The 56,102-nt window shown below is 73.9% G+C and carries 52 protein-coding genes and 1 tRNA gene (2 of these 53 only partly in view); 26 read left to right on the top strand and 27 right to left on the bottom strand.

The genetic code is table 11. From position 1 onward, the window contains the following. Positions 1-1,416, bottom strand: partial view of a GH1 family beta-glucosidase gene (locus EDD28_RS06660; RefSeq protein WP_123738891.1) — the 5' portion only. Its footprint begins 54 nt before the window's first position; only the first 1,416 of its 1,470 coding nucleotides appear in the window; the start codon lies at positions 1,414-1,416; the stop codon falls past the left edge of the window. Positions 1,417-1,494: 78 nt separating this feature from the next. Here EDD28_RS06660 and EDD28_RS06655 point away from each other — a divergent pair, with 78 nt between their 5' ends. Together EDD28_RS06655 and EDD28_RS06650 are read left to right on the top strand one after the other, a co-directional pair. Beyond that, entirely contained in the window at positions 1,495-2,250 is a 756-nt protein-coding gene (locus EDD28_RS06655) for an ABC transporter ATP-binding protein (RefSeq protein WP_425469966.1), read from the top strand. Further along, positions 2,247-2,975, top strand: coding sequence for an ABC transporter permease (locus EDD28_RS06650; protein ID WP_123738890.1), 729 nt, complete (start codon positions 2,247-2,249; stop codon positions 2,973-2,975). Before EDD28_RS06655 ends, EDD28_RS06650 begins: the two co-directional genes overlap by 4 nt. Positions 2,976-2,999: 24 nt before the next feature. Here the strand turns inward: EDD28_RS06650 and EDD28_RS06645 are convergent, their stop codons facing one another. Next, positions 3,000-3,401: a VOC family protein gene (locus EDD28_RS06645; protein WP_123738889.1), complete on the bottom strand. Its 402-nt coding sequence runs from the start codon at positions 3,399-3,401 to the stop codon at positions 3,000-3,002. Between the two features lie 70 nt (positions 3,402-3,471). Here EDD28_RS06645 and EDD28_RS06640 point away from each other — a divergent pair, with 70 nt between their 5' ends. Beyond that, entirely contained in the window at positions 3,472-4,122 is a 651-nt protein-coding gene (locus EDD28_RS06640) for a YgjV family protein (RefSeq protein ID WP_123738888.1), read from the top strand. A 102-nt stretch (positions 4,123-4,224) separates the two neighbouring features. Then, a complete protein-coding gene (locus EDD28_RS06635) occupies positions 4,225-4,644 on the top strand; it encodes an SRPBCC family protein (protein ID WP_123738887.1) in 420 nt (139 codons plus the stop codon). A gap of 182 nt (positions 4,645-4,826) precedes the next feature. Here the strand turns inward: EDD28_RS06635 and EDD28_RS06630 are convergent, their stop codons facing one another. Next, positions 4,827-5,864 carry an LLM class flavin-dependent oxidoreductase gene (locus EDD28_RS06630; RefSeq protein ID WP_123738886.1) on the bottom strand — a complete coding sequence of 346 codons (1,038 nt, stop codon included), beginning with the start codon at positions 5,862-5,864 and terminating at the stop codon, positions 4,827-4,829. Positions 5,865-5,989: 125 nt separating this feature from the next. Here EDD28_RS06630 and thpR point away from each other — a divergent pair, with 125 nt between their 5' ends. After that, positions 5,990-6,646 carry an RNA 2',3'-cyclic phosphodiesterase gene (thpR, locus tag EDD28_RS06625; protein WP_123738885.1) on the top strand — a complete coding sequence of 219 codons (657 nt, stop codon included), beginning with the start codon at positions 5,990-5,992 and terminating at the stop codon, positions 6,644-6,646. A gap of 15 nt (positions 6,647-6,661) precedes the next feature. Here thpR and EDD28_RS06620 read toward each other — a convergent pair whose 3' ends face one another. Both EDD28_RS06620 and EDD28_RS06615 read right to left on the bottom strand, forming a co-directional pair. Continuing rightward, on the bottom strand, positions 6,662-8,638 hold the full coding sequence (locus tag EDD28_RS06620) for an ABC1 kinase family protein (RefSeq protein WP_123738884.1): 1,977 nt from the start codon (positions 8,636-8,638) through the stop codon (positions 6,662-6,664). Positions 8,639-8,648: 10 nt separating this feature from the next. Then, the gene (locus EDD28_RS06615) at positions 8,649-9,110 is read right to left on the bottom strand and encodes a PPOX class F420-dependent oxidoreductase (RefSeq protein WP_123738883.1); all 462 of its coding nucleotides are present in this window, start codon (positions 9,108-9,110) and stop codon (positions 8,649-8,651) included. A 753-nt stretch (positions 9,111-9,863) separates the two neighbouring features. Here EDD28_RS06615 and EDD28_RS06610 point away from each other — a divergent pair. The 5 genes from EDD28_RS06610 to EDD28_RS06590 all read left to right on the top strand — a co-directional run bounded on the left by EDD28_RS06610 (position 9,864) and on the right by EDD28_RS06590 (position 16,186). Then, the gene (locus EDD28_RS06610; protein ID WP_123738882.1) at positions 9,864-11,207 is read left to right on the top strand and encodes an ABC transporter substrate-binding protein; all 1,344 of its coding nucleotides are present in this window, start codon (positions 9,864-9,866) and stop codon (positions 11,205-11,207) included. Between the two features lie 72 nt (positions 11,208-11,279). Continuing rightward, positions 11,280-12,260: a carbohydrate ABC transporter permease gene (locus EDD28_RS06605; RefSeq protein WP_123738881.1), complete on the top strand. Its 981-nt coding sequence runs from the start codon at positions 11,280-11,282 to the stop codon at positions 12,258-12,260. Further along, positions 12,260-13,165, top strand: a complete 906-nt coding sequence (locus EDD28_RS06600; RefSeq protein ID WP_123738880.1) for a carbohydrate ABC transporter permease — start codon at positions 12,260-12,262, stop codon at positions 13,163-13,165. The genes EDD28_RS06605 and EDD28_RS06600 overlap by 1 nt, the downstream gene beginning before the upstream one ends. A gap of 99 nt (positions 13,166-13,264) precedes the next feature. Then, positions 13,265-15,604, top strand: a complete 2,340-nt coding sequence (yicI, locus tag EDD28_RS06595; protein WP_123738879.1) for an alpha-xylosidase — start codon at positions 13,265-13,267, stop codon at positions 15,602-15,604. Positions 15,605-15,775: 171 nt separating this feature from the next. Next, a complete protein-coding gene (locus EDD28_RS06590; protein ID WP_123738878.1) occupies positions 15,776-16,186 on the top strand; it encodes an LbetaH domain-containing protein in 411 nt (136 codons plus the stop codon). Between the two features lie 23 nt (positions 16,187-16,209). Here the strand turns inward: EDD28_RS06590 and EDD28_RS06585 are convergent, their stop codons facing one another. From EDD28_RS06585 to EDD28_RS06575, 3 genes are all read right to left on the bottom strand, one after another. Continuing rightward, entirely contained in the window at positions 16,210-16,839 is a 630-nt protein-coding gene (locus EDD28_RS06585) for a histidine phosphatase family protein (RefSeq protein WP_123738877.1), read from the bottom strand. Between the two features lie 83 nt (positions 16,840-16,922). After that, positions 16,923-17,822, bottom strand: a complete 900-nt coding sequence (locus tag EDD28_RS06580) for an aminoglycoside phosphotransferase family protein (protein WP_123738876.1) — start codon at positions 17,820-17,822, stop codon at positions 16,923-16,925. 31 nt (positions 17,823-17,853) lie between these two features. Continuing rightward, positions 17,854-19,596, bottom strand: a complete 1,743-nt coding sequence (locus EDD28_RS06575; protein WP_123738875.1) for a carboxylesterase/lipase family protein — start codon at positions 19,594-19,596, stop codon at positions 17,854-17,856. A 39-nt stretch (positions 19,597-19,635) separates the two neighbouring features. Here EDD28_RS06575 and EDD28_RS06570 point away from each other — a divergent pair, with 39 nt between their 5' ends. Then, complete coding sequence (locus EDD28_RS06570) at positions 19,636-20,151, top strand: phosphoribosyltransferase (RefSeq protein WP_123738874.1); 516 nt, start codon at positions 19,636-19,638, stop codon at positions 20,149-20,151. Between the two features lie 5 nt (positions 20,152-20,156). Here the strand turns inward: EDD28_RS06570 and EDD28_RS06565 are convergent, their stop codons facing one another. Then, a complete protein-coding gene (locus EDD28_RS06565; protein ID WP_123738873.1) occupies positions 20,157-20,780 on the bottom strand; it encodes a DUF4125 family protein in 624 nt (207 codons plus the stop codon). Beyond that, positions 20,780-22,702 carry a DUF4037 domain-containing protein gene (locus EDD28_RS06560; protein ID WP_123738872.1) on the bottom strand — a complete coding sequence of 641 codons (1,923 nt, stop codon included), beginning with the start codon at positions 22,700-22,702 and terminating at the stop codon, positions 20,780-20,782. The genes EDD28_RS06565 and EDD28_RS06560 overlap by 1 nt, the downstream gene beginning before the upstream one ends. Positions 22,703-22,792: 90 nt before the next feature. On the opposite strand from EDD28_RS06560, the gene EDD28_RS06555 reads away from it, so the two are divergent. Further along, on the top strand, positions 22,793-23,392 hold the full coding sequence (locus EDD28_RS06555; RefSeq protein ID WP_123738871.1) for a mismatch-specific DNA-glycosylase: 600 nt from the start codon (positions 22,793-22,795) through the stop codon (positions 23,390-23,392). On the opposite strand, the gene EDD28_RS06550 is transcribed toward EDD28_RS06555, so the two are convergent. The 6 genes from EDD28_RS06550 to EDD28_RS17890 form a co-directional block, all read right to left on the bottom strand. Beyond that, positions 23,373-23,909: a hypothetical protein gene (locus EDD28_RS06550; RefSeq protein ID WP_123738870.1), complete on the bottom strand. Its 537-nt coding sequence runs from the start codon at positions 23,907-23,909 to the stop codon at positions 23,373-23,375. The two genes, EDD28_RS06555 and EDD28_RS06550, sit on opposite strands and share 20 nt — an antisense overlap. Then, complete coding sequence (locus EDD28_RS06545) at positions 23,909-24,532, bottom strand: TetR/AcrR family transcriptional regulator (protein WP_123738869.1); 624 nt, start codon at positions 24,530-24,532, stop codon at positions 23,909-23,911. The genes EDD28_RS06550 and EDD28_RS06545 overlap by 1 nt, the downstream gene beginning before the upstream one ends. A 55-nt stretch (positions 24,533-24,587) precedes the next feature. After that, positions 24,588-25,562: a sensor histidine kinase gene (locus EDD28_RS06540; protein ID WP_123738868.1), complete on the bottom strand. Its 975-nt coding sequence runs from the start codon at positions 25,560-25,562 to the stop codon at positions 24,588-24,590. Continuing rightward, positions 25,559-26,269, bottom strand: a complete 711-nt coding sequence (locus EDD28_RS06535; RefSeq protein WP_123738867.1) for a response regulator transcription factor — start codon at positions 26,267-26,269, stop codon at positions 25,559-25,561. Before EDD28_RS06535 ends, EDD28_RS06540 begins: the two co-directional genes overlap by 4 nt. Positions 26,270-26,347: 78 nt before the next feature. After that, positions 26,348-27,001, bottom strand: a complete 654-nt coding sequence (locus tag EDD28_RS06530) for a hypothetical protein (protein ID WP_123738866.1) — start codon at positions 26,999-27,001, stop codon at positions 26,348-26,350. Positions 27,002-27,039: 38 nt separating this feature from the next. Further along, positions 27,040-28,290, bottom strand: coding sequence for an OmpA family protein (locus EDD28_RS17890; RefSeq protein ID WP_123738865.1), 1,251 nt, complete (start codon positions 28,288-28,290; stop codon positions 27,040-27,042). A gap of 90 nt (positions 28,291-28,380) precedes the next feature. On the opposite strand from EDD28_RS17890, the gene EDD28_RS06520 reads away from it, so the two are divergent. After that, positions 28,381-28,938, top strand: coding sequence for a DUF1697 domain-containing protein (locus EDD28_RS06520; RefSeq protein ID WP_123738864.1), 558 nt, complete (start codon positions 28,381-28,383; stop codon positions 28,936-28,938). 3 nt (positions 28,939-28,941) lie between these two features. Here the strand turns inward: EDD28_RS06520 and EDD28_RS06515 are convergent, their stop codons facing one another. The 5 genes from EDD28_RS06515 to iolB all read right to left on the bottom strand — a co-directional run bounded on the left by EDD28_RS06515 (position 28,942) and on the right by iolB (position 34,123). Continuing rightward, positions 28,942-30,369: a PAS domain-containing protein gene (locus EDD28_RS06515; protein ID WP_123738863.1), complete on the bottom strand. Its 1,428-nt coding sequence runs from the start codon at positions 30,367-30,369 to the stop codon at positions 28,942-28,944. A gap of 71 nt (positions 30,370-30,440) precedes the next feature. Further along, positions 30,441-31,022, bottom strand: coding sequence for a hypothetical protein (locus EDD28_RS06510; protein ID WP_148059564.1), 582 nt, complete (start codon positions 31,020-31,022; stop codon positions 30,441-30,443). Positions 31,023-31,036: 14 nt separating this feature from the next. Further along, positions 31,037-31,756, bottom strand: a complete 720-nt coding sequence (locus tag EDD28_RS06505) for a histidine phosphatase family protein (protein ID WP_123738861.1) — start codon at positions 31,754-31,756, stop codon at positions 31,037-31,039. A gap of 254 nt (positions 31,757-32,010) precedes the next feature. Then, the gene (locus EDD28_RS06500) at positions 32,011-33,189 is read right to left on the bottom strand and encodes a class I SAM-dependent methyltransferase (RefSeq protein ID WP_245967945.1); all 1,179 of its coding nucleotides are present in this window, start codon (positions 33,187-33,189) and stop codon (positions 32,011-32,013) included. A 70-nt stretch (positions 33,190-33,259) separates the two neighbouring features. Next, positions 33,260-34,123, bottom strand: a complete 864-nt coding sequence (gene iolB, locus EDD28_RS06495) for a 5-deoxy-glucuronate isomerase (protein ID WP_123738859.1) — start codon at positions 34,121-34,123, stop codon at positions 33,260-33,262. A gap of 151 nt (positions 34,124-34,274) precedes the next feature. On the opposite strand from iolB, the gene bglB reads away from it, so the two are divergent. From bglB to EDD28_RS06470, 5 genes are all read left to right on the top strand, one after another. Further along, positions 34,275-35,426 (top strand): beta-galactosidase BglB, encoded by a 1,152-nt coding sequence (gene bglB, locus EDD28_RS06490; RefSeq protein ID WP_123738858.1) that lies wholly within the window; start codon positions 34,275-34,277, stop codon positions 35,424-35,426. A 311-nt stretch (positions 35,427-35,737) separates the two neighbouring features. After that, positions 35,738-37,054: an ABC transporter substrate-binding protein gene (locus EDD28_RS06485; RefSeq protein WP_123738857.1), complete on the top strand. Its 1,317-nt coding sequence runs from the start codon at positions 35,738-35,740 to the stop codon at positions 37,052-37,054. A gap of 223 nt (positions 37,055-37,277) precedes the next feature. Next, the gene (locus EDD28_RS06480) at positions 37,278-38,237 is read left to right on the top strand and encodes a carbohydrate ABC transporter permease (protein WP_123738856.1); all 960 of its coding nucleotides are present in this window, start codon (positions 37,278-37,280) and stop codon (positions 38,235-38,237) included. After that, complete coding sequence (locus EDD28_RS06475) at positions 38,234-39,052, top strand: carbohydrate ABC transporter permease (RefSeq protein WP_123738855.1); 819 nt, start codon at positions 38,234-38,236, stop codon at positions 39,050-39,052. Before EDD28_RS06480 ends, EDD28_RS06475 begins: the two co-directional genes overlap by 4 nt. A 7-nt stretch (positions 39,053-39,059) precedes the next feature. Continuing rightward, complete coding sequence (locus tag EDD28_RS06470; protein WP_123738854.1) at positions 39,060-40,847, top strand: hypothetical protein; 1,788 nt, start codon at positions 39,060-39,062, stop codon at positions 40,845-40,847. Positions 40,848-41,693: 846 nt separating this feature from the next. On the opposite strand, the gene EDD28_RS06460 is transcribed toward EDD28_RS06470, so the two are convergent. From EDD28_RS06460 to iolC, 6 genes are all read right to left on the bottom strand, one after another. Continuing rightward, a complete protein-coding gene (locus tag EDD28_RS06460; protein ID WP_123738853.1) occupies positions 41,694-42,554 on the bottom strand; it encodes a TIM barrel protein in 861 nt (286 codons plus the stop codon). After that, positions 42,551-43,588, bottom strand: a complete 1,038-nt coding sequence (gene iolG / locus EDD28_RS06455) for an inositol 2-dehydrogenase (protein WP_123738852.1) — start codon at positions 43,586-43,588, stop codon at positions 42,551-42,553. Before iolG ends, EDD28_RS06460 begins: the two co-directional genes overlap by 4 nt. Positions 43,589-43,665: 77 nt before the next feature. Then, positions 43,666-45,165 carry a CoA-acylating methylmalonate-semialdehyde dehydrogenase gene (locus EDD28_RS06450; protein WP_123738851.1) on the bottom strand — a complete coding sequence of 500 codons (1,500 nt, stop codon included), beginning with the start codon at positions 45,163-45,165 and terminating at the stop codon, positions 43,666-43,668. A gap of 39 nt (positions 45,166-45,204) precedes the next feature. Beyond that, positions 45,205-47,142: a 3D-(3,5/4)-trihydroxycyclohexane-1,2-dione acylhydrolase (decyclizing) gene (iolD, locus tag EDD28_RS06445; RefSeq protein WP_123738850.1), complete on the bottom strand. Its 1,938-nt coding sequence runs from the start codon at positions 47,140-47,142 to the stop codon at positions 45,205-45,207. Between the two features lie 79 nt (positions 47,143-47,221). Then, a complete protein-coding gene (locus EDD28_RS06440; RefSeq protein ID WP_123738849.1) occupies positions 47,222-48,109 on the bottom strand; it encodes a Cgl0159 family (beta/alpha)8-fold protein in 888 nt (295 codons plus the stop codon). A 7-nt stretch (positions 48,110-48,116) separates the two neighbouring features. Continuing rightward, positions 48,117-49,076 carry a 5-dehydro-2-deoxygluconokinase gene (gene iolC, locus EDD28_RS06435; RefSeq protein WP_123738848.1) on the bottom strand — a complete coding sequence of 320 codons (960 nt, stop codon included), beginning with the start codon at positions 49,074-49,076 and terminating at the stop codon, positions 48,117-48,119. A 150-nt stretch (positions 49,077-49,226) separates the two neighbouring features. On the opposite strand from iolC, the gene EDD28_RS06430 reads away from it, so the two are divergent. The 8 genes from EDD28_RS06430 to EDD28_RS06395 all read left to right on the top strand — a co-directional run. Continuing rightward, positions 49,227-49,964 (top strand): GntR family transcriptional regulator, encoded by a 738-nt coding sequence (locus EDD28_RS06430; RefSeq protein ID WP_123738847.1) that lies wholly within the window; start codon positions 49,227-49,229, stop codon positions 49,962-49,964. 161 nt (positions 49,965-50,125) lie between these two features. Continuing rightward, positions 50,126-51,262, top strand: a complete 1,137-nt coding sequence (locus EDD28_RS06425) for a transaldolase family protein (RefSeq protein ID WP_123738846.1) — start codon at positions 50,126-50,128, stop codon at positions 51,260-51,262. 268 nt (positions 51,263-51,530) lie between these two features. Beyond that, on the top strand, positions 51,531-51,782 hold the full coding sequence (locus EDD28_RS06420) for a hypothetical protein (protein WP_123738845.1): 252 nt from the start codon (positions 51,531-51,533) through the stop codon (positions 51,780-51,782). Positions 51,783-51,978: 196 nt separating this feature from the next. Next, positions 51,979-52,062, top strand: a tRNA-Leu gene (locus EDD28_RS06415). A 483-nt stretch (positions 52,063-52,545) separates the two neighbouring features. Further along, the gene (locus tag EDD28_RS06410; RefSeq protein WP_123738844.1) at positions 52,546-53,901 is read left to right on the top strand and encodes a glycoside hydrolase family 125 protein; all 1,356 of its coding nucleotides are present in this window, start codon (positions 52,546-52,548) and stop codon (positions 53,899-53,901) included. Beyond that, positions 53,898-54,785, top strand: a complete 888-nt coding sequence (locus tag EDD28_RS06405) for a carbohydrate ABC transporter permease (protein WP_211339127.1) — start codon at positions 53,898-53,900, stop codon at positions 54,783-54,785. The genes EDD28_RS06410 and EDD28_RS06405 overlap by 4 nt, the downstream gene beginning before the upstream one ends. After that, positions 54,782-55,663, top strand: coding sequence for a carbohydrate ABC transporter permease (locus EDD28_RS06400; protein WP_123738843.1), 882 nt, complete (start codon positions 54,782-54,784; stop codon positions 55,661-55,663). Before EDD28_RS06405 ends, EDD28_RS06400 begins: the two co-directional genes overlap by 4 nt. A gap of 38 nt (positions 55,664-55,701) precedes the next feature. After that, positions 55,702-56,102, top strand: partial view of an ABC transporter substrate-binding protein gene (locus EDD28_RS06395; protein ID WP_123738842.1) — the start only. Its footprint extends 889 nt past the window's final position; only the first 401 of its 1,290 coding nucleotides appear in the window; the start codon lies at positions 55,702-55,704; its stop codon lies beyond the right edge, outside the window.

Raw genomic sequence — 56,102 nt, 5'->3', positions numbered from 1 at the left:
CAGGTTCCGGTACCAGCGGGCCGAGTCCTTCCAGGTCCGCTCGAGCGTGTCGTAGTCGACGCGCACCAGCCCGAACCGGCGGGCGTATCCCCAGCCCCACTCGAAGTTGTCGAGGAGCGACCACGCGTAGTAGCCGCGCACGTCGGCGCCGGCGGCGATCGCGTCGGCGACCGCCGCGATGTGGTCGTGCAGGTAGGCGACCCGCAGCGGGTCGTGCACCGCGGCCACGACCTCCCCGTCGGCGCCCGTCTCCTGCGTGACGACGTCATCGAACGCCGCCCCGTTCTCCGTCACGTACAGCGGCAGGTCGGGGTAGCGCGCGGCGAGGTCGGTCAGCAGCCAGGTGAGCCCCGACGGCTTGATGTTCCAGCCCATCGCCGTGTACGGGCCGGGCTCCTGGACGAACGACACCCGGTCGGCCCCCACCCAGGGGCTCGTGCTGGACGCGCGGTGCCCGGCGTTCTCCGACGTGTCGTCCGCGGCGCTCGAGCGGCGCACCATCGTGGTCGAGTAGTAGTTGACGCCGAGGTTGTCGAGCGGCTGGTGGATGAGCTCGACGTCGCCGTCCAGGACGAACGACCAGTCCGACACCGCCGCCGTGTCCGCCAGCAGGTCGGCCGGGTAGGCGCCCTCGAGCATGGGCCCGGTGAACGCGCGGTTCGCGACCCCGTCGATCTGCCGCACCGCGTCGCGGTCCTCGGCGCTCGTCGGGTCCTCGGGCTGGATCACGTGCAGGTTGAGCGTGACGGAGCAGCGTGCCTGCGGCAGCACCTCGCGGATGGCGCGGACGGCGAGGCCGTGCGCGAGGTTGAGGTGGTGCACGGCCGCGAGCGCCGCCGCGGGGTCGGTGCGTCCCGGCGCGTGCACGCCGGACGCGTAGCCGAGGTAGGCGCTGCACCAGGGCTCGTTGAGCGTCGTCCACACCTCGACGCGCTCCCCCAGCTCCTGCGCCATCCGCCGCGCGTACTCGGCGAACGCGTAGGCGGTGTCGCGGTTGGTCCAGCCACCGGCGTCCTCGAGCTCCTGCGGCAGGTCCCAGTGGTAGAGCGTGACGACGGGCTCGATCCCCGCGGCCCGCAGCGCGTCGAGCAGGGTGCGGTAGAACGCGATCCCCTCCTCGTTGAACGCGCCGGCACCGCCCGGCTGCACGCGCGGCCAGGAGATGGACAGGCGGTAGCTGTCGACGCCGAGGTCGCGCAGGATCTGCACGTCCTCCGGCCAGCGGTGGTAGTGGTCGCACGCGACGTCGCCCGTGTCGCCGTACTCCGTCGCGCCGGGCGTGTGGGAGTAGGTGTCCCAGATCGACGGGCCGCGTCCGCCCTCCTGCGCCGCGCCCTCGATCTGGTACGCGGCGGTGGCGGTCCCGAACACGAACTCCGGGGCGAACACGGGGATGCTGGTCGTCGTCGACGTCATGTCCCCGAGCCTACGGCGACGCGGGTCGCCGACGCGGGGGAACGGCGCGAGCGGCCACTCCGGAGTAGCGTCGGGCGGGTGAGCGAGATCGAGGACGACGGCGGTCCGCCGGCGGTCCGCGCCCGGGGCGTCTCGGTGACGCGCGGCGAGGCCGAGGTGCTCCACGGGATCGACCTCGACGTGACGCGCGGAAGCGTCGTCGGGCTGCTCGGACCGTCGGGATCGGGCAAGACGACGCTGCTGCGCTCGATCGTCGGCGTCCAGGAGCACGTGACCGGGACGCTCGAGGTGCTCGGCCGACCGGCCGGGGCGCCGAGCCTGCGCCGCCGGGTCGGCTACGCGACCCAGGCTGCGTCGGTGTACGAGGACCTCACGGTCGAGGAGAACCTGCGCTACTTCGCGCGGCTGCTCGGAGCCGACGCAGCCGCCGTCGCCCGGACGCTCGACCGGGTCGGTCTCGCCGGCGAGCGCGGCCGCCTCGTCCGGACGCTCTCCGGCGGTCAGCGCGGCCGCGTCTCGCTCGGTGTGGCGCTCGTCGGCTCCCCGGACCTGCTCGTGCTGGACGAGCCGACGGTCGGCCTCGACCCCGTGCTGCGCGAGGAGCTGTGGGGGCTGTTCGGCTCGCTCGCGGACGGCGGCACGACCCTGCTGGTCTCGAGCCACGTCATGGACGAGGCGATGCGCTGCGACCGGCTGCTGCTCCTGCGCTCCGGGCGGCTCCTGCGCGAGTGCACGCCGGCGGAGCTGCTCGCCGAGACCGGCGCCGCCGACGCCGAGCAGGCGTTCCTCACGCTCATCGAGCGGACGACGGCCGAGGGGCGGGTGGCGTCGTGAACCCCCACCTCACGCTCGCGACCGCGGGACGCGTGCTCCGCCAGCTCCGGCGCGACCGCCGGACGATCGCGCTCGTCGTCGCGCTGCCCTGCGTCATCCTCGGGCTGCTCGCGTGGATGTTCGACGGCACCGACGTGCTCGACCGGTTCGGGCCGATCGCCGTCGGCCTGTTCCCGCTGCTCGTCATGTTCCTCGTGACGTCCGTCGCGATGCTGCGCGAGCGGACGAGCGGGACGCTGGAGCGGCTCATGACGACGCCGATCGGCCGCGGCGACGTCATCGCCGGCTACGCCCTGGCGTTCGGCGCGCTCGCGACGGTCCAGGCGGCCGTCGTGACGGGCTTCGCCGTCCTGGTCGGGATGGACGTCGAGGGTCCGATCGGGCTGGTCCTCGCGGTCGCGGTCGTGAGCGCGCTCCTCGGCTCGGCCGTCGGACTGGCCGGCTCGGCCATCGCGCGGACCGAGTTCCAGGCGGTGCAGCTCATGCCGGCGTTCGTGTTCCCGCAGCTCGTCGTGTGCGGGCTGCTCATGCCGCGCGAGGCGATGCCGGAGGTGCTGGAGTGGATCTCGCGCGTGCTGCCGCTCACCTACGCGGTCGAGGCCCTTGGCAGCCTGACCCGCGGCGGCGGGTGGGCCGACGTGCGCGGGGCGGTCGGCGTGATGGTCCTGTGGCTGGCCGGCGCGATGGTGCTCGGCGGGCTGACGCTGCGGCGACGGACGGAGTAGGCCGGGCAGCGTCCCGCGGCGCGATCACAGCTCCTGGGCGATCTCCCAGAGGTGGCCGGCCGGGTCGGCGAACGTCGCGGTGCGCGCACCCCATGGACGCTCGACCGGCCCGTTGAGCAGGACGATCCCGCGCGCCGTCAGCGCCTCGGCGACGGCGTCGACGTCGCCGACCTCGACCGTGACGAGCGCGCGGGCGCCGGGCGCGGCCGCCGGCGTGGTCGGCGCCACCATCCGGCCGCCCTCGCGCTCGGACACGAGCGTCACCAGGAGACCGGCGAGCCGGTACACGGCCCAGGCGTCGTCCGCGTACAGTTCCTCAGCACCCAGCAGCTCGCCGTAGAAGTGCAGGGCCTCCGGAAGGTCGTCGCAGACGAGCGTGACCTGGGTGATCACGCCGCGACTGAGCGGTCCGGGATCGATGGTCACGGGTCAAGGCTACGGGCCGTCGGGTTGAATGGCGCCCTGAGACGATGGTGCCGCGCGAGGAGGCGGGTAGATGAACTGGCTGGAGGTCTTCGGCTGGATTGGGTCGATCCTGGTGGTCTGGTCCCTGATGCAGGCCCGGTTGCTGCGGTTCCGCTGGATGAACTTCGCCGGTTCGGTCATCGCGACCGTCTACAACACGTGGGTGGGGATCTGGCCCTTCGCGGTGATGAACGGCGCGATCGCGATCATCGACGCGTACTGGATCAGCCGGCTCTACCGCGAGGCGCACGACGCGGCGACCTTCGAGGTGCTCGAGGTCGGACCGACCGACCCGTACCTCGCACGGCTGCTCACCCTGCACCGCGACGGCATCGCGGCGACGCACCCCGGCTTCGACTCCTCGCTCGTCGATGACCCGCGGGGACGCTCCGCGTGGCTCGTGCTGCGCGGCGACGAGACCGTCGGCGTCGTGGTGGTGTGGGACGACGGCACGGGGACCGCGGTCGTCGAGCTCGACTGGGTGAGCGAGCGCTACCGGGACTTCACGCCCGGGGAGTTCGTCCACCGCGACTCCGGGATCTTCGCCGCGAAGGGCTTCTCGCGGATCGTGGTCGAGGACGCGGAGCCGAACCTCTACGCGTATCTGCGGCGGGTCGGGTTCGAGCCCGTCGTCGGCAGCGACCAGCGGCGGTGGGAGCGCGAGGTCGCCGTCGCGGCCTGAGCCGGGAGGCCGGAGCGGCCGGCCCACACGGTGCGCACGGCCGAAACTTGCTCCAGGAAAGTTCGCCGCGACGGCGCGGCGTCCCCGTCCTACGGTCGAGCCATGGTTCGGATCGCTGCGGTCGAGACGTCGGTGACGGCACCGCTCGCCCGGGTGCGCGCCGAGTGGTGCACCGACCGGCTCGCCCGGTGGTGGTGGCCGATGTTCCAGGACACCACCTACGACTTCTCCCCCTGCGCCGGCCGTCCGTTCGCGATCCGGTCGCGTGCGGGCGGGTCGTCCGTCACCGGTCGGTTCCTCGACGTCGACGAGGACTTCCTCGTCCTGAGCTGGGTCTGGGCCGGCCCGTCCGGTCCGGAGCCGCCGGAGCGGGTCACCGTGTCGTTCGCCATGCCGATCATGCCGCCCTACGGCACGGCTCTCCGGGTGGCGCAGACCGTGCGGCCGGACACCCACGACCGGGTGACCGCGCGGTGGCGCGACCTGGTCGGGCGGCTCAGCGCGCTCCACGTCGCCGCCTGATCGGGCGCCCGGACCGCAGGGCGTGCTGGCCCGGTGTCCGCTCTCCGCGGATCCGCGCGGGGCTTCCGGCGTCCGGCGGTCGGTGTCGCCGCGCTGACCTGCGGCGACGCTCAGCGCGGCCGGATGCCGGCGGCAACCGTCCGCGGAGAGCGGACGGCCGTCCGGACCGGGTCGCCGGACCCCTAGGACTCCTGGTCGAGGAGCAGCGCGAAGGCGTCGAGCGCGGCCATCGGGTCGGGGCCGGTCGGCATGAGGACGGCCGTGGTCAGGCCGGCGGCCGCCAGCTCGGCCAGCCGCGCGCGCACCGCCTCCGGGGAGCCGGCGAGCGCGAGCTGACGGACCCACTCGGCGGGAAGGGCCGCCGCGAACCCCTCCTGTCCGACCTCGGCCCGCAGCTCGGCGATCCGGTCGGCGAACGGCAGCGGCGCGAGGTGGGGCGCCCAGTCCGGCTCGCCGACCCAGGCAAGGCCGGGGCGCACCGCGGCGACCGCGGCGGCCTCCGCGGCCGCCCCGCCGTCGAGACCGTCCGGGCCGTCCGGACCGTCCGGGCCCGCGGGGACGATCGCGGCGGGCAGGTACCCGGCGACGATCCAGTCATCACCAGCCGGGCGGCCGGCCTGCTCGCGCGCGGCGCGCACGTACTCCGGCGTCACGGGCTCGGCGAGGACGAGGCCGTCGGCGATCGACCCGGCCAGCGCGATCGAGCGCGGCCCGCGGACCCCGAGGACGACGGGCGGCACGACGTCGGGCAGCGCCGACGGCTCGAGCCGCCACTCGCGGTGCTCGCCGTCCCGGCCGACGTTGACGACGGGCAGCCCGCGGAGCAGGTCGCGCGTCGTCGTGGTCGTGGTGGCGAGGCGGTGGAGCGGTCGCGCGGGCCAGGCGCCGACGCGCCGCAGCCAGTCCGGCATGCCGTGCCCGAGCCCGACGACGAGGCGGCCCGGGTGGAGCTGCGCGAGCGTCGCCAGCTCCATCGCGCCGAACACCTCGTTGCGCGCGGCCGCCGGGAGGATCCCGATGCCGACGACGATGCGCTCGGTCGCGCCGAGGACCGCGGCCGCCTGCGCGATGCCGCCGCGGAACCCCAGATCCTCCACGACCCAGATCTCCGCGAGCCCGACCTCCTCCGCGCGACGCGCGTAGGGCAGGACGAGGTCGGTCGGCAGGTCGCGCGGGAGGAGGACACCGAGCGTCGGCAGGGCGGGGGGCGTGGCCGTCATCGCCCCAGTATCGCCAGGTTCTCGCCGCGGCGGGAACGCGGGTCGGGAAGCCCGGTGCCGGAACGACGGACGCGCGCGGACCTCGGGCCCTGGCCTCGCGGGGCGGCGGACGGTAGAACGGTGGGATGCGGATGTTCGTTGCCCTGCGGCCCCACCCCGAGGCGGTGGAGGACCTGTCCGAGTTCCTCGAGCCTCGCCGGGGAGCGTTCGACGTCGGCTGGACTCCGCCCGAGCGGTGGCACGTGACGCTCGCGTTCGTCGACCACGTGTCGGAGCGCGCGCTCGGCCGGTTCGAGGAGGCCCTCGCCGGCGTCGCGCGCAAGCGCTGCCCCCTCACCGTCCGGCTCGAGGGCGGCGGCGTCTTCCCCGACCCGTTCGCGGCCAAGGTGCTGTTCGCGGTCCCCGCGATGGGCGACCACTGCCGGCACGAGCTCGGGCGGCTGGCGTCGGGCGTGCGGACGGCGGCCACCACGTCCGGCCTCGAGATCGACGGCGCCCGGTTCGTCCCGCACGTCACGCTCGCCCGCTCCCGCCGGCCGATGCGCGCGCACCGGTTCCTCCAGGTGATGGAGACCTACTCCGGGCCGACGTGGCGCGCGAGCGAGATCGAGCTCGTCGCCTCGCACCTCGGCGAGGGCCGGGCCAGCGGGCGGCGCCACGAGGTCGTCGCCAGCTTCCAGCTCGCCGGCGTCGGGTGCGAGGACATCGAGGCGCGCGACCCCGGCGACCCGTTCGTCGAGCGCGCCGACGACGAGTACGGCGGGCAGCACCCGCACGAGTGAGCCTCGGACCAGCGGCTAGGTCGCGGCGGCCTGGCGGAAGAGCACCCGGAGCACGAGCGCGGTCCCCGCGGCGCCGACGAACGCCGCGAGATAGGTCGCCCAGGAGATCGTCTGCGTCAACATCGGCCCGCCCGGGACCGCGAACAGCATGACGGCGGCGAGCACGAGGATCCCGGCGACGATCGTCGGGACGAGCTCGGCCATCGCGGCCCGCGCGATCCCAGCGAGGCCGCCGACGACCGAGCGCGTCGGCCGGCCCAGCGCCAGCGACCGGACGCCGGCGTCGATCACCCCGGGTGCCGACGTCGCGAGCGACCCGAGCGCGATCCCGCGGGACACCGCCAGTCCCCTGACCTCGTCGAGGTCGACCAGGTCCTTCGCGACCTGCCGGGTGCCCGAGCGGACGAGGTCGGCCAGGTCGGCGCCGGGGTCGAGGATCGCGAGGCAGCCCTGGAGCGAGCCGACCGTGCGCAGCGCGCCGGCCACGTGCGGCGGGAGCGCGAGCCGGTGGGTGCGGAACACGTCGAAGAGCAGCGCGAGCCCGGCCGACCCGACGCCCGCGCCCCCGGCGATCACGGTCATCGCGGCGCCGAGGTCGCGGCGCAGCGCGTACGCGTCGTACTCCCCCGGCGGGAGCAGCCGCAGCAGCAGCGTCACCGCGGTCTCGTTGTCCTCGGCGTCGAACGCGGCGAGCAGGCCGAGGATCAGCTCGCGCAGCTCCCGGTCCAGGACGCCGACCGACCCGAGGTCGAGCAGCACGAGACGCGCGTCCGGCGTCACGACGACGTTGCCGGGGTGCAGGTCGGCGTGGAACACGCCCGTGACGAGGATCTGGTGGAGCACGCTCGCCATGAGCGTCCGGGCGAGCTCGGCCCGCCGCTGCGCCGGCAGGGTCGCGAGGAAGGCGGCGCCGCGATCGAGCGTCACGCCCTCGACCTCCTCCATGACGACGACGCGGGCCGTGCTCTCGGCGTCGTGCACGACCGGGACGCGGACGTCGCTCGACGCCGTCGCGGCCGCGACGAGGCGCATGTTCTCGGCCTCGCGGCGGTAGTCCAGCTCCTCGACGAGCGCCGTGGAGAACCCGGCGACGAGGCCCTCGACGTCCATGTCGCGGGCCCACGCGGCACGGGAGGTGAGCGTCCGCGCGAGGCGCTGCAGGATGTCGACGTCGACGCTCACCTGCTCCCGGGCGTCCGGCCGCTGCACCTTGACGACGACCCGGAGCTCGACCGGCCGCCCGTCGTCGTCGACCTCGTCCGTGACGAGCCGAGCGCGGTGCACCTGCGCGATCGACGCGGCCGCCAGCGGATCCTCCTCGACCCGGAGGCGGTCGCGCCAGCCGGGCAGCTCGGCATCGAGCACCGCGGCGATCCGGTCCCACGGCTCGGGGGCGACGGAGCTCTGCAGCGTCGCCAGCTCGGTCACGAGGGCGGGCGGAAGGAGGTCGCCGCGGGTCGAGGCGACCTGGCCGAACTTCACGAAGGTGACGCCGGAGTCCTGGAGCACCTCGACCAGAGCGCGGCCGATCCGCGTCCCGTCGGCACCGCGCGGGTCGCCGCGCAGGAGGCGACGCAGCCCGTGCCGGGTCACGATCGCGCCCACCTGGACGTAGCGGCGGGTGCGGCGCCGCGCCGCGATGGCATCGCGGACCCAGGTGATCGGGTCGCGCACCGAGCCCGTCGGCGCGAGCATCTCGGCCAGGAGCAGGAGCGCGACGCCGAGCAGGAAGGCCCAGACCAGGACGAGGAGGATGACGGCGACGGTGACCTCGGGCGACGCGGTCAGCTCGAGGGTCGCGGCGTCGACCAGCGCGGCAGCGCTGGCCGCCCGGGTGAGCATCGGCGAGAGCAGCAGGTAGAACACGAGCCCGACGACGAGCCCGCGCGCCCAGCCGACCGGGGCGCCGAGCAGCCGCCGGGCGACGAACCGCGCGAGCGACGCGACCGCGAGGGCCGTGACGAGTGCGAGCACCCAGGTCAGCGGGTTCACGTGGACGTCCTCAGGCGAGCCGGGCCGGGAAGCCGCCCGTGGCGATCGGGCCCCACCGCGTGATGGTGAGGCGGACGAGGCACTTGCCCTGGGCGAGCATCGCGGCGCGGTACTCGTCCCAGTCCGGGTGCTCGCCGGCGATGACCCGGTAGTACTCGACGAAGTCGTCGAGGGCGTCGGGCAGGTCGAGCACCTCGGCGGTGCCGTCGACCTGGACCCAGGGGTCGGCGAACGGGGACGACACGGCCATGAGCGAGGCGGCCGCGTTGCGGCGCAGGTTGTGCACCTTGGCGCGCTCGGGGTAGGTGGACACGACGACGCGACCCGCCCCGTCGACGCCGTACGTCACGGGGCTGAGCTGCGGCGAGCCGTCGCGGCGGGTGGTGACGAGGACGCCGTCGCGCCGCTCGCGGAGGAAGGCGAGCAGGTCGGGCAGGTCGACGCGGTCGGAGCGAGCGATCGTTCGGGCCATGGATCGAGCGTAGGGGGCCAGGCGCCGGGCAGGCACGGGGTGGCAGCCGCGAGCGTTGGCGCCGGGGGCGGACGGGGGCGCGCGTCGGAGACGTGGGCGGCGGGGGCGGCCCTGGGCGCCGAGAGCAGACGTGGACACCGGGAGGGACGGCGGCGCGCGGCGGCGGACGGGGACCCCGAGCGCATCAACCGGCCCGGGCGTGGCCACGGTGGCCGCGCTGGCCACTGCGTGACCGGCTTGGTCGAGCGAGCCGGCCCAGAGGTGGCCACGGCGATCGCGCTGACCACCGCGCGACCGGCTCCGCTCGCACTCGCCGCCCGCACCCGCGCCCGCTCCCGGCCCCTGCCCGAGGCCAGCAGCCCCCCGCCAGCGCCCCCCGCCCGCTACCAGCGGCCAGCGGCCGTCACGACTCGAGCCGGCCCGCCCGCGACCCGCCCCCGCGAAGGTCGCGTCCGCGACCCGCACCCGCACCCGCACCCGCGAAGGTCCCGCCCACACCCGCCCCCGCGAGGTCACGACTCGATCACGACTCCGTCCACCCGCCACGAACCTCTTGACGCCCCGGTCGCCGATCCGCCACAGTATCCATCGAAGCGCTTCGTCGAAGCGCTTCGATGCACTCGCGCAAGACGACGACGTCGGAGGTGATCGGTGTGGGCAACGCCGTCGCCGTGATGGCCGAGCTCCCGAGTCGCCCCGCGAGGCAGCACCGGACGTCACGCCAGGCGTGACTCACACATGAAAGGCACCACCATGAGGATCAGGTCAGCACTCAGCGCGGTGGCCGTCGGGGCGCTCGCGGTCACGATGGCCGCGTGCGGCTCCGGCAACGGCGGCAGCACCGGTGACGGCGGCGGCTCGGACGCGAGCGGCGGCGCCGACGGCGAGCTCTCCTGCGGGGAGATCACCTTCTGGCACTACGAGGGCGACGACTCCGCGATGAACCAGTCCTGGCTCGTCGCCATCGACGAGTGGGAGGCCGCGATCGGCGGCACCGTCAAGGTCGAGAAGCAGACGTTCGAGCAGCTCCAGAAGAACGCCAAGATCGTGCTCACCGGCGACGACGTCCCGGACGTCATGGAGTACAACAAGGGCAACGGAACGGCGGGCCAGCTCGCCTCCCAGGGCCTGCTCACCGAGCTGGACGACTACGCGGCCGACTACGGCTGGGACTCGGTCCTTCCCTCCTCCATCCAGACGACGGCCCGCTACGACGAGGACGGCCTCATGGGCTCCGGCCCGTGGTTCGGCGTCCCGACCTACGGCGAGTACGTCACCGTCTACTACAACGAGGAGATGTTCGCCGACAACGGCATCGAGGTCCCGACCACGTTCGCCGAGCTGGAGGCGGCCCTCGACGCGTTCGTCGCCGCCGGCATCACCCCGCTGGCCGAGGCGGGCGCCGAGTACCCGATGGGCCAGCTCTGGTACCAGCTCGTGCTCCACCACGCCGACCGCGACTTCGTCGACGCGTTCCAGCTCTTCGACGGTGACGTCGACTTCACCTCCGGCCCCCTCAAGGAGGGGACGGACACGCTCCAGGGGTGGATCGACAAGGGCTACATCAACCCCAACGCCAGCGGCCTCACCGCCGAGGACATGGGCGTCGCCTTCATCGCGGGCAAGTACCCGGTCATGGTCTCCGGGTCCTGGTGGTTCGGCCGGCTCAACGCCGAGATCTCCGACTTCACGCTGGGACAGATGATCTTCCCGGAGAACTCGCTCAACGCGGGGTCCTCGGGCAACCTCCTCGTCATCCCGACGAACGCCAAGGAGAAGGACTGCGCCGCGTCCTTCATCGACACGGCCCTCGCGCAGGGCGCGCAGAACAAGCTCGCCGAGCTCGGCGGACTGCCCGTCGCGGGTGACGCGAGCGTCATCACCGACGAGAACGTCAAGGTGCTCACCCAGAACTGGGACGCGATCGTCGCCGACGACGGTCTCGCGTTCTACCCGGACTGGCCCGTCGCCGGGTTCTACGACCAGGTCGTCAGCTTCGGCCAGTCCCTGCTCAACGGGTCCAAGACGCCCGACCAGGCGCTCGACACGCTCGGCACCTTCTACCAGGAGGGTCGCGCGGACATCACCGGCGAGTGAGCCGCGTGACGCGGCCCGCTCGCCCGACCGGCGACGCGGGCCGCGCCCGAGCCCGAGGAAGGACATGACCGGATGAGCAACGCCGCCCCGTCGATCATCGACCCCACCGCCGCCCCCGCGCCCTCGCGCGGCCGGGCACCGACGCCCGGCCGCCGACCCAGCACCCGGGTCTACTGGCTCTACCTCCTGCCCGGAGGGATCGCCCTCACCGTGGTGATCATCGTCCCGTTCGCGATGAACCTCTGGTACTCGCTCCACAAGTGGAAGGGCGGCCTCGCCCCCATGCGGTGGATCGGGTTCGACAACTACGTCGACCTCATGTCGGACGACGCCTTCTGGCGCTCGTTCCAGAACTCTCTGTGGATGATCGTCGCGATGGTCATCGTCCCGACCCTCATCGGGATCGTCCTCGCCGCCGTCCTCTTCGACGTCGTCGGGAAGAACATCGGGACGCGGACCGCGTCGTTCCTGCGCGCCGTGTACTACCTGCCCCAGATCCTCCCGATCGCGGTCGCCGGGATCGTGTGGAACTGGATCTTCAACGCCGAGACGGGAGCGCTCAACGAGATCCTGCGCTCCCTCGGCGTGACCGACCCGCCCAACTGGCTGGGGGTGCCGGGCCTCGCCCTGCCCGCCGTCATGATCGTGCTCGTCTGGATCCAGATCGGGTACCCGACCGTCATCTTCATGTCGGCGCTCCAGCGCGTCGACCCCGAGTTGTACGAGGCGGCCGAGATCGACGGCGCCGGCTGGTACCGCCGCTTCCGGGCCATCACCATCCCGCAGATCCGCCCGGAGACCTTCGTCATCACCCTGACGTGCACCATCGCGGCGCTCAAGGTGTTCGCCCCGATCTACGTCCTCACGCGGGGCGGACCCGAGGGCTCGACGCTGGTCCCGAGCTACTACACGTTCCTCAACTTCTTCGACAAGTCCAAGATCGGCTACGGCGCCGCCGTCGCCACGGTGCTGACCTTCGTCATCATCGTCGTCGCCGTCGTCATCCAGTCGCTCCAGGCCAGGGCCGAGCGCCGCGAGGAGGAGGGTCGCTGATGACCACCGCAACCACCGGCGCCACGGGCGCCGCCGCCCGTCCCGACACCCCCCGCGTCGTCGGCAGGACGCGGGACCGTCACCACCGCGGCGCATGGCGCTGGGTGATCCTCGCCCTGTGCATCGTGTTCGCGATCGGGATGATCGCGCCGTTCCTCCTCATGGTGATGAACGCGTTCAAGAGCCCGGCGAGCTACTCCTCGGGCGGGCCGCTCCAGCTCCCGACCGAGCTCTACACCGAGGGCCTGGTGAAGTTCTGGAACGCGACGAACTTCCCGGTCAAGCTGTGGAACTCGATCTGGACGTCGGCCCTCGCGGCCCTGTTCGGCGTCCTGCTCTCGCTGCTGACGGCGTTCGCCATCGGCGTCGGCCGGATCCGCGGCCGGATGTGGATCGTGCTCGTGTTCCTGCTGGCGAACATGCTCCCGCAGGAGGTGCTGCTCTACCCGCTCTACACGATGGCGCAGCAGGTCGGCCTCAACAACTCCGGCTGGGCGATCGTCATCATCTTCGCCGTCATCCAGTGCGCGTTCGGCACCTACCTGCTCGCCTCGGTGCTCGGCACGTTCCCGAAGGCCCTGCTCGAGGCGGCGGCGCTCGACGGCGCCACGACCTGGCGCATCCTGTGGCAGGTGGTCTACCCGATCGTCCGACCGACGCTCTCGGTGCTGCTCATCTTCTTCTTCATCTGGACGTGGAACGAGTTCTTCATCCCGCTCGTCATGCTCACGACGCCGGACAGCCAGACGGTGCCGATCGCACTCGCCTCGCTCCAGGGCGACCGGATGCTCGACGTCCCGACGCTCAACGCCGGCGCCCTGCTCTCGCTCCTGCCGACGCTCGTCTTCTTCCTCATCTTCCAGCGCACGCTCACCCGCGGCGTCACGGCCGGCGCCGTGAAGTAGCAGTCGTCCGGGGCCCCGCCCAGCTGACCGGGCGGGGCCCCGGCACCCCCACGATCGACCACCCCCCGATCGCCACCCCCGAGATCAAGGACGCACCCCATGAAGTTCTCCGACGGCTACTGGCTCACGCCCGAGGGCATGACGATCCTGCGCGCGGCCGAGGTCCGCGACGTCGTCGCCGACCCCGACGCCGGTACCCTCACCGTCTACGCGAGCACCCAGGTCATCCGGGCCCGTCGCGACACCCTCAACCGCCCGCTGCTCACCGTGACGTTCTCCTCGCCGGCGCCGGGGGTGGTGCGGACGCGGATCGTGCACTTCGACGGGGGGCCGGAGCAGCTCCCGCGGTTCGAGCTCGCCGGCGAGCCGGGGTTCGCGCCGACCGTCCGGGCGGACGAGGCGGGGGGCGAGCTCACGACGGGCGAGCTGCGCGTCGTCGTCCGGCGCGGGCCGGGCTGGCACGTCGAGTACCGCTCGCGGGCCGGCGCGGAGGACGCCGGTGTCGGGGGGACCGGCGCAGGCGACGGCTCCGTCGACCGGCTGCTCACGTCGTCGACGACGCGGTCGGCTGCCGCGATCGCGCGCGACGACGGCGCGCACTACATGCACGAGCAGCTCACGCTGGCGCCGGGTGAGCTGATCTACGGCCTCGGCGAGCGGTTCGGGCCCGTCGTGAAGAACGGCCAGAGCGTCGACATCTGGAACCTCGACGGCGGCACGATGTCCGAGCAGGCCTACAAGAACGTGCCGTTCCTCCTGTCCAGCCGCGGCTACGGCGTGCTGGTCGACCACCCGGGGAAGGTCTCGTACGAGATCGGGTCGGAGGCCGTCGAGCGCACGCAGTTCTCCGTCCCGGGCCAGGTGCTCGAGTACCTCGTGATCGACGGCCCGACGCCGAAGGACGTGCTCGCCCGGTACACCGCGCTGTCGGGGCGACCGGCTCGGGTGCCGGCGTGGTCCTACGGGCTGTGGCTGACGACGTCGTTCACCACGTCCTACGACGAGGAGACGGTGACGTCCTTCGTCGACGGCATGGCCGAGCGCGAGATCCCGCTGTCCGTCTTCCACTTCGACTGCTTCTGGATGCGGGAGTTTCACTGGACGGACTTCGTCTGGGATCCGGCGACCTTCCCCGACCCGGCCGGGATGCTGCGCCGGATGAAGGCGAAGGGGCTGCGCATCTGCGTGTGGATCAACCCCTACATCGCGCAGCGCTCCCGCCTGTTCGCCGAGGGCAGGGAGCGCGGGTACCTCGTCCGCAACGCCGACGGGTCGATCTGGCAGACGGACCTGTGGCAGGCCGGGATGGCGCTGGTCGACTTCACGAACCCGGAGGCCGGGGCCTGGTACGCCGGGTACCTGCGCGAGCTGCTGGACCAGGGCGTCGACTGCTTCAAGACGGACTTCGGCGAGCGGATCCCCAGCGAGGGCGTCGTCTACCACGACGGCGGCGACCCCGAGCGGATGCACAACTACTACACGCACCTGTACAACCGGACGGTGTGGGACGCCCTCGTCGAGGCGCGGGGCGAGGGCGAGGCGGTGCTGTTCGCGCGCTCGGCGACGGCCGGCGGGCAGCAGTTCCCGGTGCACTGGGGCGGCGACAACGACTCCTCACTCGCGTCGATGGCCGAGACGCTGCGCGGCGGGCTGTCGCTCGGGCTGTCGGGGTTCGGGTTCTGGAGCCACGACATCGGCGGGTTCGAGGGCACGCCGGACCCGCTGGTCTTCAAGCGGTGGCTGCCGTTCGGGCTGCTGTCGTCGCACTCGCGGCTGCACGGGTCGGACTCGGTCCGCGTGCCGTGGGCGTTCGACGAGGAGGCCGTCGAGCTGACCCGCCGCTACACCCACCTCAAGCACCGGCTCATGCCCTACCTCGCGCTGGCCGGCGACGAGGCCCACGCGGCCGGGGTTCCCGTGCTGCGCCACACGCTGCTGGAGTTCCCGGACGACCGGTCCTGCTACACCGCGGAGCTGCAGTTCCTCCTGGGGCCGTCCGTGCTGGTGGCGCCCGTGTTCGACCCCGACGGGTCCGTCGACGTCTACCTGCCCGAGGGACGCTGGACGTCGCTGCTCACGGGCGAGGTGGCCGACGGCGGGCGCTGGCGACGCGAGCGGCACGACGTCGGGACGCTGCCGGTGTACGTGCGCCCCGGCACGGTGCTGCCGCTCGGCGCGCGGGCCGACCGACCCGACTACGAGTGGGTCGACGGGGTGACGCTCACCGCCTACGAGCTCGCCGACGGGCAGTCCGTCGACGTCCACGTGCCGAGGCTCGGCGGGGCGCTCGGCGACGGACGTGACTTCACGGTGCGCCGCGAGGGCTCCCGGCTGGTCGCGACGGGGCCGGACGACGTCGCGTGGCGGCTCGCGCTGCCGGGCGGGGACGGGCGGGCGGTCGACGCGGCCGGCGGGTGCGCGGAGGTGTCGCTGGGCTGAGCCGCCGGGGGTCGCCGGGCGGTCGCAGGGGGCCGCGCGGGTGGCCGCGGGTGGCGTCGGGAGGGGTGAGGCGGGGCGAGGGAACACGACGAGGGCCTCGCGCGTTGTACCGGTTGGATCCCCAACGACGCCCACCCGTGGGCGCAGCCATGCGCGGAGAAAGGTGACGCCATGCCCCAGAAGCGCCGCTCCCGGCTCGAGTTCGAGAACGACAACGGCGAGACCCTGCGTTACGTCGAGCACCTCAACGGTGGCGGGTTCGTCTCGCCCAAGGCGACCGTCCCCGAGGACGCCGTCGTGCTCACGGGTGCCTTCGTCGAGGCCGGAGCCGTCATGGCGCCCGGATCGCGGCTCGGCCGCGGGTCGTGGCTCGAGGCCGGCTCGGTGCTCGAGCGCGGCGTCGTCGTCAACGGGTCGGTGCACGTCGGCCCCGGCGTCCGCGTCGGCGACGGCGCGCGGATCGGCTCGCGCGTCAAGATCGGCGCCGGCGCGGTGATCGAGCCCGGCGTCGTCGTCCCGGCCGACGCGCACGTCGACGAGGGCGCCCACGTCGAGCGCTCCTCCTACACCCGGGCGGCCTGAGCCCGCTCGTCGTGCGCGGGTGGCTAGAGCCCGGCCAGGTGCTCCCGGCCGGCGAGCTGGACGACCCGCCACCTGCCCGGCGCATCCTCGACGACGCGCGTGATCGAGCAGTGGCCCGGCTCGAAGTCGAGGCCGGGATCGAGCACGCGCGCGGTGGCGACGACCGTCGCCCAGTGGCCGTACAGCGCGAGCCGGCGCCAGTCGTCCCGCGCGAGCCACTCCGTCACCAGCGACGTCGCTCGCGCCGCGAGGGAGGCCTCGTCCTCCGGGAACCGGGGGAACCGCGCGGCGGTGGCGAGGTCCGACCCGACCAGCAGCCGGTCGCCGAACCGGGCGCGGTAGTCCTCGAGGTCGAGCCCGGCGAAGTCGGCCAGCGGTCGGAAGACGAAGTGCTCCGACATCCGCACGTCGACGGTGCCGACGCTCCCGCTCGGACCCAGGTGGGCGAACGCGGTCTGCGCCGCGCGCAGGAACGGGCTGACGACGACGGCGTCGGGCGCCAGCTCCGCGACCGGCCGCGCCGCCGCCGCGGCCTGCGCCTCGCCGAGCGGCGTGAGCGGTGGGTTGGCGTGGTCCCGCACCTCGCGCAGACCGTCGGGCTCCGCGGTGTTGTAGGCCTCGCCGTGCCGCACCATGACGATCTCGCGCTGCATCCGTCGCTCCCGTCCTCGTTCCTCGTCCCTCGGCTCGCGGGCGGATCGACCGGCACCGCGCCCGCCGATCCTCCCGCGAGCGCTCACTCCATCGCCAGCGCCGCACGGAGGCCGCTCACCGACTCGTCGAGCCGGTCGGGACGGCGCTCGAGCGCCCAGCGCACCAGGTCGTGCCGCTGGACGAGCCGGAACGCCGGCAGCACGGTCGCGATCACCGAGCGATCGGCCTCGGCGCCGGCGACGAACGCGTCCATCTCCTCTGCCGACGGGTGGCCGGTGGTGTCCCGCTCGCGCTCGAGCGCCAGCAGGTCCAGGTACAGCGCCGGCCCGAAGCTGGCGCACCCCCAGTCGAGAAGCACCGGCGGACCGTCCGTCCGCACGAGAAGGTTGCGCACCGACAGGTCTCCGTGACTCAGCCCGAACGAGAACGGCACGTCCCGCAGGGCGGCCGCGCGGTCGCGGATCTCGGCGCGCTCCGCCACCGAGTAGGCGCCCAGACGCAGCAGCACGTCGTCGTCGTCGGTCAGGCGGTCGAGGTTGTAGGCGAGGTGGGAGTGCCACGCGGCCGCCGGGTCCCGGCCGAACCGGGTGAACAGCGCGTCGGGCGCGTCGCCGTCCGGCACGATCCGGTGGATCGCGGCGGCGTACGCGCCGAGCGTCTCCCAGGCAGCCGGTCCGGTGGCGGCCGGCCGCCCGGGGACCAGCTCCTGCACGCCGTAGTCGATGCCGTCCAGCGTGCCCGTCGCGAGGATCTCGGCGGTCGGCACGCCGGCCGTCGCCGAGCGGCGGGCGCACCAGGCCTCGGACGCGAACACCGCGGGCTTCGAGCGGTCGCGCGCGAACCGGACGACCACGCGCTCGGCGTCCTCCCCCACGACGACGACGTGGTTCTCCGACCCCAGGCCGGTGATCTCCTCCGCGTGGGCGCCCCGCACCCCGTGCCGCAGCGCCACGCGTCGAGCGAACTGGACGGGTGGCGGCACGTCGACAGCCTAGGCGCGGCTCGGCCGCGGCTCAGTCGTAGTAGCGGAACCCCCGCCAGGCGCGGCGCCGGGACGCGTGCGGGTCGAGCTCGACCCGGGCGCGGTCGGAGAGGACCAGCGTCGCCCGGGCGGGCTCCCCCTCCCCGCCGTCGACGACGAACCGCGGCCACCGCTCGCGCCCGCGCACGGCCAGGTCGAGCCACGTCGACTGCATCGCCCCGCCGACGACGTCCAGCCGCCGGCCACCGCCGAGCAGGTTCGCCCGGCGCCCGAGCGTCGAGTTGCGTCGCCCGAACGTCGCCATGAGATCGGTCCCGTGCGTCGGACCGAGCCCGATCGCCGAGATGAACGGCGTCGCGAAGTCGTACCGGTACATCCAGGTCGGCGCGATGCGCGCGTGTCCCTCGGCCACCGCGAGCGTCGGCGCCCAGAACAGGAAGTCGCCGATCACCTGCGCCGCCGCGCGGCGGGACGGGAACCCCGGGTAGGCGTCGAGCAGGGGCTCCGGCGCGTTGTCCGTCGCCCGCAGGAGCGCCTCCACCATCTCCTCCGGCGGCCGCTTCTCCACCTTGGTGAAGACGAGCCCCTCGTTGTCGGTGGTCCCGACGAGGAGCGGTACCGCGTGCCCCCGCCCCGACGCGAGCACGTCGAGCGGGCGCTCCGGCAGCACCTCCCCCGGCCCGTCCGCGACCACCGAGCAGTACGAGAGCACGCCGGGCCACTCCTCCTGCTCGCGCGCGAGCGCCGCGTCCGCCACCTCGAGCAGCCGGCGCGCCGGGATGGTCAGGAGCAGCTCGACGACGTCGATCGCGTCGTCGCCGGGATCGCCGGCCGCCACCGTCTCGACGATCCGGGGGCCCGGCCCGTCCGGCAGCTCGCCGCCGTCCGCCGCATCGTCGCCGCCGTCGTCGGTCCCACCCGCACCGGCCAGCAGCGCCTCGACCACCCACCGTCCGCGGCGCCGCGCCGCCTCGGGCGACGACACGCACGCGGCCGGCGGCGACTGCGCCACCGCGGCCTGGAACAGACCGGCCGCCGCCGGCATCGCGAGCAGCGACACCACGCCCAGCGCCCCGGCGGACTGGCCGGCGAGCGTCACGCGCGACGGGTCCCCGCCGAACGCCGCGATGTTGCGCTGCACCCACCGCAGGATCGCGAGCTGGTCACGCAGCCCGAGGTTGCGCTCGATCGGCCGCTCGGGCGTCGAGAGCTCGGTGAGGTCGAGGAAGCCGAACGGGCCGAGCCGGTAGTTGCCGGTCACGTAGACGATGTCGTCCGAGGCGAGGAACGGCATCCCGCCGTACAGCGGGTAGGACGCCGAGCCGCCCGAGTTCGACCCGCCGTGGAGGAAGACGACGACCGGCTTGAGCCCCTCCGCCGTCTCGGCCCGCCGCGCGACGTTGAGCGTGAGGCAGTCCCACGACTGGTCCTCCTCGGCGATCCCCCGCCCGGGCGGCTGGACGCAGGCCGGGCCGAACCGGCTCGCGTCCCGCACCCCCTCCCACGGCACCGGGGGCCGCGGACCGAGCCAGCGGAGCGCGCCCTCGACGGGGGCCGCGTACGGGATGCCGCGCCAGGCGAGGACGCCGCCGGGCACCCGCTCCGGCGGGCTGAGCCGGACGCCGCGCAGGACGCCCGACTCCGTCGTGACGAGCAGGTCCGCGTCCTCCTCTGGAGGGGTCGGGTGCCCCGGCGCGTCGTGGCGTCCGGGGTCGGCGGCCCCGGCCCGTCCGGCGTCGTCCGGCTGCTCCGCCCGAGCACCGCGCCGTCTCATGAGCCTCACGCGAGCCATCATCCCCGATACCCTCCCGGCATGGAGCGATTCCCCACGTCAGAGGACTACCCCGACCGCGAGGTCCTCACCTGGGCCGGTTTCGGCCACGCGGTGCGCGACCTGGCGCGGATGGTCGCCGCCTCCCACTGGGAGCCGGAGATCACCGTCGCGATCGCGCGCGGCGGTCTCGTGCCCGCCGGTGCGCTGGCCTACGCCCTCGACGCCAAGGCGATGGGGACGATGAACGTCGAGTTCTACACGGGTGTCGGCGCGACGCTGGACGAGCCGCAGGTCCTCGCGCCCGCCCTCGACGTCGACGAGCTCGCCGGGAAGCGGGTGCTCGTCGTCGACGACGTCGCGGACTCCGGCCGCACCCTCCTGCTCGTCCTCCAGCTCATCGCCGAGCGGGGCGCCGACGTGCGCAGCGCGGTGATCTACACGAAGCCGACGTCGATCGTCGTCCCCGACTACACGTGGAAGAACACGGAGGCCTGGATCATGTTCCCGTGGTCCTCGCTGCCGCCGGTGACGGGCGCGGCCAGCACCGACGCCTGAGCCGCCTACTCCTGGGCCGCCTCGGCCTCGTCCAGGTCCTCGTAGCCGCTCAGCAGGACGGTCCAGTGCAGCGTCCGGGTCGTGAGGTTCTCCCCGCGCGCGGCGAGGTCGGCCACGAGGTCCGCGTACAGCGCGAGGGTCCGCGGCGAGTACGTGAGCAGCTCGCCGCGCAGGTAGGTCTCGAACGACGTGTCGTCGATCCGGTCCTCCGAGCTCGTCAGGAGGCGCATCGCGCGCCCCAGCCGGGGATACGCCGCGCGGAACTCCCGCGCCCACGCCACCTGGCGCGCGACGACCGACTCGATGGTCGGGAGCAGGCCGGGGTCCAGCTCCGGCAGGTGCGGGGCGAGCTCCACGCGGTAGCGCTCCGGCTCGGTGCTGGCCATCATCCGGGCGTACTTCTCGGTCACGAGGTTGCGTCCGACGGCGTCCGCGTGGTCGAGGTCCGCCTCGTACGAGCGCAGCATCCCGGGCGTCCAGGTGAGGAACTGCGCCAGCCGCATCTGGTGGAAGGTCGGCCAGTCGTCCTGGCACGCCGCCCGGCCGCCGTCGTTGCGCGTCAGCTGGAACTGCGCGAACTCGTGCGCGACGACCCGCTCGGCGAGGTCGACCGTCTCCCGCCCGACCATCACAGGCTCCGCAGCCACTCGGTGGTGATGGCCGCCTCGACGTGAGGTCGCTGCCACTCGAGGAACGTCTCGTCGGAGGTGGTCCAGCGTCGGGCGCGGAAGTCTGCGACGACCTGAGCCGCGAGATCCTCGATCAGCCCGGCGACCAGCTCCCCCGCCGCCGCGGGCTCGGCGAGCGCGCCCGGCGTCGGGAAGGCCGAGGAGGTCGGGAAGCACGCGGCCGACGCCAGTCGCAGGATGTCCTCGAGCGTGTCGACGACGCCGGGCAGCCGGGCGATCAGCCGTCCCGAGAGCCGGCGCAGCGCGGCCATCTGCCACTTGTAGTACGGCAGGTACCCGACCCGCGCCGGGTGGTTGACGAGGAACACCAGCGACGCGGCGGCGCTCGCCGTCTCGGCGATCGCGAGCCAGGCGGCCCCGCCGTCGCCGCGCTCGATCATCCGCGGGACGTTGTACTGACCCGCCTGCGCGATCATCCCGAGACGACGGGAGACGAGGGCGAGCCGGACGTCGTCTGGCATCTGCTTGAACCCCTGCCGCGTCGCGGAGAGGACGCCGAGCTGGTCGCGGAAGACGGCGCCGTTCGTCGCGGCGGCGAGCGTGGCCTCGGGCAGCATGAGCCACTCGTGCGGACGCTCGGCCGGCGGCGCCTCGCGGTAGCCCGTGATCGACTCGAAGAACGCGCCGATCTCGAAGACACCGCGACGCCGGTTCGCGCCGCGGGACCGCGGGGTGCGCTCGTCGTCGCTCGGCCGGGTGAAGCCGAGGAACTCCCGCGGCAGCGCGTCGTAGGCGGCCTGGAGGTCGGCGCCGATCGCGTCGTGGTCCTCGGCCGTGAGCCAGAGGCACAGCTCCGGGCCGAAGTCGTGATCGCGGGAGAGCCCGTCGTCGAAGCCGTAGCACTCCGACCCGTGCCCGACGAGTCCGACGGCGATCCGCGGCGCCTGGTCAGGGAAGCGCGCGAGGAGGTCGGGGCCGTAGGCCTCCCAGTACGCGCGGGAGAGGTCGAGCCCGCTCATCGACGACGGGGCACCGCTCGGTGTGGAGACCGGCGACGGCGTGGACACCGGTGACGGCGTGGAAGCCGGCGACGGCAGCGCCTCGGCGTCGCCCCCGACGGCGGCGAGGTTCTGGGCCGTCACGCGGTAGGCGTCGCTGTCCCGGCCGAAGCAGACCTCGACGATCGCGAGCGCGCGCGCGTACGCGGCCGCCGCCTCCCGCGTCCGCCCGGCCCGCGCCTCGGCCTGTCCGAGCGCGGCGAGCGCCGACGCCAGGTGCGGGTCGACGGCGCCGACCCGGTCGAAGACCTCGAGCGCCTCGGCCAGCTCGGCCCGCGCGAGCGCGTCCTCTCCCGCCTCGCCGGACGCGGAGGCGAACCGGGCCAGCGCGAGGTTGACGAGCGTCGAGGCGATCTCGGTGTCCCGGTCCCGGTCGGTCGAGCCGCCGCGCAGGATGGCGAGGGCCTCGGTCAGCTCCTCGCGCGCGCGGTCGTGGTCGCCGAGGTCGGAGAACAGCAGCGCGAGATTGTTGTGCAGCGCCGCCAGGCGGCGGTCCAGCGGCGGCAGCGTCCGCTCGGCGTCGGCCAGCGCGAGGCCGTAGAGCTCACGCGCGCGCACGGGGTCACCGGCCGCCCGCAGCGCCGTCGCCGCGTTGATCCGCGTCGTCACGCCCGCCTCGGACCCCGCCGCGCCGAGCTCGTCGAGCAGCTCGAGGGCGCGGTCGGCGACGCCGGCCGTCTCGCCGTGCCGGCCCGTCACCCGGAGGAAGCCCAGGAGCTCGTTGAGGACGGTCAGCTCGCCCCCGCGGTCCGACTCGGCGCGTGCGGTCGCCAGCGCGTCGTCGAGGAAGCTCGCCGCGCGCTCCGGCCCCTCCTGAGCGCCGAGGATCGCATCGAGCCGGGCGAGGAAGGCGGCGACGTCCATCCCTCCACCCTTCCCCAGGGGCCGATCCCGCACCCGGGCCGAAGGTCACGGCCCCCGCCACCGCCGCGTCCGACGCGTCACACTGGACGCATGGGATTCACCCGCGAGGAGCTGCTCGCCTTCCACGGCGCGGAGGTCCCCGACCTCGTCGGGCCGGGCGTCCGGCTGCTCCTCGTCGGGATCAACCCCGGCCTGTACTCGGCCGCGGCCGGCGCGCACTTCGCCCGGCGGGGGAACCGGTTCTGGCCCGCGCTCGCCGACGCCGGCGTGCTGCCCCACGTCGTCGACAACGCCGAGGGGATGTCGCCGGCCGACGAGCGACTCCTCCTGGACCGCGGCATCGGCATCACCAACATCGGGCGGCGGGCGACCGCGCGGGCCGACGAGCTGACCCGCGAGGAGCTGCGCGCCGGCGCCGCGCTCCTGCGCGAGAAGGTGCGCGCGTGGCGGCCGGCCGTCGTGGCGATCCTCGGGCTCACCGCCTACCGCGCCGCGTTCGACGAGCCGCGGGCGCTCGCCGGGGAGCAGCCCGGCGGCCTGGAGGGCGCGCGCCTGTGGGTGCTGCCGAGTCCCAGCGGCCTCAACGCCCACGAGACGCGCGCGTCGCTCGCCGCCGCCTACGCCGCGCCCGCCGCGGCGGCCGGTCTGCTGCCCGGCGGGACGACGCGGCTCACCATCCCAGCAGACTGACGACGAGGACGCCGTCGTCCGTGAGGCCGACGGCCCCGGCCCACCGCAGCGCGTCGAACCGGGAGTGCAACGCGTCCGCCGCCCGCCGAGGCTCGTCCGGCACGTAGGGGGCGAGGGCGTCGACGATCCCGACCGGGGCCTCGCTCGGGACGAGGGCGTCGCCCAGCTCGGCTCGGATCTCCTCGACGACGTCGTCCGGCGGCACCACGACGGCCTGCACCCACGGCCCGGCGACGTCGCCGCCGGGTCCGGTGAGCAGCTCACCGGAGACCCAGGTCGCGGACTCGATCGGGGCGAGCTGCGGGACGAGGTCGAGGAGGGCGTCGACGTCGTGGCTCACGACGTCACCACCCGTGCGGACGAGCTCCGGGCCGCCGTCCGGTGACGACTGGACCGGGCGCGGCGGGGCGGTGCACGCGGCGGCGCCGAGCAGCACCGCGACGGCGAGGGCCGCGCCGCCGGCCCTCGCGCGGGCCCGCCGACCGACCCGCCGACCGGCCCGGGAGCTGACCGGCATCAGCGCCGGCGGCCGAAGATCGAGCGCCGCTCCCCGTCCCCGGTCACCGCCGACTCGACCTGCGCCTGCGCCGCGAGGAGCTCGAGATGGCGGGTGTAGACGTGCTCGGCGCCCGCGCGCGGATCCTCGGTCGCGGCGAGGTGGCCGCCCAGCGCCAGGCCCACGGCCCCCTGCATGACGGCGCGGATGCCGTCCACGGTCACGTCGACGTCGCCGGCCGGGACCGCACCGGCCTCCTGCGCCCGCGTGACGAGACCCGCGAACGACGCCCACGTGTCGTCGCTCTGGGTCCCGATCGCCTCGGCCTGCTCTGGCCAGTCGCCGTAGACGAGCCGGAACCGCTCCGGGTGCCCGACCGACCAGGAGATCCAGGCGAGGCCGGCCGTGCGCAGGGCCGCGGCGGCGTCGGGGTTCTCACCGGCGCGGGAGAACAGCGTCGCCGTGCGACGCAGCTCCGCCAGGGCGACGGCCTCGAGCAGCGCCGTCTTGTCGGCGAAGTGCTTGTAGGGCGCGTTGTGCGAGACGCCGGAGCGGCGGCCGACCTCCCGGAGCGTCACGTGCTCGGGGCCGCCCTCGTCGATGAGACGGGTGGCGGAGACGACGAGAGCGTCCTTGGTACTCATCCAGCCAGCGTACCGATCTCGTTGACGCCGTCAACCCGATTCGGTCGTCCGGGAACTAGCGCGGGTCGACGGGCAGCCGCAGCGTCACCGCGGTGCCCGTTCCCTCGCGCGAGCGGATCTCGACGGTGCCGCCGTGCCGCTCCACGACGATCCGCACGAGCGAGAGCCCGATCCCCGTCCCCGGCAGGTGCCGGGTGCGCGAGCTGCGCGCCAGCTCGTCGAACACGATCGGCAGCTCGTCCGCCGGGACGCCCAGCCCGGTGTCCGCGACCTCGATCGCGACCCATCCGCCCTGCTCGGAGCCGCGCACCTCGACCACCGAGTCCGGCGCCGAGTACTTGATCGCGTTCCCGATGACGTTGGTCAGCGCGAGGTGCAGGAGGTCGACGTCGCCGCGGACCGGTGGCAGCGGCCACGGTGCCCGGGGCAGCGCGAGCTCCACCCGGCGCGTCCCGCCCCCGACGCCGACGGACGCCTGCACGACGTCCTCGACCGCCTCGGCCACGAGCTGCGCCGAGTCGACGACCTCCCACTCCAGCTCGGCCCGCTCCAGCTCCCCGACCTTGCGCAGGTCGGCCACGAGCGAGGCGATCCGGGCGCTCTGCCCGTCGATCGTCTCCAGCAGGCGCGCCTGCTCCACCTCCGGCAGCGGCCCGCCGGAGGAGACCCCGGCGGCCAGCCCGGCGACCGCCGCGCGGATCGCCGTGAGCGGGTTCTTCAGCTCGTGGTCGAGCCGCGCGACGAACCGGCGGTGCGCGTCGTGCTCGATCGCCCGACCGCGCTCGCCCGCCTCCGCGGCCACGGCCGCGAGCGCCGCCTCGCGCTCGGCGCGCAGTCGCTCGCGGCGCGCGCGCAGGCCGAGGACGACGCCGACGACGGCCGAGACCACCAGCCCGACCCACAGCGGGACGAGCGCCAGCGAGGCCCGCATGACGAGGCTCGCCCCGGGCATCGTCGCGGCGAGCACGACGCACGAGATCGCGGACACGATGAGCGGCGCCAGGACGAGCGCCCAGCGGCGCGCCGTCATCGGACGACCCCGACCGGGGCGCAGAACCGGTAGCCGCCGGCCGGGACGGTCTCGATCCACCGGGGCGCGGCCGCGTCGTCACCGAGGACGCGACGGATCTCCGCCACGCGGTGGTCGACGGCGCGCGAGGCGACGACAGCGCCGAACCCCCACAGCGTCGCGAGCAGGTGCTCGCGGGTGTGCAGCTCGTCGGGGTGGGTCATGAGGTAGTCGAGCAGGAGCGACGCGCGCGGCGTCAGGTCGACCTCGCGGTCGCCGACGAACACCCGGCGCGCCGCTCGGTCCAGCCGCAGCTCGCCCGACGCCACGACGGTCGCCGCCGGCAGGGACGGGACGCCCGGGACGGCCCGGCGCAGGACGGCGCGGATCCGGGCCAGCAGCTCGGCCGGGTCGAACGGCTTGTTGAGGTAGTCGTCGGCGCCCTCCTCGAGCGCGGCCGAGCGCTCGTAGGACTCCCCCACCTGCGTCAGCAGGATGACGGGGGTCCAGTCGCCCGCCTCGCGCAGCCGACGGACGACGCTGCGTCCGTCGAGGTTCGGCATGAGCACGTCGCACACGACGAGCTCGGGCCGCAGCCGGGCCACCGCGGCGAGGGCCTCCTCGCCGTCGGAGGCCGTGTGGACCTCGAGGCCGGCCCGCGTGAGGAACGGGGCGAGCGAGGCGCGGATCGCCTCCTCGTCGTCGACGAGCAGCACGCGCGCGGTCATGAGCCACTCCTTCGCCGGGGGGACGGCACCCCGCCCCCATTGTTCACGGACGTCGCGGTCGCGGACGAGCGCACGGGTCTACTCCTTCGCCTGGTGGACGGCGTTCTCCCAGCCGCCGTCGGTGACCGACGGCGTGCCGGACCCCCACGTGACGGTCGCGCCGGAGGAGTCGGCGCCGAGGTCGATCGAGCCAGCGGTGTCGACGTGGACCCGGGCGGAGAAGGCGTCGACGACGAGCGTGCCGACATCGCCGGCGACCACGACGGCGCTCGAGCCCGTGACGACCAGCGTCCCGCACCCGTCGACGACGCGGACGGCCGCCGCGAAGGCGTCGACCTCCAGCTCGCCGCCCCCGCAGGTGACCTCGTTGAGGGCGAGGTCGACGAGGTCCGCGGGGAGAGCGCCAGGGGCGAGGCCCGCCGAGGTGTCCGGCGACGCACCGCCGGTCGTGACGTCCACGCCGTCGCCGTCGACCGACACGTCCGTGTCGCCGCTGGTGACCGACACGCCGTCCTGCGTCACCGAGGCGCTCGTGCCGTCGCCGTCATCGACGGTGACGCCGTTCTCGTCGACGGTAATGCCGGGGCGGCCGCCGGCGTCGCCGGACGGGTCGTCGTCCACCGTCACGCTGCACGCGGTGGTCGCGAGAGCGAGCGCGGCGAGCAGCGTGAGGCCGGCGAGCCGGCGGGAGCCGGTCGGGTGGATCGAGGACGGGAGGGTCGAGGAGGACATGGGTCTGCCTTTCGTCGGGCGGCGGGGGCCGGCGCCGGCTAGAACGCGGGGATGATGATCTCGACGCGGCGGTTGGCCTGGCGACCGGCCGGGCTGTCGACGCCGTCGACCACCTCGGGCGCCACGGGCCGCGACTCCCCGTAGCCGTGCGTCTCGATGGCCGAGGTGACGCCGCGCTGGCGCAGGGCGTCCGCGACCGACGCGGCCCGGTTCTCCGAGAGCACCTGGTTGTGCTCGTCCGTGTCGACCGAGTCGGTGTGACCCTCGACCACGAGGTTCGGCGCGCCCAGGTCGACGAGCGCGGTCGCGAGCGCGTCGAGCGCCGCGGCGGCGTCGGGCCGGATGTTCCACTGGTCGATGTCGAACAGGACGCCGCTGTCCAGCGAGATGCGCGTCCCGCACGTCGTCTGCGGCGCGAGCGCGTCCAGCGGGGGGAAGGAGCCGATCGGCTGGACCCCCGGCACCGGGTCGACGGTGATCCGCGTCCCGTTGACCGCGCCGGTGCCGTCGCCGTAGTTCCAGATGCTCAGGCCGGGCGCCTCGTAGCTCGCCGACCCGTCGCCGTAGTTCCAGATCGTGACGCCGTCCTTCGTGAACGAGCCCGAGCCGTCGCCGTAGTTGTCGAGGTCGCCGGCCGGCGTGTAGGAGTGGCCGGAGCCGTCGCCGTAGACCCAGATGTCGTTGCGGTCGTCGAGGTAGTAGCCGGCGCCGTCGCCGAAGTTCCAGATCGTGATGCCGTTGCCCTCGTAGGACGCGGTGCCGTCGCCGTAGTTCGTCACCGTGACGCCGCCGGCGGTGAAGGTGCCCGAGCCGTCGCCGTAGTTGACGACCTCGCCGTCGGGGCCGGTGTAGTGCGTCGCCCCGTCGCCGTAGGCGACGAGCGAGCCGGTGCCGGCGGTGTACTCGCCGTACTCGTCGCACGTCGCGGCGGTGACGGTCACGCCCGGCACGTCCACGAGCTCGGTCCGCAGCTCGACGGCGAAGGAGCCCATCGAGTCGCCCAGCAGGCTCATGTCGGGCAGGGTCATGAGCGGGATGGGCGGCACCTCGCCCACCGCGTAGCCGGGGACGGTCGGCAGGCCCGACGTGTCGGCGCTCGGCGACGCGGACGGCGACGGGCTCGGCGTGGGGGTCGGCGTCGGCGAGGGCGCCGGGGTCGACGTCTCGGTCGCCGACGGCGTCGGGTCGACGGGCGCGGCCTGCGTCGTGAGGCTGCACGCCGCGAGCGGCGCCACGAGCGCGAGCGCGGCGACGGAGACGAGCGGTGCGGTCAGGCGGTGCTGTGTCATGGGACCAGGCTAGGGAAGCCGAGGGCGCCGCCGGCCCCCGCGCCGTCGCAGTCTTGTCGCAGCCCTGCGACAGCGCCTACCGTCCGACGGATGACCCCTCCCCCCGCCGAGCATCGACGCTGGGCCGCGCTCGTCCGCGGCGTCGGCGGTCCGACGGCGATGCGGATGCCCGACCTTCGCGCGGCCCTCGAGAGGGCCGGCCTCTCCGGCGTGACGACGCTGCAGGTCGCGGGCAACGTCGTCGTCGATCCCGACGGCCGGCGGCCCGAGGAGATCGCCGCCCTCGTCAACGCCACCGTCCGGGACGCCTTCGGGCACGACCTCCCGGTGCTCGTCCGCACGCACGAGCAGCTCCTCGACCTCGCGGCGCGCAACCCCTACGCCGGGTCGCACCAGGGCCGCTGGGTGCTGACCATGGCGCTCGACCGCGCGATCGACGACGTCACCGCGGCCGCCGTCGCGGAGGCGGCCGCCCGGCGCTCGCCCGCGGACGCGCTGACGGTCGACGGGCGCGAGGTGTTCGTGCGCTACGAGGGCGGGGTGGCGACGTCCCGGCTCCAGGGCACCTGGATCGAGCGGCAGCTGGGCGCCGTCGGGACGGCGCGCAACCACAACACGATCGAGAGGCTCATCGCCCTCACGGCGTGAGCGTCAGGCGAGGTCCGCGACCCCGCCCCGGACGAGCGCGAGCTGGACGAGCGCCTCGTCCAGCTCGAACCGCACGGGCGTCTGGCGCAGCCGGGCCGAGAGCCCGACGATCGGGGTGAGCGCGAGGAACCGGTCCCGCGTCGCGGCGAGCACCGCGTCCCGCAGGGCCACGACGTCACCGCGCCGGTTGCCCAGCTCGCCGCTCGACACGGCGGCCGTCACCCGCGCGGCCCAGCCGTCGAGACGCAGCGTCACGCGGTCGGTACCGCGCACCCCCGCCTCGACCAGCTCGGGGATCTGCCGGAGCAGGTGCGTGACGATCGCGGTCTCCTCCTCCACCTGCGCGAGCCCGTGCTCCAGCGCCCCGGCCAGCAGCCGCAGCTGCGTGCCGCGCGCCTCGCCCGAGGAGATCACCTCGGCCGTGAACCGGCTCACCATCGTGTCCATGAGGACGAGCATCGAGATCCGCAGCGCCAGGTCGCGCAGGTGCCGCTGGAGCTCGGTCAGCCGCACCGGGACGGTCTCGAGCCGGTCGACGGCCTCGCCGGCGAAGCCCGCGAGCCGGTCGGTCAGCTCGGCGAGCTCCCCGGCCGCGTCCGTTGCGGGCCGGTCGGCGGCGGCCGGCTGGTCGGCGGCGGCGGGCTGGGCGGCGTCGCGGAGCAGCCCCGCGAGCGCGTGCAGGTCGCGTCGGACCCCGGCGACCTGCGCGATGGCCGGCGTGACCGCGGCCCGCTCGGCCGAGATCTGCTCGGCGAGCTGCTCGAAGTCCCGCAGGCGTCCGGCGAACGGCTCGACGATCCGGCCGATCTCCTCGGCCGCCTGGAGCACGACGCCGAGGGCGCCGCGTCGCGTCGTGTCCGGGTCGATCGGCGGGAGGTCGCGCAGGAGCGCCTCGATCTCCCGGGGCAGGACGGCCCGGGTGAAGTCGGCGACGGTGGCGTACCCGTGCTCGGCCAGCGCGGCCGCGAGCCGGTCGGCGCCCCGCTCGGCGACCGCCGACCGCGTGCCGCCCATGGACCGGTGCCGGTCCTCGGCCGCCGCGACCTCGTCGTACGCCTCCAGCACCCAGCCCTGCAGCTCCTCGACGCCCGGCCGCAGCCGGATCGACAGGTACCCGTCCGCGATCGGCGCGATGGTCGCGAGGACGTCGTAGCGCGCACCGTCGCGCGCCCGGTTCGCGATGTAGGCGCAGACCGGGCGGCCGGCCTCGAGCTCGTCCCAGACCAGGTGGAAGGCCGCCCCGGGCATCTCCGGGTGGCGGATGACGTTGTGCGGCCGGCCGATCGCGTCGCCCTCGGTCATCGCGGCGAGGCGGAGGAACGTGTCGTTCGCGTGCGTGATGACGCCCTTCGCGTCCGTCGTGGAGAAGAAGACGTCCTCGGGCAGGACGGGGCGGCTCGCGGCGCGGTCCTCGGCTGACTGCAGTGGCATGTCGCGAGGCTAGTGGCGGCCCGGGGCGCCGACCTGGGAGTTCGGTCCCGGGTCGAGCGGCGACGGTCCGGTCAGGCGCAGGCGGTGACGAGCCCGTCGAGCGCGCTGCTGACGGCCTGCGCGGCACCGGTGCGATCGGCGTCGTCGACGGCCGTGCCCGCCTCGGCCTTCTCGGCCAGGGCGATCAGCTCGTCGATGGCCGACTCGATCGGCGCCACGAGCCCGCCGACGCCCTCACCACCGGTCGCCGCGGCCCCGACGACGGCCGCCCGCGCATCCTCCAGCGCGGCCCTGGCGGCCGCCGGGTCGGCCTCGATCTCCTTGACCGCCGCGTCGACCTGGTTCGCGATGCCGTCCACGAGGGGCGTGACGACGGCGCAGGTCGCGGCCGTCACCGCCTTGTCCGCCTCGGAGCTGACCTTCTCCCCCACGGCGTCGCCGATCGCGCAGCCGCCGAGCGTCAGGGCGACGGCCGTCCCGGCGAGCACCGCACCGAGGCGCGCCGACACGCGGTTCGCGGGGGCGGCCGACCGCGTGGCCGGGGGTCGAGCGAGGAAGCTGGGCATGCCGTGGTCAACGCAGCCGAGGACCGGGAGGTTCCCGCCGTCGCCGGCCGGCGGTCCGGCCCAGCGGCCGGCACCTGCTCCCGGCACGGAACCCGCTCGGGTCAGTGGTCGGCCAGCACGCCGTCGGCGAACAGCTCGTCGGCGCGCATCCCGCGCGGCCGCGCCGGGGCGGGACGCGCCGCGACGTGGCCGTGGCCGGCGACGTCCGTCGCCAGCTCCAGCACCTCGCGCAGACCCTCGGGGCCGACGACGAGCCGCGTCACCGACGCGTTCGGCAGCGCGACGAGGCCCTCGCCCGCGCCGAGCACGGCGAGGTAGGCGCCGAGCGTCAGGCCGTGTCCAACGACGAGGACCCGCTCGCCGGCGTGCGTCGCGACGATCTCGGCGAAGGTCTCGCGGACGCGCGCCATGAAGGCGCTGCCGCTCTCGCCGCCGGGGACGCCCGGGTGGCGGCCCGCCAGCATCGCGGGCACGAACTCGCGCCACGGGTGGGTCAGCTCCATCTCGCTCTCGGCGAGCCGCTCGTAGCTGCCGAAGTCGAGCTCGCGCAGGCCGGCGTGCAGCCGCGGGCGCAGGCCGGTGTGGTGGCCGCAGATGGCGGTCGCCGTCGTGAGCGCGCGCGGCTGGGGGGAGCTGTAGGCGACGTCGAACGCGTGGGTCGACAGGTGCTGGGCCGTCACGCGCACGCCGACCTCGCCGGTCGGGGTGAGCGGGGAGTCGGAGGCGCCCTGGAGGTGGCGCAGCACGTTGAGCACGGTCTGGCCGTGCCGGACGAGGGTGAGGGTCACGGGGGCCGTCGTCGGTGCGGCCGTGTCATTCATCTGGTTCACGACGACGACGCTGCCGCCCCTCGGCGACGGCGAGCCCCCGGTCCGGTGAGCGGGCGGTGAGCACTCGATGAACTCCCGCCCCGTGAGCGCTCGCGCGGGGTCGACGGCCCGTCCGCCCGCCGCGGATCGCGCCGCCGTCCTCCCGCCAGCCGCTGGTCACGACGCACGCCGACCTGCGGCGCTGCCCGGGAGGGCGCGGTGGCCCGTCGCTCGATCCGCGGGGAGCGGACGCCCGCCGCCGCGGCTCAGTCCGGGCGGACCGTCCGCGCGACCGTGAACCGGCCGTCGTCGGAGACCACCTCGGTCGGGCCGACCGCCCACCGCAGCTCGCGCGCCCGCGACAGCCGCGAGTTGTAGACGGTCCACAGCTCCCCGCCCGGGCGCAGGACGTGCCGGACCCCGCGCAGGAGCCGGACGCCGGCATCGGGCACGACGGCCGCTCCCGCGTGGAACGGCGGGTTGCACACGACGAGGTCGGCGCTCGCCGGAGGCAGCCCCGCCAGCCCGTCGGCCCGCCGCACGTCGACGCGGTCCGCGACGCCGGAGCCCCGCGCGGTCGCCCGCGCCGAGGCGACCGCGGCGGCCGACGCATCCGTCGCGAGCACGCGCAGGTCCGGCCGGGTGAGCGCCAGCGACACCGCGAGCACGCCCGTGCCGCACCCCAGGTCGATCGCCTCGCGCGCCTCGGGCGCCATCCGCGGCAGGTGCGCGAGCAGGGCGCGGGTCCCGCCGTCGAGGGCGGCCCCCGCGAACGCGGCCCCGCGGGCGACGACGGCGACGTCGTGCCCGGCCGCCCCCGCGACGGCGACGCCGGCGAGCGTGGCGGCGACGGGGTGGGTGAGGGGGCCGGGGCGCGCGTCACGGGCGTGCAGGACGCGGGACTTCTGCCGTCCGCGCGAGGCCCGCACGTCGGCGAAGGAGCGCGCGAGGATCGTGTTCATCGCCGGCGTCATGTGCTTGTCCCGGCCCGCGGCGAGGAGGTGGACGCCGGGGTCGGCGTGGGTCGCGACGAGCTGGGCCATCTCCTCCAGCGCCGCGAGCGAGCGCGGCAGGCGGAGCAGGACGACGCGGGCGCCGCCGAGCAGACCGGCCGGGTCGTCGTAGAGGTCGGGCGCGGTGACCCCGTCGAGGTCGATGCCGAGGGTGGCGGCGTTGGCGGCCAGGGCGAGCTCGCCGACGACCGAGTCCGTGTGCGTCCGCAGGCGAGCGGGACGCCCGCCCGCGTCGTCGAGCGCCGCCACGAGCGAGAGCGTGAGCGCGCCGTGGGTGTCGCCGATCACGACGACGTCCGCCAGGTCCGGCGCGGCGGCACGCAGCACGGGCGCCGCCTCGTCGAGCAGGAGCGCGTCGGCGGCGTCGTACGCCCGGAGCGAGGGGTGCTCGACGTCGGGGTGACGCCGCAGGCGCGTGAGGTCGACGGACACGCCCCTAGTCTGCCGAACCGCGGCGAGCCGAGCGGTGGGGTTCGGCATCGCGGTCGCTCACGACCAGCCCCTACCCCGCCCCCGCCAGGCGCGGGTCGACCGCGGCGTCGGACACCGAGTCGAGGATCCGCCCGGTCGACGGCGCGTAGCTGACCAGCCACTCGCGCGAGGCGCCGTCGCCCGCCATGACGTTGAGGTAGTACATGTCGAAGCCGGGCGGCGCGATCGCGGGACCGTGCCAGCCGTGGGGCACGAGGACGACGTCGCCCGTGCGGACCTCGGCCAGCACGTCGATCGGGCGCTCGTCGGACGCGGTGACCTGGCAGTACCCCCAGCCGTCGACGTCGTCGCCACCGGCGATCTCGAAGTAGTAGATCTCCTCGAGCTGGGTCTCGGTCTCGGTGTCGACGTCGTGCTTGTGCGGCGGGTAGGAGGACCAGTTCCCGCCCGGCGTGATGACCTCGACGCCGAGGAGCCGGTCCGCCCGCAGCCCCGCACCGCCCGTGTAGGTCCGCGCGAGCCGCGTGACGGCGCCCCGGCCGCGGACCTCGATCGCCACGTCGCCGGGCGCGACCACCTGGACCTCGCCGATCGCGTCCGAGCGGCAGGTGAGGACGGCAACCCGACCGGTCCCGGTCAGCACCGGGGCGTGACCGGGCGGGACGTAGAGCGCGTCGCTCGGGCCGTCGAACACCGACGCGCGGCCGGCGAGCGGGTGCTCCACGCCGGCCACCCCGACCGTCACCGACCCGGCGAGCGGCAGGACGACGGCCTCCGTCCCCGGCAGGTCGAGGGTCACGGGGACGTCGGGGCTCAGCTCCAGCACGCGCAGGCCGGTCCGGCTCCAGCCGGCGGCCCCGGGGTCGAGCCACACGGCGGCGCCCGGGACGTCGGGCCGCGCCATCGATCCGGCCGGGTGGTGGTACGTGGTCATGGGGACTCCTTCGTCGGGTCGCGCCTTCGCGTCACGTCCGCACGATCCTTGCAGGTCTTTGTCCTAACATGAAACCCCCCGGAACCGCCCCCGCGACATCGACGTCGGCCCTACGATCGATGCGGACCCGCCCACCCCTGGAGAGGCTGCCATGTCCCACCACCTCGACGTCTGGCCCGTCAAGCACAGCGAGCTGCTGCGGGTGCCGGAGCGGCTCGTCCCGCTCGCGGAGCTCGACGCGACCGTGCTGCGCGTCGTGGACAACCTCGTCGGCATCACCGACGAGACGGGCGAGTTCCTGCTCCGCCTCGACGACGGCCGGACCATCGACACCAAGGGCTGGGCCGGCTGGGAGTGGACGCACGGCGTCGGCCTGTACGGCATGTGGCAGTACTACGACCAGACGGACCACGCCGGCGTCCGCGACCTCATCGACGACTGGTTCACCGCACGCCTGGCCGAGGGCACGACGAAGAACGTCAACACGATGGCGCCGATGCTCACGCTCGCGCTGCGCTACGAGGAGACCGGCGACAAGCGCCTCCTGCCCTGGCTCGACGCCTGGGCCGAGTGGGCGATGCGGACGATGCCGCGCACGCCGCACGGCGGGATGCAGCACGTGACCCTGGCGGAGGAGAACCACCACCAGCTCTGGGACGACACGCTCATGATGACGGTGCTGCCGCTGGCGAAGATCGGCCTGCTGCTGGACCGCCCGGAGTACGTGGACGAGGCGACCTTCCAGTTCCTCACGCACGTCGCGTACCTCATGGACCGCGAGACCGGCCTGTGGTTCCACGGCTGGACGTTCGACGACGGCGGCCACAACTTCGCCCGCGCGCGCTGGGCGCGCGGCAACTCGTGGCTCACGATCGTCATCCCCGACTTCATCGAGCTGCTCGACCTGCCCGAGCGTCACCCGGTGCGCCGGTTCCTCGTCGAGGTGCTCGACGCCCAGGTCGCCGCGCTCGCCCGCCTGCAGGACACCTCCGGGCTGTGGCACACCCTGCTGGACGACCCCTCGTCCTACCTCGAGGCCTCGGCCACCGCCGGGTTCGCGTACGGGATCCTCAAGGCCGTCCGCAAGGGCTACCTGCCGACCACCTACCGCGAGACGGCGGTGAGCGCCGTCCGGGCGATCCTCGCCAACATCGACGACGCCGGCGAGCTCCAGCAGGTCTCCTTCGGCACGGGCATGGGGTCGGACCTGGAGTTCTACCACCGCGTCCCCCTGACCTCGATGCCGTACGGCCAGGCCATGGCGATCCTCGCCCTTGGCGAGTACCGCCGCACGTACTACTAGGCCGAACACCTGCCGGGCCGGCCGCCCACGGGCCGCCCCGGGCGGCCGCTCGGTCGCGCCGTCTGCCGCGCGGGGGTCGGCGGCGGCTCTGCCGGCGGCACGGTCGGCCCCCGCCGCCCCCGCCGCCCTCGCCGACGACCCGGCCGGGTCGCGGGTGCATCCGACCCACGTCATGCATATGTCCGTTTGTGTTGACAAATGCCGTGCCCCCTCGGCACACTGGCGCGACGACCACGTACCCGTGCGTGGTGAACGTGAACAAGTGAACGTGAACAGTTCGCTCAGCGAAGAGCGACGGTGGAGGAGACACGATGGTGCGTTTCAGGTCCTCGACGCGGCGAGGGATCGGGGCAGTCGCCCTCGGTCTCGCGCTCGCGCTTGCTGCGGGATGCAGCGGCTCGGGCGATCCCGGCACTGGCGGGACGGACGGCACGACCGACTCGGCGCCGGCCGCCGGGACGAAGATCCAGTTCTTCCTCTCGGGTGACGCCAACCAGGGCGGCGGCTTCGCGCACATGGCGGCCAAGTACAAGGAGGAGACCGGCGTCGAGGTCGAGATCGTCGACATCGCCAACTCCGACCTGCCGACCAAGCTGAAGAACGCCGCCCAGGCCAACGACCTGCCGGCGATGGCCCGCGTCGGCGGCATCGACCCGGTGTGGCGCAGCGCCCTCGTCGACCTCACCCCGGTGACCGACGCGAGCGACATCAAGATGGAGCTCGCGGCCGTCGACGAGGCGGCCGGCGAGGTGCTCTCGGTGCCGACCGACGTCACGGCGGTCGGCATGTTCATCAACAAGTCGCTCTTCGACGAGGCGGGCGTCGCCTACCCGCAGACCGAGGACGAGATCTGGACGTGGGACGAGTTCGTCGCCGCGGTCAACGAGGTCAAGGAGAAGACGGACACCACCTACGGCATGGTGATGGACCGCTCCAGCCACCGCCTCAAGGCCCTGTTCTACGAGTTCGGCTCCGAGTGGTTCCAGCCGGACGCCGACGGCCAGTGGCAGACCAACGACGGCACGGCCAAGGCGCTGGAGTTCTTCAAGGGCCTCAACGACGACTCGTTCATGCCGCGCTCCGTGTGGCTGGCCGACGGCGACGGCAACGCGCTGTTCAAGTCCGGCGACATCGTCGCCTACATGTCGGGCTCGTGGCAGATCGCCGACTTCGCCCAGAACATCACGGACTTCGAGTGGGCGTCGGTCTACCTGCCCAAGGACGTCCAGCGCTCGACCAACTACGGCAACGCCGCCAACATCGTCGTCTTCGACGGCACCGGCGAGGAGCAGGTCGCGCTCGACTTCGTGACCTGGCTCTACCAGCCCGAGAACTACAAGGAGCTGGCGGAGACCTCCGGCTTCCTGCCCGCGGTCAACGGCATCGAGGTCGAGTACGCCTCGCACAAGGAGGCCTTCGACCTCTACAACCAGGAGATCGAGGCGTCGCCGGCCATCGTCGGTCAGATCAAGCAGAACGACTTCGCGTACGAGATCGCCGGCCTCGGCACGGAGGGTGACCCCGTCCGCGACGAGACCGTCAAGTACCTCAACGACGAGCAGGACCTGCAGACGACGATCGACACGATCAACCGCCTTCTCACGGAGCAGCTCGGTCCGCTCCCGTGACGGCCGGGTGGCCCGTCCCCCTCGGGGGGCGGGCCACGCCCGCGTCCGCCTGACCCGCGCCCGGCGGACCCGCCGGGTCGCCCGGCCCCACCGGTCGCCCGGCACCACCGGGTCGACGCTGGCATCGTCGCCCGCGCCCGACCCACCCCCTCCCTGGCCCGACCCCCGGCACGTCCCGGGCGCCGCACCCCGGTCCCGCGCCCGGCCACCCCAGGAGAACCCCATGACCGCACCGACAGCCTCGCCCCCGGGCTCCCCGGCGACACCCGTCCCCGGCGACCCGCGCGCTTCCGCCCCGCGACGACGCCACACCACCCGCCGCGTCCAGGCGATCGCCCCCATCGCCTTCGTCGGCGTGACGGTCGTGCTGTTCCTCCTGTTCTTCGTCTGGCCGGGCGCGCTCGCCGTCATGTACTCGTTCACGAACTACCGCGGCGTCGGCGAGCCCGACTTCATCGGCCTGGCGAACTACCAGAAGCTGCTGGCCGACTCCACGTTCTACGGCGCGCTGACGCGCACGTTCCTCTACACCGTGCTCAACGTGCCGGCGCACTACGTCGTGAGCCTGGCCGTCGCCGTCCTGCTCGCCTCCAGCCTCGCCAAGGGCAAGGCGTCGGCCCGCGTCGTCTTCTTCCTCCCGTGGCTCATCTCGCCCATCGTCGCCGGTGTCATCTGGCGCTGGCTGTTCGGGGAGAACTTCGGTCTCGTCAACGAGATCATCAAGTGGTTCAACGGGACGCCGGTGCACTGGGAGACCGACGCCACCGCCGCGCTCATCCTCATCATCATCGTGAGCACGTGGGGATCGACGGCCTTCAACATGCTGCTGTTCGTCGCGGCGATCCGGAACATCCCGCGCTCCTACCTCGAGGCCGCCGAGCTCGACGGGGCCAGCGCCTGGCAGCGGTTCCGCTCGATCACGCTCCCGCTGCTCGCCCCCACGTCGTTCATGGTCATCCTGCTGACGACGATCGGGTCGATGAAGGAGTTCGCGATGATCCAGTCCCTCAACGGCGGGGGACCCGGGACGCAGAACATGTTCATCGTCCAGTACATCTATCGCACGGGCTTCGAGCGGGCGGACATCGGGTACGCGAGCGCCGCCTCCATGGTGCTCATGGTCATCCTCATCGTCGTCGCCCTCGTCCAGATGCGCCTCGACCGGAAGAGGGACCTGTCATGACCCGGCTCCGCGCCCTGCCCAGCACGCTGGTCCTGTGGGTCGTGTCGACGCTCTACGCCATCCCGATCCTGTGGTTCGTGCTGTCGTCGTTCAAGCCCGGGTCGGAGCTGTTCAGCCTCCCGCTGTCGCTGTTCCCGAAGACGTGGACGCTGTCCGGCTACGAGACGGCCTGGAACCGGTTCGACTTCCAGCAGTACTTCATCAACACGGCGACCGTCGCGATCATCACGACGATCCTCACCGTCGTGGTCAGCGCGATGACGGGCTACGCCTTCGCCAAGTACAAGGCGGTCTGGCTCAAGGTCTTCTTCGTCTGCATCCTCGCCACGACGATGCTCCCGACCGAGGTCATCATGCCCTCGTCGTTCATCGTGGTCCGCGACCTCGGTCTCTACGACACCCTCGCCGGCATCATCGTCCCGTCGATCATCACCGCGACCGGCATCTTCATGTTCCGGCAGTACTTCACGACGGTGCCGGACGAGCTGATGGAGGCCGCCCGGATCGACGGCGTCGGCGAGTTCCGGCTGTTCTGGCGGATCATGCTCCCGCTCGCCCGCCCGATCATGATCGTGCTCGCCATCTTCTCCTTCCAGTGGCGGTGGAACGACTACATCTGGCCGCTCCTCATCCTCCGCGACCCGAAGAACTACACGCTCCAGGTGGCGCTGCGCTCGATCGTCGGCGCGGACAACATCGACTGGTCGGTGCTGCTGGCGGCGTCGATCATCTCGCTCATCCCGATGGTGCTGCTGTTCATCGTGTTCCAGCGCTACATCGTGAGCGCGGACATCAACTCCGGCCTCAAGGACTGATCGACCGATGCTCTCCGGCCTGACCGACCTCGCGGCGGCCCGTCTCGACCAGCTCCTCGCCGACGACGCGGTGCCCGGCCGCTCGGGGGAGGGAGGCGGCGCTCACACCGGCCACCGCGGCCTCGCTGCGGCGGTGCGCGCGGCCGTCGTCGTCCCGCTCGCGCGCGGCGAGCGTCCGTCGCCGGAGGTCGCGGCGGCGGCCGGGCGCTGGCTCGGCCGCCTCGAGGACCTCCAGACCCCGACGGGACTGTTCGGCTCGGGCGACAACCTGCAGTCCCCGCCCGACTCCTCGTTCACGGTCAACGACGTCGCGACGATCGTCGCCCTCCTGCGTGGCCCAGCGCGCGAGGCGTGGGACCCGCGGCTGCGCGAGCGCCTCGAGACCGTGCTGCGGCGGGTGCTGCCCGCCCTCGTCGCAGGCGGCGTCCACACCCCGAACCACCGGTGGGAGCTCGCGAGCGCACTCGCGGCGACCGGCCGGCTGCTGGCCGACGACGCGGCGATCGACCGCGCCCGCGACTGGCTGGGCGAGGGGATCGACGTGGACGCCGACGGGCTGTACTCCGAGCGCAGTCCCAACTACGCCTCCGCGGTGACCGGGCCCTCGCTCCTCACGCTCGCCCGCGAGCTGCCCGACGAGAGCCTGGCCGGGATCGTGCACCGCAACCTCCACGCGACGCTCGACCTGACGAACCCGGACGGCCGCACCGAGAGCCACTACTCCCGGCGCCAGGACCAGCGCGCGCTCACCTTCCCGCTCGGCCCGTTCCTCGCACCGCTCGCGCGGTTCGCCGGGACGTGCGAGCGATGCGCCCGCGGTGCCCGCCTCGCGCTGCTGACCCCGCACGTCGACGCGGTCGGCGTGCTGGCCCTCGCGGCTCTCGACGACGACGTCCGTTCCGGTCTCGACCGCGCGGCCGGCGTGCCGCCGCGACTCGTCCCGGACCACGGTGAGCGGCTGTTCGCGGACGCGCGGCTGTGGCGCCGGTGGCGGGGGGAGGAGTGGACCGTCGTCGACGGCGGCTCCGACGTGCCGGCCACGGGGCAGATCGCCTCCGGCCTCGCGGCCAACCCCACGTTCGCGCGCCTGCGCCGCGCGGGGGTGGAGATCGCGTCGCTGCGGCTGTCCCGCACGTTCTTCGGGCTCGGCCCGTTCCGCGCCGAGACGCTCACGATCGAGGACGCCGAGAACGCGCGCGTCGGGGACGTCGCGGGCGCCGGGGACGTCGGGGGTCTCGGGGACGGCACGGTGGACGGCGCCCGCGTGCTGCGACTCGACGAGACCGTCCGGGCCGGCTACTACCAGCCGCTGGCGGAGCGCGAGCGCCGCGCGGACGCCGTGTACGCGCTGGAGCACGAGGGGCGGTTCGCGGCCGCGATGAGCTTCGCCAGTCGCGAGGTCGACGAGCTGGAGCTGCGCACGACCATCCGGATCGCTGACGCGCCCGACGCGGTGGTGCTCGACATCGAGACCGAGGGGACGGGCGCCTGGCACGCGCTGGAGATCGCGCTGGCCTCCCCCGTCGTGGTCTCGGGGGCGGTCGCGCTGGACGGGCACCGCCTCCGGCTCGTCGATCGGGCCTGGCTGCGCGCCCCCGGTTCCGCCGACGGGCTCGAGGTCGTCGCCGAGCCGGCGGCCTCGACCTCGCTGCCCGCCGAGTACGACCCGGGCGAGCGCTACACCCACCTCGGCGGGACCGATGCGCTCGGCGGGCTCCGGCTCTACGCCGCGTGGAGCTCCCCCGGCCGCCAGCGCCTCACGTTCCGCGTCGCCGCCCCGACCCGCGACGGCTGACCCGCGGCGCGCCCGTCGCGCCTCCCGCCGACGGTCGTTCGGCCGGGGAACGACGGTCCAGCCGGCGATGTGACGGTTTCTCCTCTGGAACGCATCGTGTGCGATGCGTTCCAGCGACGTTCAGCCCGACATCGTGCCTGGTCAGCGGGTTCGTCACCGACGGTGGATGCGACGTACACGAATCCGCGTCGGGACCACGGTCGATCGGGCCGGCGCCGACCCCGGCGTCAGGACCGAGCCGAACCCAGTCCGACCCGCCACCGCGGACATCCCGGTGCCGTGGCCGTGCTCGGCACGGTGCCGTGGCCGTGACCGTGACCGGCACGGTGACCGTGGCTGGCACGGTGGCCATGTTCGTGGCCAGCACGGTGGCCATGTTCGTGGCCAGCACGAGGCCGTGACCGACACGATGTCATGGCCGGCACGATGCCGTGACCGAGGACCCAGCCTGCCGATCCAGCCGCGAGTTCGGACACGATGCATCCCACCCGCGCAGGGCAGCGCGTCGTGCCTGGTCAGCGGCGGATCTCGCATGCGTCCGATCCGACGCACACGACGCGTCTCAGCCGACACACGCCTGCGATCTCCGGCCCCCTCACCCAGGCATCGACACATGCGGCAGCCCCGCACCGCACCGGGGCCATACCGAGCAGGCAGGCGCCCCACCCCAGGACGCGTCTCAGCCGACACACGCCTGCGATCTCCGGCCCCCTCACCCAGGCATCGACACATGCGGCAGCCCCGCACCGCACCGGGGCCACGCCGAGCAGGCAGGCGCCCCCACCCCAGCGCGTACCCGCCGGCGCACCGACGACGAGCGACCCGGAGCGAGGACCCGGGACCGGCTCACGAGGCGAGCGACTCCAGGTACTCCTTCGACCGGCGCACGTCCGCGATCGGGCCCTCGCCCTCGGGCTCGCCCACCAGGATCGTGTCCTGCTCGAGCACCCACCAGCCGTCGAAGCCCACCGCGGCCAGCGCGGCGACGATCGCGGGCAGGTCCACGTTCCCCCGGCCGAGCGGCACGTAGATCCCCTCGCGCACGGCGTCCGTGTAGCTGAGCTCCCCGGAGCGCACCCGCGCGGCCAGGTCGGCGCGGACGTCCTTGGCGTGGACGTGGTTGATCCGCTCCGCCCACGTCACGGCGAGCGCGGCCGGGTCGGTCCCGCCGATGAGCAGGTGACCGGTGTCGAGCGTGAGCGGGACGGCCGAGCCACGCAGGACGCGCTCGACGTCGTCGCGCGTCTCCACCATCGTGCCGACGTGCGGGTGCAGGCTGGCGCGGATCCCGCGCGCCGCGGCTACGGCGACGAGCCGGTCGAGGTTCGCGCACAGGCGGTCCCACTGCTCGGGCGTCAGCTCGGGCCGCGCGTCGTACCCGTCGAGCCCCGATGCCGCGGCGAGCACGAGGACGTCGCCGCCGGCCGCCTCGAACGAGTCCAGCTCGCGCTCGACCTCCGGCACCGGGTCGTGGTCGGCGTCGTGCAGCACGACGGGGACGAACGCGCCGACGGCGGCCAGGCCGAACGGCGCGATCGCCGCCGCCCGCGCGGCCGGCTCGACCGGGAGCCAGCCCTGCGGACCGAACTCGGTGGCGGTGAGGCCGAGCCGGGTCATCTCGGTGAGCACGCGCTCCGGGTCGAGCTGGTGTCCCCAGCCGGGGACCTCGCACACGCCCCAGCTGATGGGGGCTCCTGCGATCTTCATGACGATGCCTCTCGGGTGGACGCGTGGGTGGTCACGTGGGTGGTCGGGGTGAGCCGGACCCGCTCGCCGGTCCGGGCGGACACGGTGGCGGCCTCGGCGAGCGCGAGCGCCTCGCGACCGTCGACGAGCGTCGGCGACGGCGCCGCCCCGCTGCCGATGGCCGCGAGGAAGTGGTCCAGCTCGGCCCGGTAGGCGACCGCGTAGCGCTCAAGGAAGAAGTCGAGGTACGGACCGGCGGCCGCCGACACGCCGGGACCGTTGAACCGGACGGTCGTGGCCGTGTGGTTGCCGGCCTCGAGCGAGCCGAGCGGGCCGAACGCTTCGAGCCGCTGGTCGTAGCCCGTCGCGCAGTGACGCGAGTTGATGATCGTCGCGACGGCGCCGCTGGCCCCCGTCAGCGTGACGACGGCCGCGTCGAAGTCCCCGATCGCGGCGATCTCCGGGTCGAGGTTCTGCCCGACGGCACTCACCTCGACGACGTCGCCGAGCAGGAACCGCGCCATGTCGAAGTCGTGGATCGTCATGTCCCGGAAGATCCCACCCGACCCGACGAGGTAGCCGGCGGGCGCCGCCTGCGGATCGCGGCTGATGATCGTGAGCTGCTCGAGCGAGCCGATCTCGCCGGTGTCCACGCGGCGCTTGACCTCGGCGAAGCCCGGGTCGAACCGGCGGTTGAAGCCGACCATGACCCGGTGGGCATCCGCTCCGACGGTCGCGAGGCACTCGTCGACGCGGGCGAGGTCGAGGTCGACGGGCTTCTCGACGAGCACGGCCTTGCCGGCGCGCACGGCCGCCACGATCTGTTCCACGTGGAACCTCGTCGGCGACCCGACGATGACGGCGGCGATCGTCGGGTCGGCGAAGACCTCCTCGACCGAGCCCGTCCACCGCGCCCCGTGGGGTTCGGCGATCCGGGCGGCCGCGGCGACGTCGGGGTCGGCGACGAGCACGAGCTGGGCCGCGGGGTGCGCGGCGACCGCGGCGGCGTGCACGGCGCCGATCCGGCCGGCGCCGATGACGGCGAGACGCATCATGGTGGGTCCTTGGGATGACGAGGTCTGGATGGGGTGGTGGGGGGAGCCGGGCGGCCGGCCCGCGAGGACGAGGCCGGCTACGTCGTGGCGTCGCCGGTGAAGTGGAACTGCGGTCCGGTCGAGCGGGTGCGGGCGGGCCAGCGCTGCGTCACGACCTTGCCCCGGGTGTAGAACCGCACGCCCTCGGGGCCGTAGATGTGCGACTCGCCGAACAGCGAGTCCTTCCATCCGCCGAAGGAGTGCCAGGCCACGGGGACCGGGATCGGGACGTTGACGCCGACCATGCCGACCTTGACCCCGCGGCGGAAGGTCCGGGCGGCCTCGCCGGAGGAGGTAAAGATGGCCGTCCCGTTGCCGTAGGGGTTGGCATTGATGACGGCGATCGCCTCGGCGAGCCCGGAGACCCGCACGACGTCGAGCACCGGCCCGAAGACCTCCTCCCGGTACACGGTGTGCTCGGGCCGGACGCCGTCGATGAGCGTCGGTCCGACGAAGAAGCCGCCCTCGTGACCCTCGACGACGTGCCCGCGGCCGTCGACGACGATGCGCGCGCCCTCCTCCTCGGCCGAGGTGATGAGACCCTCGATCCGCTCCTTCGCGGCCGCCGTGATGACGGGACCGAGGTCCGCCTCGGGATCGGTGCCGACCGAGACGCGGGTCGCCCTGGCCTTGGCGCTGAGGATCTCGATGAGCTCGTCGGCCACCGACTCCTCGACGACGGCGACGGACAGCGCCATGCACCGCTCGCCCGCCGCGCCGTACGCCGCGGCGACGAGGTGGTTGGCGGCGTCCTCGAGGTCGGCGTCCGCCAGGACGACGCCGTGGTTCTTCGCCCCGCCGAGCGCCTGGACGCGCTTGCCGGCCGCCGTCGCCGTCGCGTGCACGTGCCGCGCGATCGGCGTCGACCCGACGAACGACACCGCGGCGACGTCCGGGTGGACGAGCAGCGCGTCCACGACGATCCGGTCGCCCTGGAGGACCGTGAAGACGCCGTCGGGCAGCCCCGCCTCCCGCCACAGGCGGGCGAGCACGAGCGACGCGGAGGGGTCGCGCTCCGACGGCTTGAGGATGAACGCGTTGCCGCACGCGATCGCGACCGGGGCCATCCACAGCGGGACCATGACGGGAAAGTTGAACGGCGTGATGCCGGCGACGACGCCGAGCGGCTCGCGCCAGGAGAAGACGTCGATCCCGGTGGCCGCCTGCTCCGAGAAGTCGCCCTTGAGCAGCTCGGGGACGCCGCACGCGAACTCGACCACCTCGAGGCCGCGGGCGATCTCGCCGCGGGCATCGGCCAGCGTCTTGCCGTGCTCCCGGCTGACGACCTCCGCGAGCTCGTCCGTCGCGGCGACGAGGAGCTCGCGGAACCGGAACAGGGTCGCGGCGCGGCGGGCGATCGAGAGGTCACCCCAGGTGGCCGCGGCGGCGGCAGCCGAGGCGACGGCGCGCTCGACGTCCGCCTCGTCGCCGATCGTCAGCGACGCGATGACCTCGCCGGTCGCGGGGTTGTGGACGGGCTGGGCGTGGCCGCCGCCGGGGCTGGCGGCGCCGTCGATCCAGTGCGAGATGACGGACATGACTCTCCTTCGATGCGAGCTGGCCGCGCTAGGGGCGCGTCACAGGTACGGGCGTTGGGCGGCGCGCGCGGCGTCGTACTCGGCACGCGCGCGCTGGGAGCTGGCGAGGGTCGAGACCTCGGCGACGGCGACGTCCCACCACGCCGACCCGGGCGGGTTCGGCCCGTAGAGGTCGGTGCGCAGGTGCAGCACGGTGGTCTCGGGGTGCCGGGCGGCGTCGGCGTACGCGGCCGGCAGCTCCGCCAGCGAGCCGACCGACACGACCCGTGCGCCCATCGACGCGGCGTTGGCCGCGATGTCGAACGGGACGGCTGGCCCGTCGAGCGCGCGGGTGGCGGCACGGCGCATGCGGTAGCGCGTGCCGAACCGCTGCGACCCCCGCGACTGCGACAGCGCGCCGATCGAGGCGTACCCGCCGTTGTCGAGCAGGACGATGATGACCTTGATCCCCTCGGCCACGATCGTGGCGAGCTCCTGCGGGGCCATCTGGTACGTGCCGTCGCCGACGATGGCGACGACCTCGCTCTCGGGGCGAGCGAGCTTGACCCCGAGGGCCGCCGGGATCTCGTACCCCATGCAGGAGAACCCGTACTCGAGGTGGTACTGGCCGGGGCCCGTGGCGCGCCACAGGCACTGCAGGTCGCCCGGCATCGAGCCGGCCGCGTTGACCAGCACGTCGTCGGGGCCTATGAGGTCGTTGAGGATGCCGAAGACGGCGGTCTGCGGCGGCAGCTCGTACACGTGGGAGTCGCCCGGCTCGCGGTAGGTGCCGGCGCGCAGCTCGTCGGCCACCGCGTGCCAGTCCGCGACGCGGCCCGCCACCTCCGCCCGGTACTCAAGGTCCGTCGCCCAGCCGGCCAGCTCCCGCGTCAGCGCCTCGATGCCCTCGCGCGCGTCGGCCACGACCATCTCGCCGGACAGCTTCGCGGCGTCGAACGAGGCGACGTTGACGTTGACGAACCGGACGTCCGGGTCGGCGAAGACGGTGTGGCTCGCCGTCGTGAAGTCGGTGTAGCGGGTGCCGATGCCGACGACGACGTCCGCGCGCGCGGCGAGCGCGTTGGCCGCGGCCGTCCCGGTCGCGCCGAGGCCCCCGACCGCGCTCGGGTGGTCCCACGCGATCGCTCCCTTGCCGGCCTGCGTGTCCGCGACGGGGACGCCCGTGGCGTCGGCGAGCGTGCGCAGCGCCTCCGACGCCCCGGAGTAGACGACCCCGCCGCCGGCGACGACGAGCGGACGGCGCGCGCCCCGGATCAGCTCCGCCGCCCGAGCGATCGCCGCGGGCTCGGCGGGTGGACGGCGCACGTGCCACGTGCGGTCGCGGAAGAACTCGACGGGCCAGTCGAACGCCTCGGCCTGGACGTCCTGCGGCAGCGAGAGCACCACGGCGCCCGTCTCGGCCGGGTCCGTGAGCACGCGCATCGCCTGCACCGCCGAGACGAGCAGCATCTCGGGCCGCCAGACGCGGTCGAAGTAGCGCGCGACGGGCCGGAAGGCGTCGTTGACCGTGACGTCGGGGCCGAGCGGGTGCTCGAGCTGCTGGAGCACGGGGTCGGGGGCGCGGGTGGCGTAGACGTCGGACGGGAGCAGGAGCACGGGGATCCGGTCGACCGTCGCGAGCGCGGCGCCCGTCACCATGTTGGTCGAGCCGGGACCGATCGACGCGGTGCAGGCCATGACGGAGAGCCGGTCCGTCGCCCGGGCGTACGCCACGGCCGTGTGGACCATGTTCTGCTCGTTGCGCGCCATGAGGTAGGGCAGCTCCTCCGGCCCGGGCTCGGCGCCGTCGTACCCGGCCTCGACCGCCTCGACGTGCGCCTGGAGCAGCGCCTGGCCGAGGCCAGCGACGTTGCCGTGGCCGAGGATGCCGAGCATGCCGCCGACGAGCCGGCGTCGCTCGCCGTCCCGCTCGGTCCACTGGTGGGCGAGGAACCGCACGAGGGCCTGCCCGACGGTGAGTCGGATGGTCGAGGTCATCGCGTCTCCTTCGGCTGTCGCGAGGGTCGGGTCGCCGGGTCCGCGGCGGCGGTCGCGTGGGTCACCCGGGTCGCGGCGGTCACGACGTCGTCCCGGGTCCGACCAGCAGGGACCGGGCGGCGTCGACGGCGCCCGCGACGTCGTCGCCCGGTGGGTACAGGAGCGCGCGGCCGACGACGAGGCCCTGGACGCCCGGGACGCGCAGCGCCCGACCCCACACCGCGAGCGCGCCGTCCAGGTCGGCGCCGATCTCGCCGCCGAGGAGCAGGGCGGGCAGCGTCGTGGCGGCCATGACCGGCTCCATGTCCGGGAGCGCCGGCAGCTTGAGCCAGGTGTGCGCCGACGTCGAGCCGAGGCCGGAGGCGATCGTGACGGACCGGACGACGCTCGCGACGTCGAGCGCGGTGCGCAGCCGGCCCGTGTCGTCGCGAGCGACGATGAAGGGCTCGACGAGCGCGGTCCGACCGGCGCGCGCGAGCTGCTCGACGGCGCCGGCGCAGGCCTCGACGGTCCGCGCGGTCGCGGGGTCGGCGAGGTCCATCCGCAGGAGCATCTTGCCGCCGTCCAGGCCGGCCTCGACGACCCCGGCCGGGCTGTACGCCGTGAACCGGTCGTCGACCTCGAAGGTCGAGCCGTGCAGGCCGCCGCGGTTCATCGACCCGATGACGAGCCGGCCGTCCAGGAGCCCGCGCAGGGCCAGCTCCTCCAGGGTGTCGGCCGTTCCGACGACGCCGTGGACGCCGGGCCGGCTCAGCGCCTCGGCGGCGCGGTCGAGCAGGTCGGCCCGGTCGGCCATGGCCATCGGCCGCCCGCCGGCGTCGAGGCTGCCGCGCGCCGGGTGGTCGAGGGCGACGAGCAGGAGCTGCTCCTCACCGCGCAGCCCGACGAACGGGTCGCGCTGCTGGAGCCGGCGGCGCAGCGCCGACGGGTCGGTCAGCCGGAGCCGGGCCGAGGTCGAGGGGGTCACGGGGTCCTCACAGCCCGGCCGGGACGCGCCCGGCCTCCACGACGAGGTCCACCTCGGCCGGCGTCGGCATGGCCGGGGCGCAGGCGAGGCGGGAGGCGACGATCGAGCCGGCCGCTCCGGCGTGACGCAGGGTGCGCTCCAGCGGCCAGTCGTCCAGCAGGCCACGGCACAGCGCACCGCCGAACGCGTCGCCGGCCCCGAGGCCGTTGACGACGTCGCACGGGTAGGCGGGCAGCTCGATCCGCTCCCGCGCCGTGCGCGCCAGGAGGCCGCGCGGGCCGCGCTTGACGATCGCGAGCGAGACCCCGAGGTCGAGCAGGGCCAGCGCAGCGGCGTCCGGGTCGTCCTCGCCGGTGGCCACGGCGCACTCGTCCTCGTTGCCGACGGCGACGTCGACCCGCGGCAGGACGCGGCGGAACTGGTCGGTCGCCGACGCGCGGTCCGGCCAGAAGCTCGGCCGGTGGTCGAGGTCGAGCACGGTGAGCCCGCCGGCCCTGGCGTCGAGGCAGGCGAGATGGGCGCCGCGGCTCGGCTCGACGGACAGCCCCGTCCCGGTGATCCACAGCAGCCGCGCCGTCCGCACGGCGTCGAGGTCGATGTCCTCCGGGCGCAGGCGCAGCTCCGGCGACGGCTCGGCGCGGACGAAGTGGAGCGGGAAGTCGTCGGGCGGGAAGACGGCGCAGAAGGTCAGCGTCGTCTGGATGCCGGGAAGGACGACGACGCCCGAGTCGTCGACCCCGTACCCGCGCAGGGCGTCGACGACGAACTCGCCGAACGGGTCGTCGCCGACGGCGGTGACGACGAGGGAGGAGAGGCCGAGGCGGGCGGCGGCCACGGCGACGTTGGTCGGGCTGCCGCCGAGGGACCGGCTGAACGTCTCGACCTCGCGCAGCTCTACGCGGTGCTGGAGCGGGTAGAGGTCGACCCCGGAGCGACCGATGGTCAGGACGTCGACTGGGTGGCGCATCAGTGCTCCTTCGTCGCGCGGACCCGACCGGGATGTGACGTGCCTCTCACGTCGACCTCAGTCAAGCATATGTCATGACATGCGTTCAACCTGTGCAACCAGACATCCTGGGGATATCCTCCTCCCAGACGACGACCCGGAGGGGGACACGTGACGGAGCCGCTTCGCATCGACCTGGACCGGTCGAGCCCGGTACCGCTGTACCACCAGGTGGCGATGCAGATCGAGGCCCACATCCAGTCCGGCCTGCTGCAGCCCGGCGCCTTCCTCGAGAACGAGATCGCGCTCGCCGCACGGCTCGGCATCTCCCGGCCGACCGCGCGCCAGGCCCTGCAGGAGCTGGTCGACCGCGGGCGGCTGGTGCGGCGACGCGGGGTGGGGACGCAGGTGGCGCCCGAGCGGATCCGGCGCTCCGTCGAGCTGACGTCGCTCCAGTCGGACCTGGAGCAGGCCGGGCGCCGACCGAGCACGGAGCTGCTCGGGTACGACGTGCTGCCGGCGGACACCGAGACCGCCGAGCTGCTCGAGGTCGAGCCGGGCTCGCCGGTCGTCCGCGTCCGTCGGCTCCGGCTGGCCGACGGGGAGCCGCTCGCGCTCATGACGAACGTGATGCCCGAGTCGATCGCGCCGAGCGCCGAGGCGCTGCGCGACGGCGGCCTCTACGAGGCGCTGCGCGCCCGCGGCATCGTGCCGAAGGTGGCGCGCCAGCGGATCGGCGCGCGGACCGCCCACGCGGCCGAGGCCAGGGCGCTGGGCGAGCCCGCGCGCGCGGCGCTGCTCACGATGGCCCGGACGGCGTACGACGACGCGGGGAACGTCATCGAGCACGGCGACCACCTCTACCGCGCCTCGCGCTACCTGTTCGACACGACGCTGTTCGCGTCCTGAGAGGCGGGGCCGGCGCGCTCCGCGAGGGGCGGGCCGACCCACGAGCGGGGCGGGGCGACCCGGTGTCGGATCCGACTTGCTAGTATGTCCGGACAACAGGTTGACGTGAGTCTCCGTGCAGCGCGTCCCGACGACGTGGCGCCCGACCAAGGAGGACCGAGATGTCCGACACCCTCATCCAGTCCGCGGCGCCCGAGGCGGCGGCCTCGCCGACGACGGCGGGCCGGGAGGCGCCGTGCGCGCTCCTGCGGATGACGCGGCGCTTTCCCCGGACGGCGCTGTGGAACGACTCGGCCGACCCGGTCCAGCTCGCCGCGTCGATCGGCTTCGGCGCGGTCGGCGCAACCTGCAACCCGGTCATCGCGCTCGCGGCCGTCCGCGCGGACCGCGAGCGCTGGGAGGCGCGCATCGCGCAGATCCACCGCGAGCACCCGACGGCGACCGAGGGGGAGATCGGCTGGCAGGTCGTCGAGGAGCTCTCGACCGGGGCGGCGGCCCAGCTCCTGCCGGCGTTCGAGGCGACGGGCGGACGCAACGGCCGGCTCTCGATCCAGACGAACCCGCAGCTCGCCTTCCACACCGACGCGCTCGTGGCCCAGGCGGAGCGCTTCGCCGGGCTCGCGCCGAACGTCATCGTCAAGATCCCCGCGACGGCGGAGGGGATCGCCGCGATCGAGGAGGCGACGTACCGCGGCATCGCGACGAACGCGACCGTCTCCTTCACCGTCCCGCAGGCCGTCGCCGTCGCCGAGGCGGTCGAGCGGGGGCTGGAGCGCCGAGCCGCCGACGGGCTGCCGGACGTCGAGCTCGGATCGGTCGCGACGATCATGGGCGGCCGGCTCGACGACTGGCTCAAGGTGCAGGCCGAGCGCCGCGGCCTGCTCCTGACGCCCGGCGCGCTCGACTGGGCCGGCGTCGCCGCGCTCAAGAACGCGTACCGGATCTTCACCGAGCGGGGCTACCGCACGCGCGTGCTGTCCGCGGCGTTCCGCAACCGGCTCCAGCTGACCGAGCTCGTCGGCGGCGACCTCGTGCTCTCCCCGCCGTTCGAGTGGCAGGCGCGGATCAACGCGGCCGACCTCGAGCTGGACGAGCGGATCGACGTGCCGGTCGCACCGGAGATCCTGGCGGAGCTGAGCCGTCACCTGCCCGACTTCGTGCGCGCGTACGAGCCCGACGGGATGGCGCCGGAGGAGTTCGCGTCGTTCGGCGCGACGCGGCAGACGCTGCGGCAGTTCCTCGCGGCGAACGCGGAGCTGGAGCAGCTCGTGCGCGACGTCGTCGTCCCCGCGCCGTAGCCCGGGGTCGGGCGGCCTGCCCGGCGCGCGTGGGACCCGGGCGCGGCGGGACCCGGGCGCCGCTGGACGCCGCTGGACGCCGCTGGACGCCGGGCCGGGGCGGGCGCCGTGTCCACGACCGGGCCGCATCCGCCCGGACAGCCGGGCCGACGGTGGACACCGCACCGTCGACGTCCACCGGCCGACCGGATGCGGGCCGACGATCCGGACGGGTCGGGCGCCCCCGCCGACCGTTGTCCCGCGACCGGCCGGATGAGAGGATCCCTCGATGGAGAAGCACCACGGGCGCGAGCACGCGCGCCAGGAGCGCCACGAGCAGGCCGAGCGCAGCGGCGAGCACGAGGGCCGGGACCGCGCGGACGAGGAGAACGTCCGCGCGCGGGTCGAGGAGCTCGAGGCGACGCTGACCGCCCAGCGCGACGCCGGCGACCGCGAGGGCGCCGAGCGGACCCTGGGCGAGATCACGCACCTGCGCGAGCGGCTGCGCCGCGACCGCAACGAGCTGACCGACGAGGCCTGAGCCCGTCCTGCACCGCTCGACCGCCACGGGTCGGCGGCGTCCGACCGTCATGTCCGGCGACGTCCGACCGCGATGTCCGGCAGCGGCCGGCGGTGACGTCGAGCGCGCCGACGGCGATGTCCGGCGGCGGCACCCCGCGTGATACGCTTCTTCGCGCTGTGCCGCTCATGCGCTTCTCGTGATCGTCACGGCACTCGCGCAAGTGGCGGAATAGGCAGACGCGCACGGTTCAGGTCCGTGTGCCCGAAAGGGCGTGGGGGTTCAACTCCCCCCTTGCGCACAGCGAGCAGAGGCGGGGCCCGGGAGACCGGACCCCGCCTCTGTCGTTCCCCCGGGATGCGGGGCGTGATCACGCCGAGCACGCCGTGACCACCGCAGCGCCGGACAGCAGCCACGACCCGACCCGGCGGTGGCCATCGCAGAGCCACTGACCACGGCGGGGCCGGATGACGCCCGCACCCCCGCTCCTGCCGGACCGCGCCCCGGCCCTGGCGTGACAGCACCCCGCACCCGGCGCGACCGCGGCCCAGGCCACCGGCCAAGGACGGACCACCGGCCACCGGCCACCGGAGGGCCGGACGGCCACCCGGCCCACGCCCCCGTCACCACACCCCGGCCCACATCCCGGGCGCGACTTTCATTAAGTCTATTTCTACCTATTGCTCTAGTCAGAAACCATCGATATCGTCTCATTCGGAACGGGCGACGACGCCCGGCGCCGACACCGACCACGCAGGCGTGGCACACAGAGTGGAGACGAGCGATGACGTCCGAGCGGGCACCCGACAGCAGCCGGCCCCGGTACGACCGCGCCGTGCTGGGCGACGTCGTCGCCGAGATCGGTGCGCGGCTGGGCGACGACGTGGCGGCCGTCGCGTCGCACGCGCTGCACGACACCCTCGACCACACGATCACCACCTACGACGACGGCACGGCGTTCGTCATCACCGGCGACATCCCCGCCATGTGGCTGCGGGACTCCACGACGCAGCTCACGCCGTACCTGCACCTGCTCGGTGCCGACGACCTGCTCGCCGACACGGTGGCCGCCGTCTCCCGCGGCCAGCAGGCCAACATCCTGGTCGACCCCTACGCCAACGCCTTCAACGCGAGCGCCGACGGCGCCGGCCACCAGGACGTGACGCGGCGCAACCCGCGCGTCTGGGAGCGCAAGTACGAGGTCGACTCGCTCGCCTTCCCGCTCGTGCTGGCGCACACGCTGTGGTCGCGCACGGGCCGCGTCGACCACCTCGACCGGTTCGGCGAGGTCGCCCGGACGATCGTCGCGCTGTGGCGCGTCGAGCAGGACCACGAGGGCTCCACCTACTCGTTCCAGCGACTCGACGGCCCCCCGAGCGACACCCTCACCCACGACGGCCGCGGCGGCCCGGTCGGCCGGACGGGCCTGACCTGGTCCGGCTTCCGACCCAGCGACGACGCCTGCCGGTACGGCTACAACGTGCCCGGGAACGCGCTCGCCGCCGTGGCGCTGGACGCGGTCGCGGAGCTGGCCGCCGGCCCGCTGCGCGACCCCCTCCTCGCCGCCGACGCCGCCGCGCTCGGGTGCGAGCTGCGCGACGCGATCCGGCGCCACGGGGTCGTGCGCAGCGCCGAGGGGCGGGAGATCTACGCGTACGAGGTCGACGGCCTCGGCCACCACCTCGTCATGGACGACGCCAACCAGCCCGGCCTCCTCGGCCTTCCGCTGATCGGCTTCTGCGACCTCGACGACCGGCTCTACCAGGACACCCGCCACGTCGTCCTGAGCCCGGAGAACCCGAGCTACTTCTCGGGCCGCCACGCGAGCGGTCTCGGCAGCCCGCACACCCCGCACGGCTACGTGTGGCCGATCGGGCTCGCGCTCGAGGGGCTCACCACCGGCGACCTCGACGAGTCCCACGCCCTCCTGCGCACCCTCCTCGCGACCGACGGCGGCACCGGCCGGATGCACGAGTCGTTCGACCCCGACGACCCGACCGTCTTCACCCGGCCCTGGTTCTCCTGGGCCAGCGCGATGTTCTGCGAGCTCGCCCTGCACGTCGCCGGCCTCACCGACCGGTCGACGACGCGGCCGACGACGCGGACGGCCCCCGCCACCGCCGAGGAGACGCCGTGGTGACGAGCGTCCCCCGCGCGATGCGGGCCCAACAGCGACGCAGCGCGTGGCTCTTCATCGCCCTGCCCGTCGCGCTCTTCCTGCTGTTCATGCTCATCCCGCTCGGGATGGCCCTCGTGCTCAGCTTCTTCGACTACTCGATCGTCGGCGACTCGGACTTCGTCGGCATCGCGAACTACGTCAAGGCCCTGAACGACCCGATCTTCTGGATCGCGCTGCGGAACACCGCGTACTACACGGTGCTGTACGTCCCCGGCGGGCTGATCGTCGCGCTCGGCACGGCACTGCTGCTCAACCGCGACGCCCGCGTCGCCCGCGCGTTCCGCACCGTCTTCTACATCCCGGTCGTCTCCTCGACCGTCGCGACGGCGGCGATCTGGCTCTGGCTGCTCAACCCGCAGTACGGCCTCATCAACAACGTCCTGCGCTGGGTCGGCATCGACGGCCCGGCGTGGCTGTACGAGTCGCAGTGGGCGATGATCGCGATCGTCGTCATGAGCGTGTGGGCCGGGTTCGGCGCGAACATGATCATCTACCTCGCGGCGCTCCAGGGCGTGCCGAACGAGCTGGTCGAGGCGGCCCGCCTCGACGGGGCCGGTGCCCCGCGCGTCTTCTGGCACGTGACCCGCCCCGCGATCTCGCGGACGACGTTCCTCATCCTCACGCTCCTGCTGATCGGCGCGTTCCAGGTCTTCGACCAGGCCTACGTGCTGACGAAGGGCGGTCCCGGCAACTCGACGCTCACGCTCGTCTACTACATCTACGACCGCGGGTTCGGCCGGCTCCAGATGGGCTACGCGTCCGCCATCTCGTTCATCCTCTTCCTCATCATCATGGTCTTCTCGCTGGCCAACGCGCGGATCACCGCGAAGGGATCCCAGTCATGAGCACCCGGCCCCTGACCCCGCGCGCCGCCGTCGGCCGGACGCTGTGGTGGGTCGCCGTCGTCGTCATCGGCATCTCGACCGTCGGCCCCCTGATCTGGACGTTCGCCACGTCGCTCAAGCCGCCGGCCGAGATCATCTCCTCCTACCTCGACCCCATCCCCGACCACCCGACGCTCCAGAACTACGTCGACCTGTTCGCGCAGACGAAGTTCGGCCGCTACCTGCTGAACTCCGCGATCCTCGCGCTCGGCGGCACGATCACGAACCTGTTCTTCGGCGCCCTCGCCGGCTACGCGTTCGCCCGCCTCGCCTTCCGTGGCCGGCAGAGCATCTTCGGGGTGTTCCTCGCCTCGATGATGGTCCCGGCGATCGTCACGATGGTCCCGACCTTCCTCGTGCTGCGCCGGTTCCCGTTCGCCGGCGGCAACGACCTGTTCGGCCAGGGCGGCACGGGCTTCATCAACAGCTACGCAGCCATCCTCCTGCCCGGCGCCGTCGGCGCCTTCGGGATCTTCTACATGCGTCAGTTCTTCGGGTCGCTCCCCGGGGAGATGGCGGACGCGGCCCGCATCGACGGTGCCGGGGAGTACCGGATCTTCTCGCGGGTGTACCTGCCGCTGGCCAAGGGGGCCCTCGCGGTGCTGGGGGTCCTCACGTTCCAGGCCGGGTGGAACGCGTTCCTGTGGCCGCTCATCGTCCTCAACGAGCCGGACATGCTGACCGTCCAGGTCGGCCTCGCCTCGTTCGTCAACGAGTACCAGACCAACTACGGCGCGCAGATGGCCGGAACCATCGTCGCCAGCCTGCCGATCCTCGTGGTCTTCGCGTTCTCCCAGCGCTTCATCGTCCAGACCAACACCGACAGCTCGATCAAGTGACACACGTGACAACGGATCCCAACGCAAAGGAGCAGGACATGAGATCCCTCACCCGCACGGCCCTCACGGCCACCACCCTGGCGGTCGCGCTCGCGCTCGCCGCGTGCGGCGGCAGCCCCACCGGAGGTGGGACGTCGACGGACGGCGGCGACCCGACCGGGTCGGCCCCCGCCGGCGGCGACGCACCGCAGGAGGTCACCTTCTGGGGCTCCTGGTCGGGCGCGCAGGCCGAACAGCTCGACAAGCAGGCGGCGGCCTTCAACGCCTCCCAGGACCGGTACGTCGTCACGTACGTCCCGCAGGAGCTGGTGGAGGAGAAGCTGCTGACGGCCGTCGCCGGCGGCAGCGTCCCGGACATCGTGCTCTGGGACCGGTACCAGACCTCGCTGTACGCGCAGACCAACGCCCTGGCCCCGATCGACGACTTCATCGAGTCGAG

The organism is Salana multivorans, from assembly GCF_003751805.1.
In the GTDB taxonomy this organism is placed as follows: Bacteria; Actinomycetota; Actinomycetes; order Actinomycetales; family Beutenbergiaceae; genus Salana; species Salana multivorans.
Note: the sequence above shows the minus strand (reverse complement) of the source record. Positions and strands in the feature narration are given on the sequence as shown.

Bases quoted from the DNA above. Each gene is read 5' to 3' on its own strand.
- EDD28_RS06470 (WP_123738854.1), top strand. From the start codon at position 39,060: ATGCTCTCCGGCCTGACCGACCTCGCGGCGGCCCGTCTCGACCAGCTC.
- EDD28_RS06560 (WP_123738872.1), bottom strand. From the start codon at position 22,702: ATGGACGTCGCCGCCTTCCTCGCCCGGCTCGATGCGATCCTCGGCGCT.
- EDD28_RS06420 (WP_123738845.1), top strand. From the start codon at position 51,531: ATGGAGAAGCACCACGGGCGCGAGCACGCGCGCCAGGAGCGCCACGAG.
- EDD28_RS06505 (WP_123738861.1), bottom strand. From the start codon at position 31,756: ATGAATGACACGGCCGCACCGACGACGGCCCCCGTGACCCTCACCCTC.
- EDD28_RS17890 (WP_123738865.1), bottom strand. From the start codon at position 28,290: ATGACACAGCACCGCCTGACCGCACCGCTCGTCTCCGTCGCCGCGCTC.
- yicI (WP_123738879.1), top strand. From the start codon at position 13,265: ATGAAGTTCTCCGACGGCTACTGGCTCACGCCCGAGGGCATGACGATC.
- EDD28_RS06635 (WP_123738887.1), top strand. From the start codon at position 4,225: ATGGTTCGGATCGCTGCGGTCGAGACGTCGGTGACGGCACCGCTCGCC.
- EDD28_RS06545 (WP_123738869.1), bottom strand. From the start codon at position 24,532: ATGAGTACCAAGGACGCTCTCGTCGTCTCCGCCACCCGTCTCATCGAC.
- EDD28_RS06535 (WP_123738867.1), bottom strand. From the start codon at position 26,269: ATGACCGCGCGCGTGCTGCTCGTCGACGACGAGGAGGCGATCCGCGCC.
- EDD28_RS06590 (WP_123738878.1), top strand. From the start codon at position 15,776: ATGCCCCAGAAGCGCCGCTCCCGGCTCGAGTTCGAGAACGACAACGGC.
- EDD28_RS06460 (WP_123738853.1), bottom strand. From the start codon at position 42,554: ATGAAGATCGCAGGAGCCCCCATCAGCTGGGGCGTGTGCGAGGTCCCC.
- EDD28_RS06550 (WP_123738870.1), bottom strand. From the start codon at position 23,909: ATGCCGGTCAGCTCCCGGGCCGGTCGGCGGGTCGGTCGGCGGGCCCGC.
- iolC (WP_123738848.1), bottom strand. From the start codon at position 49,076: ATGCGCCACCCAGTCGACGTCCTGACCATCGGTCGCTCCGGGGTCGAC.
- EDD28_RS06610 (WP_123738882.1), top strand. From the start codon at position 9,864: ATGAGGATCAGGTCAGCACTCAGCGCGGTGGCCGTCGGGGCGCTCGCG.
- EDD28_RS06630 (WP_123738886.1), bottom strand. From the start codon at position 5,864: ATGACGGCCACGCCCCCCGCCCTGCCGACGCTCGGTGTCCTCCTCCCG.
- EDD28_RS06555 (WP_123738871.1), top strand. From the start codon at position 22,793: ATGGGATTCACCCGCGAGGAGCTGCTCGCCTTCCACGGCGCGGAGGTC.
- EDD28_RS06600 (WP_123738880.1), top strand. From the start codon at position 12,260: ATGACCACCGCAACCACCGGCGCCACGGGCGCCGCCGCCCGTCCCGAC.
- EDD28_RS06585 (WP_123738877.1), bottom strand. From the start codon at position 16,839: ATGCAGCGCGAGATCGTCATGGTGCGGCACGGCGAGGCCTACAACACC.
- EDD28_RS06485 (WP_123738857.1), top strand. From the start codon at position 35,738: ATGGTGCGTTTCAGGTCCTCGACGCGGCGAGGGATCGGGGCAGTCGCC.
- EDD28_RS06575 (WP_123738875.1), bottom strand. From the start codon at position 19,596: ATGAGACGGCGCGGTGCTCGGGCGGAGCAGCCGGACGACGCCGGACGG.
- EDD28_RS06425 (WP_123738846.1), top strand. From the start codon at position 50,126: ATGTCCGACACCCTCATCCAGTCCGCGGCGCCCGAGGCGGCGGCCTCG.
- thpR (WP_123738885.1), top strand. From the start codon at position 5,990: ATGCGGATGTTCGTTGCCCTGCGGCCCCACCCCGAGGCGGTGGAGGAC.
- EDD28_RS06520 (WP_123738864.1), top strand. From the start codon at position 28,381: ATGACCCCTCCCCCCGCCGAGCATCGACGCTGGGCCGCGCTCGTCCGC.
- EDD28_RS06615 (WP_123738883.1), bottom strand. From the start codon at position 9,110: ATGGCCCGAACGATCGCTCGCTCCGACCGCGTCGACCTGCCCGACCTG.
- EDD28_RS06540 (WP_123738868.1), bottom strand. From the start codon at position 25,562: ATGACGGCGCGCCGCTGGGCGCTCGTCCTGGCGCCGCTCATCGTGTCC.
- EDD28_RS06605 (WP_123738881.1), top strand. From the start codon at position 11,280: ATGAGCAACGCCGCCCCGTCGATCATCGACCCCACCGCCGCCCCCGCG.
- EDD28_RS06400 (WP_123738843.1), top strand. From the start codon at position 54,782: ATGAGCACCCGGCCCCTGACCCCGCGCGCCGCCGTCGGCCGGACGCTG.
- bglB (WP_123738858.1), top strand. From the start codon at position 34,275: ATGTCCCACCACCTCGACGTCTGGCCCGTCAAGCACAGCGAGCTGCTG.
- EDD28_RS06565 (WP_123738873.1), bottom strand. From the start codon at position 20,780: ATGGTCGGGCGGGAGACGGTCGACCTCGCCGAGCGGGTCGTCGCGCAC.
- EDD28_RS06515 (WP_123738863.1), bottom strand. From the start codon at position 30,369: ATGCCACTGCAGTCAGCCGAGGACCGCGCCGCGAGCCGCCCCGTCCTG.
- iolB (WP_123738859.1), bottom strand. From the start codon at position 34,123: ATGACCACGTACCACCACCCGGCCGGATCGATGGCGCGGCCCGACGTC.
- iolG (WP_123738852.1), bottom strand. From the start codon at position 43,588: ATGATGCGTCTCGCCGTCATCGGCGCCGGCCGGATCGGCGCCGTGCAC.
- iolD (WP_123738850.1), bottom strand. From the start codon at position 47,142: ATGACCTCGACCATCCGACTCACCGTCGGGCAGGCCCTCGTGCGGTTC.
- EDD28_RS06640 (WP_123738888.1), top strand. From the start codon at position 3,472: ATGAACTGGCTGGAGGTCTTCGGCTGGATTGGGTCGATCCTGGTGGTC.
- EDD28_RS06450 (WP_123738851.1), bottom strand. From the start codon at position 45,165: ATGTCCGTCATCTCGCACTGGATCGACGGCGCCGCCAGCCCCGGCGGC.
- EDD28_RS06410 (WP_123738844.1), top strand. From the start codon at position 52,546: ATGACGTCCGAGCGGGCACCCGACAGCAGCCGGCCCCGGTACGACCGC.
- EDD28_RS06570 (WP_123738874.1), top strand. From the start codon at position 19,636: ATGGAGCGATTCCCCACGTCAGAGGACTACCCCGACCGCGAGGTCCTC.
- EDD28_RS06480 (WP_123738856.1), top strand. From the start codon at position 37,278: ATGACCGCACCGACAGCCTCGCCCCCGGGCTCCCCGGCGACACCCGTC.
- EDD28_RS06530 (WP_123738866.1), bottom strand. From the start codon at position 27,001: ATGTCCTCCTCGACCCTCCCGTCCTCGATCCACCCGACCGGCTCCCGC.
- EDD28_RS06475 (WP_123738855.1), top strand. From the start codon at position 38,234: ATGACCCGGCTCCGCGCCCTGCCCAGCACGCTGGTCCTGTGGGTCGTG.